General features: G+C 62.9%; 59 protein-coding genes (2 of these 59 running past the window's edge). 38 read left to right on the top strand and 21 right to left on the bottom strand.

The window, feature by feature from the left end; genetic code table 11:
* On the top strand, nt 1-1,297 hold the 3' portion of the coding sequence (locus AC5J09_RS25215; RefSeq protein WP_494298800.1) for a M20 family metallopeptidase. 164 nt of this gene lie to the left of the window's left edge; 1,297 of the gene's 1,461 nt are visible here — the last part of the coding sequence; its start codon lies beyond the left edge, outside the window; its stop codon occupies nt 1,295-1,297.
* Between the two features lie 259 nt (nt 1,298-1,556).
* Entirely contained in the window at nt 1,557-2,597 is a 1,041-nt protein-coding gene (locus tag AC5J09_RS25210; RefSeq protein ID WP_100671941.1) for an NAD(P)-dependent alcohol dehydrogenase, read from the top strand.
* 733 nt (nt 2,598-3,330) lie between these two features.
* Here the strand turns inward: AC5J09_RS25210 and AC5J09_RS25205 are convergent.
* The 14 genes from AC5J09_RS25205 to AC5J09_RS25140 form a co-directional block, all read right to left on the bottom strand.
* Nucleotides 3,331-5,892, bottom strand: coding sequence for a GcvT family protein (locus AC5J09_RS25205; protein WP_494298799.1), 2,562 nt, complete (start codon nt 5,890-5,892; stop codon nt 3,331-3,333).
* A gap of 261 nt (nt 5,893-6,153) precedes the next feature.
* Nucleotides 6,154-6,513, bottom strand: coding sequence for a cytochrome C oxidase subunit IV family protein (locus AC5J09_RS25200; RefSeq protein WP_018095800.1), 360 nt, complete (start codon nt 6,511-6,513; stop codon nt 6,154-6,156).
* Between the two features lie 11 nt (nt 6,514-6,524).
* Nucleotides 6,525-7,247, bottom strand: coding sequence for a heme-copper oxidase subunit III family protein (locus AC5J09_RS25195; protein ID WP_275597468.1), 723 nt, complete (start codon nt 7,245-7,247; stop codon nt 6,525-6,527).
* 12 nt (nt 7,248-7,259) lie between these two features.
* Nucleotides 7,260-7,958, bottom strand: coding sequence for a cytochrome c oxidase subunit 3 (locus AC5J09_RS25190; protein WP_494298798.1), 699 nt, complete (start codon nt 7,956-7,958; stop codon nt 7,260-7,262).
* Nucleotides 7,955-9,736: a cytochrome c oxidase subunit I gene (gene ctaD, locus AC5J09_RS25185; RefSeq protein WP_416385250.1), complete on the bottom strand. Its 1,782-nt coding sequence runs from the start codon at nt 9,734-9,736 to the stop codon at nt 7,955-7,957. Before ctaD ends, AC5J09_RS25190 begins: the two co-directional genes overlap by 4 nt.
* Before the next feature lie 33 nt (nt 9,737-9,769).
* Complete coding sequence (locus tag AC5J09_RS25180; protein WP_100671936.1) at nt 9,770-10,714, bottom strand: cytochrome c oxidase subunit II; 945 nt, start codon at nt 10,712-10,714, stop codon at nt 9,770-9,772.
* A 136-nt stretch (nt 10,715-10,850) separates the two neighbouring features.
* On the bottom strand, nt 10,851-11,237 hold the full coding sequence (locus AC5J09_RS25175) for a c-type cytochrome (RefSeq protein ID WP_275597471.1): 387 nt from the start codon (nt 11,235-11,237) through the stop codon (nt 10,851-10,853).
* 199 nt (nt 11,238-11,436) lie between these two features.
* Nucleotides 11,437-12,504 (bottom strand): ABC transporter ATP-binding protein, encoded by a 1,068-nt coding sequence (locus AC5J09_RS25170; RefSeq protein WP_494298797.1) that lies wholly within the window; start codon nt 12,502-12,504, stop codon nt 11,437-11,439.
* 6 nt (nt 12,505-12,510) lie between these two features.
* Nucleotides 12,511-13,344 (bottom strand): carbohydrate ABC transporter permease, encoded by an 834-nt coding sequence (locus AC5J09_RS25165; RefSeq protein WP_018095793.1) that lies wholly within the window; start codon nt 13,342-13,344, stop codon nt 12,511-12,513.
* Between the two features lie 4 nt (nt 13,345-13,348).
* The gene (locus AC5J09_RS25160; protein ID WP_494298796.1) at nt 13,349-14,284 is read right to left on the bottom strand and encodes a carbohydrate ABC transporter permease; all 936 of its coding nucleotides are present in this window, start codon (nt 14,282-14,284) and stop codon (nt 13,349-13,351) included.
* A 98-nt stretch (nt 14,285-14,382) separates the two neighbouring features.
* The gene (locus tag AC5J09_RS25155; protein WP_018095791.1) at nt 14,383-15,645 is read right to left on the bottom strand and encodes an ABC transporter substrate-binding protein; all 1,263 of its coding nucleotides are present in this window, start codon (nt 15,643-15,645) and stop codon (nt 14,383-14,385) included.
* 36 nt (nt 15,646-15,681) lie between these two features.
* The gene (locus AC5J09_RS25150; RefSeq protein WP_440852121.1) at nt 15,682-16,854 is read right to left on the bottom strand and encodes a PLP-dependent transferase; all 1,173 of its coding nucleotides are present in this window, start codon (nt 16,852-16,854) and stop codon (nt 15,682-15,684) included.
* On the bottom strand, nt 16,851-17,567 hold the full coding sequence (locus AC5J09_RS25145; RefSeq protein WP_411921576.1) for a FadR/GntR family transcriptional regulator: 717 nt from the start codon (nt 17,565-17,567) through the stop codon (nt 16,851-16,853). Before AC5J09_RS25145 ends, AC5J09_RS25150 begins: the two co-directional genes overlap by 4 nt.
* Before the next feature lie 273 nt (nt 17,568-17,840).
* Complete coding sequence (locus AC5J09_RS25140) at nt 17,841-18,533, bottom strand: GntR family transcriptional regulator (RefSeq protein WP_324762194.1); 693 nt, start codon at nt 18,531-18,533, stop codon at nt 17,841-17,843.
* Between the two features lie 123 nt (nt 18,534-18,656).
* On the opposite strand from AC5J09_RS25140, the gene AC5J09_RS25135 reads away from it, so the two are divergent.
* The 5 genes from AC5J09_RS25135 to AC5J09_RS25115 all read left to right on the top strand — a co-directional run bounded on the left by AC5J09_RS25135 (nt 18,657) and on the right by AC5J09_RS25115 (nt 24,290).
* A complete protein-coding gene (locus tag AC5J09_RS25135; RefSeq protein WP_018095787.1) occupies nt 18,657-20,024 on the top strand; it encodes a glutamine synthetase family protein in 1,368 nt (455 codons plus the stop codon).
* Entirely contained in the window at nt 20,021-21,334 is a 1,314-nt protein-coding gene (locus tag AC5J09_RS25130; protein ID WP_411933796.1) for an NAD(P)/FAD-dependent oxidoreductase, read from the top strand. The genes AC5J09_RS25135 and AC5J09_RS25130 overlap by 4 nt, the downstream gene beginning before the upstream one ends.
* 184 nt (nt 21,335-21,518) lie before the next feature.
* Nucleotides 21,519-21,668 (top strand): hypothetical protein, encoded by a 150-nt coding sequence (locus AC5J09_RS25125; protein ID WP_018095785.1) that lies wholly within the window; start codon nt 21,519-21,521, stop codon nt 21,666-21,668.
* A gap of 150 nt (nt 21,669-21,818) precedes the next feature.
* On the top strand, nt 21,819-23,252 hold the full coding sequence (locus AC5J09_RS25120) for an aldehyde dehydrogenase family protein (RefSeq protein WP_324762192.1): 1,434 nt from the start codon (nt 21,819-21,821) through the stop codon (nt 23,250-23,252).
* Nucleotides 23,253-23,399: 147 nt separating this feature from the next.
* Entirely contained in the window at nt 23,400-24,290 is an 891-nt protein-coding gene (locus AC5J09_RS25115; protein ID WP_494298795.1) for a DMT family transporter, read from the top strand.
* A gap of 5 nt (nt 24,291-24,295) precedes the next feature.
* On the opposite strand, the gene AC5J09_RS25110 is transcribed toward AC5J09_RS25115, so the two are convergent.
* Both AC5J09_RS25110 and AC5J09_RS25105 read right to left on the bottom strand, forming a co-directional pair.
* Entirely contained in the window at nt 24,296-25,474 is a 1,179-nt protein-coding gene (locus AC5J09_RS25110) for an aminotransferase (protein ID WP_494298794.1), read from the bottom strand.
* Between the two features lie 45 nt (nt 25,475-25,519).
* Nucleotides 25,520-26,563 (bottom strand): LysR substrate-binding domain-containing protein, encoded by a 1,044-nt coding sequence (locus AC5J09_RS25105; RefSeq protein WP_494298793.1) that lies wholly within the window; start codon nt 26,561-26,563, stop codon nt 25,520-25,522.
* Between the two features lie 214 nt (nt 26,564-26,777).
* Here AC5J09_RS25105 and speB point away from each other — a divergent pair, with 214 nt between their 5' ends.
* From speB to AC5J09_RS25065, 8 genes are all read left to right on the top strand, one after another.
* A complete protein-coding gene (gene speB, locus AC5J09_RS25100; protein WP_494298792.1) occupies nt 26,778-27,836 on the top strand; it encodes an agmatinase in 1,059 nt (352 codons plus the stop codon).
* Nucleotides 27,837-28,005: 169 nt separating this feature from the next.
* Nucleotides 28,006-29,085: an ABC transporter substrate-binding protein gene (locus AC5J09_RS25095; protein WP_018095779.1), complete on the top strand. Its 1,080-nt coding sequence runs from the start codon at nt 28,006-28,008 to the stop codon at nt 29,083-29,085.
* A gap of 169 nt (nt 29,086-29,254) precedes the next feature.
* Nucleotides 29,255-30,292, top strand: a complete 1,038-nt coding sequence (locus tag AC5J09_RS25090; RefSeq protein ID WP_324762189.1) for an ABC transporter ATP-binding protein — start codon at nt 29,255-29,257, stop codon at nt 30,290-30,292.
* Nucleotides 30,289-31,143 (top strand): ABC transporter permease, encoded by an 855-nt coding sequence (locus AC5J09_RS25085; protein ID WP_494298791.1) that lies wholly within the window; start codon nt 30,289-30,291, stop codon nt 31,141-31,143. Before AC5J09_RS25090 ends, AC5J09_RS25085 begins: the two co-directional genes overlap by 4 nt.
* Entirely contained in the window at nt 31,140-31,940 is an 801-nt protein-coding gene (locus AC5J09_RS25080) for an ABC transporter permease (RefSeq protein WP_018095776.1), read from the top strand. The genes AC5J09_RS25085 and AC5J09_RS25080 overlap by 4 nt, the downstream gene beginning before the upstream one ends.
* Complete coding sequence (locus AC5J09_RS25075) at nt 31,937-32,716, top strand: carbon-nitrogen hydrolase family protein (protein WP_494298790.1); 780 nt, start codon at nt 31,937-31,939, stop codon at nt 32,714-32,716. Before AC5J09_RS25080 ends, AC5J09_RS25075 begins: the two co-directional genes overlap by 4 nt.
* A gap of 158 nt (nt 32,717-32,874) precedes the next feature.
* Entirely contained in the window at nt 32,875-33,828 is a 954-nt protein-coding gene (locus AC5J09_RS25070) for a ring-cleaving dioxygenase (protein ID WP_494298789.1), read from the top strand.
* Nucleotides 33,829-33,963: 135 nt separating this feature from the next.
* Nucleotides 33,964-34,521, top strand: a complete 558-nt coding sequence (locus tag AC5J09_RS25065) for an NADPH-dependent FMN reductase (RefSeq protein WP_100671918.1) — start codon at nt 33,964-33,966, stop codon at nt 34,519-34,521.
* A gap of 3 nt (nt 34,522-34,524) precedes the next feature.
* Here AC5J09_RS25065 and AC5J09_RS25060 read toward each other — a convergent pair whose 3' ends face one another.
* Together AC5J09_RS25060 and AC5J09_RS25055 are read right to left on the bottom strand one after the other, a co-directional pair.
* Entirely contained in the window at nt 34,525-36,081 is a 1,557-nt protein-coding gene (locus tag AC5J09_RS25060; RefSeq protein ID WP_324762184.1) for a VOC family protein, read from the bottom strand.
* Nucleotides 36,078-36,953, bottom strand: a complete 876-nt coding sequence (locus AC5J09_RS25055) for an SDR family NAD(P)-dependent oxidoreductase (protein ID WP_494298788.1) — start codon at nt 36,951-36,953, stop codon at nt 36,078-36,080. The genes AC5J09_RS25060 and AC5J09_RS25055 overlap by 4 nt, the downstream gene beginning before the upstream one ends.
* Nucleotides 36,954-37,160: 207 nt before the next feature.
* Here AC5J09_RS25055 and AC5J09_RS25050 point away from each other — a divergent pair, with 207 nt between their 5' ends.
* Both AC5J09_RS25050 and AC5J09_RS25045 read left to right on the top strand, forming a co-directional pair.
* Nucleotides 37,161-37,913 (top strand): Crp/Fnr family transcriptional regulator, encoded by a 753-nt coding sequence (locus AC5J09_RS25050; protein WP_494298786.1) that lies wholly within the window; start codon nt 37,161-37,163, stop codon nt 37,911-37,913.
* A gap of 124 nt (nt 37,914-38,037) precedes the next feature.
* Nucleotides 38,038-38,424, top strand: coding sequence for a response regulator (locus AC5J09_RS25045; RefSeq protein WP_100671914.1), 387 nt, complete (start codon nt 38,038-38,040; stop codon nt 38,422-38,424).
* A 13-nt stretch (nt 38,425-38,437) separates the two neighbouring features.
* Here AC5J09_RS25045 and cysQ read toward each other — a convergent pair whose 3' ends face one another.
* A complete protein-coding gene (cysQ, locus tag AC5J09_RS25040) occupies nt 38,438-39,214 on the bottom strand; it encodes a 3'(2'),5'-bisphosphate nucleotidase CysQ (protein WP_494298785.1) in 777 nt (258 codons plus the stop codon).
* 392 nt (nt 39,215-39,606) lie between these two features.
* Between cysQ and AC5J09_RS25035 the strand changes: the two genes are divergently transcribed.
* The 6 genes from AC5J09_RS25035 to AC5J09_RS25010 all read left to right on the top strand — a co-directional run bounded on the left by AC5J09_RS25035 (nt 39,607) and on the right by AC5J09_RS25010 (nt 45,109).
* Nucleotides 39,607-40,509: a branched-chain amino acid ABC transporter permease gene (locus AC5J09_RS25035; protein WP_003525638.1), complete on the top strand. Its 903-nt coding sequence runs from the start codon at nt 39,607-39,609 to the stop codon at nt 40,507-40,509.
* Nucleotides 40,510-40,513: 4 nt separating this feature from the next.
* Nucleotides 40,514-41,899, top strand: coding sequence for a high-affinity branched-chain amino acid ABC transporter permease LivM (gene livM, locus AC5J09_RS25030; protein WP_275597486.1), 1,386 nt, complete (start codon nt 40,514-40,516; stop codon nt 41,897-41,899).
* Complete coding sequence (locus tag AC5J09_RS25025) at nt 41,899-42,786, top strand: ABC transporter ATP-binding protein (protein ID WP_018095766.1); 888 nt, start codon at nt 41,899-41,901, stop codon at nt 42,784-42,786. Before livM ends, AC5J09_RS25025 begins: the two co-directional genes overlap by 1 nt.
* The gene (locus tag AC5J09_RS25020) at nt 42,783-43,508 is read left to right on the top strand and encodes an ABC transporter ATP-binding protein (protein ID WP_275597488.1); all 726 of its coding nucleotides are present in this window, start codon (nt 42,783-42,785) and stop codon (nt 43,506-43,508) included. The genes AC5J09_RS25025 and AC5J09_RS25020 overlap by 4 nt, the downstream gene beginning before the upstream one ends.
* 25 nt (nt 43,509-43,533) lie before the next feature.
* Entirely contained in the window at nt 43,534-43,878 is a 345-nt protein-coding gene (locus tag AC5J09_RS25015; protein ID WP_100671910.1) for a DUF6867 family protein, read from the top strand.
* A gap of 112 nt (nt 43,879-43,990) precedes the next feature.
* A complete protein-coding gene (locus AC5J09_RS25010) occupies nt 43,991-45,109 on the top strand; it encodes a branched-chain amino acid ABC transporter substrate-binding protein (RefSeq protein WP_018095763.1) in 1,119 nt (372 codons plus the stop codon).
* A gap of 6 nt (nt 45,110-45,115) precedes the next feature.
* Here AC5J09_RS25010 and AC5J09_RS25005 read toward each other — a convergent pair whose 3' ends face one another.
* Entirely contained in the window at nt 45,116-45,418 is a 303-nt protein-coding gene (locus AC5J09_RS25005) for a recombinase family protein (RefSeq protein WP_494298782.1), read from the bottom strand.
* A gap of 320 nt (nt 45,419-45,738) precedes the next feature.
* Between AC5J09_RS25005 and AC5J09_RS25000 the strand changes: the two genes are divergently transcribed.
* Nucleotides 45,739-46,038, top strand: coding sequence for a type II toxin-antitoxin system TacA family antitoxin (locus tag AC5J09_RS25000; protein WP_018095760.1), 300 nt, complete (start codon nt 45,739-45,741; stop codon nt 46,036-46,038).
* 6 nt (nt 46,039-46,044) lie between these two features.
* Entirely contained in the window at nt 46,045-46,545 is a 501-nt protein-coding gene (locus AC5J09_RS24995) for a GNAT family N-acetyltransferase (RefSeq protein WP_100671909.1), read from the top strand.
* A 71-nt stretch (nt 46,546-46,616) separates the two neighbouring features.
* Here the strand turns inward: AC5J09_RS24995 and AC5J09_RS24990 are convergent, their stop codons facing one another.
* Nucleotides 46,617-47,069: a MarR family winged helix-turn-helix transcriptional regulator gene (locus AC5J09_RS24990; RefSeq protein WP_494298781.1), complete on the bottom strand. Its 453-nt coding sequence runs from the start codon at nt 47,067-47,069 to the stop codon at nt 46,617-46,619.
* Nucleotides 47,070-47,250: 181 nt separating this feature from the next.
* On the opposite strand from AC5J09_RS24990, the gene AC5J09_RS24985 reads away from it, so the two are divergent.
* From AC5J09_RS24985 to ureG, 13 genes are all read left to right on the top strand, one after another.
* The gene (locus AC5J09_RS24985; protein WP_275597492.1) at nt 47,251-48,246 is read left to right on the top strand and encodes an alpha/beta fold hydrolase; all 996 of its coding nucleotides are present in this window, start codon (nt 47,251-47,253) and stop codon (nt 48,244-48,246) included.
* A gap of 305 nt (nt 48,247-48,551) precedes the next feature.
* Nucleotides 48,552-49,385, top strand: a complete 834-nt coding sequence (locus AC5J09_RS24980; RefSeq protein WP_494298780.1) for an urease accessory protein UreD — start codon at nt 48,552-48,554, stop codon at nt 49,383-49,385.
* 28 nt (nt 49,386-49,413) lie between these two features.
* Nucleotides 49,414-49,716 (top strand): urease subunit gamma, encoded by a 303-nt coding sequence (locus tag AC5J09_RS24975; protein WP_100671906.1) that lies wholly within the window; start codon nt 49,414-49,416, stop codon nt 49,714-49,716.
* A gap of 12 nt (nt 49,717-49,728) precedes the next feature.
* Nucleotides 49,729-49,983, top strand: coding sequence for a DUF1272 domain-containing protein (locus tag AC5J09_RS24970; protein ID WP_018095755.1), 255 nt, complete (start codon nt 49,729-49,731; stop codon nt 49,981-49,983).
* Between the two features lie 11 nt (nt 49,984-49,994).
* A complete protein-coding gene (locus tag AC5J09_RS24965; RefSeq protein WP_003525615.1) occupies nt 49,995-50,300 on the top strand; it encodes an urease subunit beta in 306 nt (101 codons plus the stop codon).
* Nucleotides 50,297-50,716 (top strand): lysozyme inhibitor LprI family protein, encoded by a 420-nt coding sequence (locus tag AC5J09_RS24960; protein ID WP_275597494.1) that lies wholly within the window; start codon nt 50,297-50,299, stop codon nt 50,714-50,716. Before AC5J09_RS24965 ends, AC5J09_RS24960 begins: the two co-directional genes overlap by 4 nt.
* Before the next feature lie 3 nt (nt 50,717-50,719).
* Nucleotides 50,720-51,370, top strand: coding sequence for a glycosyltransferase family 29 protein (locus AC5J09_RS24955; protein ID WP_411921590.1), 651 nt, complete (start codon nt 50,720-50,722; stop codon nt 51,368-51,370).
* Between the two features lie 3 nt (nt 51,371-51,373).
* Nucleotides 51,374-53,086 carry an urease subunit alpha gene (gene ureC, locus AC5J09_RS24950; protein WP_324762179.1) on the top strand — a complete coding sequence of 571 codons (1,713 nt, stop codon included), beginning with the start codon at nt 51,374-51,376 and terminating at the stop codon, nt 53,084-53,086.
* Nucleotides 53,087-53,252: 166 nt separating this feature from the next.
* Complete coding sequence (locus AC5J09_RS24945; RefSeq protein WP_494298778.1) at nt 53,253-53,792, top strand: peroxiredoxin; 540 nt, start codon at nt 53,253-53,255, stop codon at nt 53,790-53,792.
* Between the two features lie 190 nt (nt 53,793-53,982).
* On the top strand, nt 53,983-54,279 hold the full coding sequence (locus AC5J09_RS24940) for a putative quinol monooxygenase (protein WP_080636521.1): 297 nt from the start codon (nt 53,983-53,985) through the stop codon (nt 54,277-54,279).
* 1 nt (nt 54,280) lies between these two features.
* On the top strand, nt 54,281-54,745 hold the full coding sequence (gene ureE, locus AC5J09_RS24935) for an urease accessory protein UreE (protein WP_018095749.1): 465 nt from the start codon (nt 54,281-54,283) through the stop codon (nt 54,743-54,745).
* Complete coding sequence (locus tag AC5J09_RS24930; RefSeq protein WP_494298777.1) at nt 54,738-55,409, top strand: urease accessory protein UreF; 672 nt, start codon at nt 54,738-54,740, stop codon at nt 55,407-55,409. Before ureE ends, AC5J09_RS24930 begins: the two co-directional genes overlap by 8 nt.
* Before the next feature lie 35 nt (nt 55,410-55,444).
* Nucleotides 55,445-55,879 carry the 5' portion of an urease accessory protein UreG gene (ureG, locus tag AC5J09_RS24925; RefSeq protein WP_494298776.1) on the top strand. It continues 177 nt past the right edge of the window, so the window shows 435 of its 612 coding nt (coding positions 1-435); the start codon lies at nt 55,445-55,447; its stop codon lies off the right edge, out of view.

The raw sequence follows: 55,879 nt of genomic DNA, 5'->3' as shown, positions 1-55,879 counted from the left end.
TCGGCGCGGCGTGGCGGGCATGGGCACGGCCTTCATCGGCGAGTCCGGCAGCGGCAAGCCGGTGATTGCCTTTCTGGGGGAATTCGATGCACTCGCCAGCATGAGCCAGACGGCCGGGATCGCCGAGGCGAAGCCGCTTGTCGAAGGCGCCAGTGGCCATGGCTGCGGCCATAACCTGCTCGGCGTCGGTTCGCTGATGGCGGCAATCGCACTCGCCCGGCATCTGAAGGCCCACAATCTGCCCGGGACGGTGCGCTATTACGGCTGTCCCGGCGAGGAGGGCGGCTCCGGGAAGACCTTCATGGTGCGTGCCGGCCTGTTCGACGACGTCGACGCTGCGCTTACCTGGCATCCGGCACCGTTCAACGGAGTGCGCTCCACCAACAATCTTGCCGTTCTCGAATATATCTACCGCTTCAAGGGCGTGGCCGCGCACGCCGCGAACGCAGCCCATCTCGGCCGTTCGGCACTCGACGCTGTCGAACTCATGAATGTCGGCGTCAACTTTCTGCGCGAGCACATGCCGCCGGATTGCCGGGTGCACTATGCAATCACCGATACCGGGGGCAGGGCGGCGAATGTCGTGCAGGCGAACGCCGAAGTGCTCTACCTGATCCGCGCGCCGGAAATGCCTCAGGCGCTGGATCTCGCCAGCCGCGTCGAGAAGGTGGCGCGTGGCGCAGCCATGATGACCGAGACGGAGGTGGAAATCGTCTTCGATACGGCCTCGACCAACCTCCTGCCCAATATCACGCTCGAGACCGCCATGCATGACAATATGGTGGCGCTCGGCCCGATCGCCTTCGACGAGGCCGACGTCGCATTCGCCAGATCCATTCAGGAGACGTTCTCGCAAGAGGCAATCAAAAGCAGCATCCGCCTCTACCAGATGAAGCGCGACGTCTTCTCCAACGCCGATGTCGATGGATCGTCACCACTGCATCTCGGCCTGCGCGAATTCGAAGGCCATTCACACTTCCGTGCCGGCTCGACCGATGTCGGCGATGTCAGTTGGGTGACGCCGACGGCGCAGTGCTGGGCGCCGGCATGGGCGATCGGCACCAACCCGCATACCTGGCAGGTCGTTGCGCAGGGCAAAAGCCCGATCGCCCACAAGGCCATGGCGCATGCCGCCAAGACGCTCGCCACGACGGGTCTGTCGCTGATGACTTCGCCGGACCTGCTTGCCGCCGCCAGGGCGGAATGGCTGGAGAAGACGGACGGGAAATCCTATGTCTGCCCCATCCCGGCCGATGTCATGCCGGGGTCGCATTTTCATGATCCATCGGTCCGATGATGGTTTCGGTTTCGATCCTTCCGTCAGGGGTCGACCGTCCCCACCACCTCGTGAGATGTTCTGCATCGGCAAATAAGCTTCGCCGGGCGTTCTTCTCTTCATCGAATCGCAAAAACACACTAGCTCTTCTGACTTGATGGAATTGCTGACGGAAATCGCTGCGCGGGTCTTCCGGAATTGCTGCAGAGGCGGCACGGGTCCAAAAACCATCTCGATCCAGGGCAGTAAACGGCAACTTATTGTACGAGGAGAACGGGTAGTGGCAAAAGCGCTTGTACTTGAAAAGAAGGGACAATTGTCGCTGCGCGACATTCCGGTCAGGCGGGATCTGTCGCCCGCCGACGTGCTGATCGGAATCCGCACCGTCGGCGTTTGTGGCTCCGATGTCCACTATTATACCCATGGAAAGATCGGGCCCTTTGTCGTCAACGAACCGATGATACTGGGTCACGAGGCCGCGGGCGTCGTCCTGGAGGTCGGCTCGGAAGTCCGGCATCTGAAGAAGGGTGACCGTGTCTGCATGGAGCCCGGAATTCCGGACCTCTCCTCCCGGTCGTCCAAGCTCGGCATCTACAATGTCGATCCGTCCGTACGGTTCTGGGCCACGCCGCCGGTCCATGGATGCCTGACGCCCGAGGTCGTTCATCCGGCGGCCTTCACCTATCGCCTCCCCGACCACGTGTCCTTCGCGGAAGGGGCGATGGTCGAGCCGTTCGCCATCGGCGTGCAGGCCGCCCTTCGCGCGGGCATCAAGCCGGGGGATGTCGGCGTCGTCATGGGGGCCGGCCCGATCGGCATGATGACGGCACTGGCCGCGCTCGCGGGGGGATGCTCCAAAGTCTATGTGGCTGACCTCGCGCAGCCGAAACTGGATGTCATCGGCGCCTATGAGGGGATAGAGACAATCAATGTCCGCCAGCAGGCGGCATCCGAGGCTCTCGCGGAGGCGACGGGCGGCTGGGGGGCGGATGTGGTCTTCGAGTGCTCCGGGGCCGCACCCGCAATCCTTGCTCTTCCGGGTCTTGCGCGTCCTGGCGGAACCGTCGTGCTCGTCGGCATGCCCGTCGACCCCGTCCCCTTCGACATCGTCGGTATGCAGGCCAAGGAACTGCGGATCGAGACGGTGTTCCGCTATGCGAATGTCTACGACCGCGCCATCGAACTGATCGCCTCCGGCAAGGTCGATTTGAAACCGCTGATCTCTGCTACCATTCCGTTCGACGAGAGTATCGCCGCCTTCGACCGCGCCGTCGAGGCGCGCCCCACGGACGTGAAGATACAGATCGAAATGCCGGCGTAAGAGCCCGTGGCGCGGCTCTTCCGAACGCGGGCGACGTGCCGGGGTAAAGCTGGTCGGCGTCACAGGTTGACTCTTCCCTCGCACATTCGCAAGCGAAAGTTGTAATAGCCGCACATCCCGGTCCCTCATTCCTGTGCTTGTCACAGGAATCCAGCCAGACTAAGTCCCTGGGCTGGAAAGGCTCTTCCGCGCCGCAGACGCGACGCTGCTGGATCCCTGTGACAAGCACAGGGATGAGGGCGGAGAGGGTGCGGTCCCTCGGCGCGTTTCATAATCGTGAAGAGAGCGAGGCGGCGCGGAAGCTCGCGGGTCACGCCCGTGTACAGCGTCCCGCTTCGCTTCGATGCGAGAATGCAGACGTAACCTTCATTGCGTGACAGGTTGACCATTCTCTCGCATATTCGCAAGCAAAAGTTGTAGGAGCCGCACATCCCCCGGTCCCTCATTCCTGTGCTTGTCACAGGAATCCAGCCAGACCAAGTCCTTGGGCTGAAAGAACGCTTCCCGCGCCGCAGACGCGGCGCTGCTTTCATCCCTGTGACGAGCACAGGGATGAGGGGAGGAGAGGTTGCAGTCCTCCGAAAACTCTCCTACAGCGCCGCGCGCCTTATGCTGCATGTTTTCGTCCTTTGATCGACTACGAACAAGGAAACATGCCGACAAACCCGGCCAGAGCTTCCACGTGGTTTCACGCCGGATCGGCCTGAAACCACGGGCAGGTTCTCCGGCCCGGTTACGTCCGCGGCTTCAGGTTCTCCGGGTCGTAGAGCGGCTTGTAGCCGACGCCGGCAACCTCGACCGGATAGGTCTCGGCAAAATACTCGACATTGAGCTTGCGGCCGACCTGGCAGTAAGACCAGGGCAGATAGGCGAGCGCGATGTTCTTCCCGATCGTCGGGCCGTAGGCGATGGAGGTGGTGTAGGAGCGGCGGCCGAGTTCGTCGACCAGCACCTCGCCGGTCTCCGGGTCCATGACCGGCAGGTTGCCGACGGGATAACGCTTCACCCCGTTCCTGTCGGTGTTCTCAGTCATGAGGAGCGTGCAGAGCATGGCGGGCTGGTGCTCGCGCGCCTTGTACTCCATATGCTTCGCCTTGCCGCGGAAGTCCGCTTCCTTGACCTTCGGACGGGCAAGGTCCGCCTCGATAAGATTGTAGTGGGTGAGAAGATCCGCGTTCTGCAGGCGGAGGCTCTTTTCCATCCGGCGCGAGTTCGCGTAGGTCTCGACGCCGAAGGCCATGACGCCCGTGGCGCGCAGCGCATCCCAGACGGCCAGGCCGTCCTCGTATTTCATGTGCAGTTCCCAGCCCTGCTCGCCGACATAGGAGATGCGGAAGGCGGAGACGGGCCTGCCGGCGATCTCGATCTGCTTGATCGCGGCGAAGGGGAAATTCTCCGGATCGAGGCCGGCCGGTTCCGCCACGACCTTCTTCAGCGTTTCGCGGGCATTCGGGCCCCAGATGCCGATGGTGACGAACTTCTCCGAAACGTCGGTGATGGTGACGTCGAGCCCCCGGTCTTCCGCGACACGGCGCATATAGTGGAAGTCACGCGGGCCGGCATCGGCACCGTTCACGAGGAGGCAGCGGTCGCTCATGCGGAAGACGGTGAAGTCGGCCCGCACCATGCCCTCGTCATCGAGGAAGTGGGTGTAGATGCCCTTGCCGATATTGCCGTCTCCGCCGATCTTGGCGGCGCAAAGCCACTCGAGAAGCTCCACATGGTCCGGCCCTTCGATATCCACCATGTGGAAGTGCGAGAGGTTGACGATGCCGCAATCCTCGCTCATCGCCAGATGCTCGGCGTTGGAAACGCGCCAGAAGTGGCGGTTGTCCCACTCGTTCTCGCGAACCGGAATGCGGTTGCCGTATTTTTCGAGCAGGTGCTCGTTGGCGGCATAGCCGTGCGCGCGCTCCCAGCCGCCGAGTTCCATGAAGTAGCCGCCGAGCTCCTTCTCGCGCTCGTAGAAGGGCGAGCGCTTGACGTTGCGGCCGCTCGCATAGGGCTCGCGCGGATGCACGGCCGGGAAGTAGATCTTCTGCGCCGCCTCGAAGCAGCGGCCTTCGATGAACTTCTCTTCGAGCTGGTGCGGGTAGAAGCGCGCGTAGTCGATCGAGGCGTGGTCGGTATGGGTACGCCCGTCCGTCATCCAGTCGGCGATCAGCTTGCCGTAGGCCGGGCCGTCCTTCACCCAGATGGCGACGCAGTACCAGAGGCGGCGTACCTTCTGGCTCTCGCCGCAGGAGGGGCCGCCGGCGGCGGATACCTGCAGCAGGCCGTTGAAGGAGTGGCCCTCGTTATAGCCGAGCTCGCCGAGGATCGGCGTAAGTTCCATGGCGCGCTCGAGCGGCTCGATGATCTGCTCCATATCGAGGTCGCGCTGCGAAGGCGACAGGCGTGCCTCGTGCTTTTCGAGGATGTCGCGCGGATGGCAGAGGCGCGGATTGTCGGTCTCGTAATAGCCCCATTCGATCTGGCCGCCCTCGGTGGTCCTCGGGTCGCCGGTGTCGCGCATATAGGCCGAGTTGCCCTGATCGCGCAGCAGCGGGAAGCCGATTTCCTTGCCGGTGCCTTCGAATTCGTTGTAGGGGCCGAAGAAGGTGAGCGGATGATCGACCGGCATGACAGGCAGGTCCTCGCCGACCATTTCAGCGATCAGGCGACCCCAGATGCCGGCGCAGACGACGACATGGTCGGCCATGATCGTGCCGCGATGTGTGACGACGCCCTTGATACGGCCGTTTTCGACGAGGAGCGCAGTTGCCGGCGTATTGCCGAATATCTGCAGCTTGCCGGACTTTTCCGCCGCATCGACCAGCTTGCCGGCAACCGTCTGCGAGCGCGGGATGACAAGGCCGGCATCCGGATCGAACATGCCGCCCATCACCTGATCTTCCTCGATCAGCGGGAACAGCTTCTTGATTTCGGCCGGCGAGACATAGTGTGCGCGGGTGCCGAAGGCCTTGGCGGAGGAAAGCTTGCGCTTGATCTCCTCCATCCAGACGTGGTCGCCGGTGCGTGCGACTTCCAGACCACCGATCCGGGCGTAGTGACCCATCTTCTCGAAGAAGTCGATCGAATACTGCGTCGTCCAGACCGAGAGATAGTCGTGGCTTGTGGTGTAGCAGAAGTCGGAGGCATGTGCCGTAGAGCCGATATCCGTCGGGATGCCCGACTTGTCGATGCCGACGATATCGTCCCAGCCACGCTCGATGAGGTGGTGGGCGATCGATGCGCCGACGATGCCACCCAGTCCTACGATTACGACCTTCGCCTTTTCCGGAAACTCTGCCATTGATGCGACCCTGGTTTGGTTTTGAAGCCGGATATTAGAGCCTGCCGCGCCGCGAGTTGAGCCTGTCTACGACATAATCGTCGTGCTGCACGACCAGAATGTTGCGGGCGGCGGGCGGGGACGGTCGCGGCCGCGAGGATGCTCATCTAGCTGATATAGCGAGAAAATACACTCTGCGGGACGGCGAGGAACCGTTTTTTCCTCGAACAGGGAGGCGGCAGGCGGACGCGCCGCCGAAACGCGACCTTTCGGCAGGCGCTTTTACTCGCCGCCACCGAAGAAGGTGAGGCGCGTGAAGAGGACATAGTTCGATTCCGACACCATCAGCGCCACGAAGACGAGCACCAGCAGCGGGGGGAGAATGATCGCGTAGATCAGCGCCAGGCGTTCCCACGCCATATGCATGAACACGGCCACGATGAGGCCCGCCTTCAGCATCATGAAGATGAGGATCAGCGACCAGCGGAGATAGCCCTGCAGGCCGAAGTAATCGACGAGGTATGAAAGAGCGCTGAGGACGAAGAGCAGCCCCCAGACCAGGAGGTAGAGCTTGATCGGGTGCTGCTGGTGCTCCGTATGGGCGACCGCAGGTTGTGCCGGATGTATTTCCGCGTGAGCCACGATGCCCTCCCTCACCAAAGATAGAAGAATGCGAAGATGAAGACCCAGACCAGGTCGACGAAGTGCCAGTAGAGGCCGGTTATCTCGACGATCTCGTAGCGCCCCTTGCGGCTGGTGAAAAAGCCGCGCCGCTCCGTTTCAAAATCGCCGCGCCAGACCTTGCGGGCGACGATCAGCAGGAAGATCACGCCGAAGGTGACGTGGGTCCCGTGAAAGCCGGTGATCATGAAGAAGGAAGAGCCGAATTGAGCGGCTCCCCAGGGGTTGCCCCAGGGGCGCACGCCCTCGGCGATCAGCTTCGACCATTCGAACGCCTGCATGCCCACGAAGGTGGCGCCGAAAAGCGCCGTCAGAAGCATGAGCGCCGCGGTCTTCCGCCGGTCGCGGCGGTAACCGTAATTGACGGCCATGGCCATGGTGCCGCTGCTCGAAATGAGAACGAAGGTCATGATGGCGATGAGGATCAGCGGCATGTGCGTTCCGCCGATTTCGAGCGCGAAGACCTCGCTCGGATTGGGCCATGGAACGGCGGTGGACATCCGCGCCGACATGTAGGCAAGCAGGAAGCAGCCGAAGACGAAGGTGTCGCTGAGGAGAAAGATCCACATCATGGCCTTTCCCCAGGAGACATCCTTGAAGGTGCGCTGGTCGGAGGCCCAGTCCGACGCGAGCCCGGCCAGACCGGCGGGGCGCGGGAGCGTTTCTGCTGCGGGCTTCTTCATCGGTGCAGACATGTTCAACGGTTCCTATGTCAGCAGTTGGCGGCAGAAATCGATCACGCCGCTGGCCCAGCCGGCAAAAAGAGCGAAGAGAACCAGCCAGACGATCAGCATGAAATGCCAGTAGATGGCGCAAAGCTCGATCGACAGGCGCGTTCTGTTGTCGAGCGGTGTTTGCGAAGCATGTGCGGTTACCCGGCCGAGAGCAAAAAGCCCCCCGATGATGTGCAGGCCGTGCATGCCCGTAAGCAGATAGAAGAAGCTGTTGGCCGGATTCCCGGCCAGGAAATATCCGGCGTCCGACAGTGCACGCCAGGCGAAGAGCTGACCCACGAGGAAAGCGAGGCCAAGGGCGAGCGCCGCCAGGAGACCGATCCGAGCTGCCTCGTCGTTCCGCCGCTCTGCCTCGACCCTGGTCCAGTGCAGGGTGATGCTGCCGGCGGCGAGGATGCCCGTATTGAGCCAGAGAAGGCCGGGCAAAGGCAGCGCGCCCCAGTCGGATGACGCCATGCGCATGAAATAGGCGCTGATCGCAAGTGAAAACAGCGCACCGACGACGGTGAGAAATACGCCGAGGCCGATTTTCGCCGGCGGCAAACGCGTTGCGCCCCGGCGGTCGTGGAAGTGACCGACCTCGAGCCAGGGGCGCGATGTCAGGCGTTGCCCTGCGAGCCACCAGACGACGATGGCGGCGATCGCCGCCAGAAAGAAGGCGACGATGCTCATGAGACGGTCTCGTGACTGAGGCGGCCGGGCGTCGGCTGGTTCTGCGGGATGAAATCTTCCGGCGCGCCGGGGACGCTGTAGTCATAGGCCCAGCGATAGACGACGGGCAGTTCATCGCCCCAGTTACCGTGAGGCGGCGGCGTCTCGGGCGTTTGCCATTCGAGCGTCGTCGCGCGCCAGGGATTGCCCCCGGCCTCCCGGCCATGGCGCAGGCTCCAGGCGAGATTAAAGAGGAACAGGATCTGCGCAGCGCCGACGAGAAACGCCATGATGCTGATGAAGGCGTTGAGCTCGGCGATCGAAGCCGTCACGAAAGCTGCCTCGCCGAGCTCGTGATAGCGGCGCGGGACGCCGATGAGGCCGAGATAATGCATCGGAAAGAAGATGGCGTAGGCGCCGATGAAGGTGACCCAGAAGTGGATCTGGCCCATCGCCTCGTTGAGCATGCGCCCGGTGATCTTCGGATACCAGTGATAGATGGCGCCGAAGATCACCATGATCGGCGCCACGCCCATGACCATATGGAAATGCGCGACGACGAACATCGTGTCGGAGAGCGGCACGTCGACGACGACATTGCCGAGGAAGAGACCCGTCAGCCCGCCGTTGACGAAGGTGACGATGAAGGCGAGGGCGAAGAGCATCGGCAGGGTCAGATGGATATTGCCGCGCCAGAGGGTGAGGACCCAGTTATAGACCTTGATCGCCGTCGGCACCGCGATGATCAGCGTGGTCGTGGCGAAGAAGAAGCCGAAATACGGGTTCATGCCGCTGACATACATGTGGTGCGCCCAGACGATGAAGGAGAGGCCGCCGATGATGACGATCGCCCAGACCATCATGCGGTAGCCGAAGATGTTCTTGCGGGCATGGGTGCTGATGAGATCGGAGACGATGCCGAAGGCGGGCAGCGCGACGATGTAGACTTCGGGGTGGCCGAAGAACCAGAACAGGTGCTGGAAGAGAATCGGGCTGCCGCCGCCATATTGCAGCTGCTCGCCCATTTCGACGATGGCCGGCATGAAGAAACTCGTGCCGAGCAGCCGGTCGAAGAGCATCATGACGCAGGCGACGAAAAGGGCAGGGAAGGCAAGCAGCGCCATCACCGTCGCGGTGAATATGCCCCAGACGGTCAGCGGCAGCCGCATCAGCGTCATGCCGCGTGCGCGGCCCTGGAGAACCGTCACGACATAGTTGAGGCCACCCATGGTGAAGCCGATGACGAAGATGATCAGCGACGAGAGCATCATGACGATGCCCCAGTCCCTGCCGCCGGGCGTGCCGGAAAGGACGGCCTGCGGCGGATAGAGGGTCCAGCCGGCGCCGGTCGGTCCTCCGGGGGTGAAGAAGCTTGCGGCCAGGACGATCACGGCGAGCAGATAGATCCAGTAGCTGAGCATGTTGGCGTAGGGAAACACCATGTCGCGCGCGCCGACCATCAGCGGGATCAGATAGTTGCCGAAGCCGCCGAGGAAGAGGGCGGTGAGCAGGTAGATCACCATGATCATTCCGTGCATGGTGATGAACTGATAGTAGCGCTCGGCATCGATCAGCTCGAATGTTCCGGGAAAACCGAGTTGCAATCGGATCAGCCAGGACAGCACCAGCGCCACCATTCCGATGGCGATCGCCGTCGTGCCGTATTGAATGGCGATGATTTTCGCATCCTGGCTGAAGACATAGCGCGTCCACCAGCTATGCGGATGGTAAAGCTCAACATCCTCGACTTCGGGAGGCGGAAGTGCCTCGCCAATACCGGACCGGACGTCGACCATCATATCTCCTCCCCAGGGGCTACTTCACGGCACCTCCTACTGCGCCGCTGAGGCGGCGACCGTGGTCGCCGCCGGGCCGAAGCATTCTCGCTCTTCTTCAAAAAGCGCGAATGCTCCGGTTCCTTGTTCGATCGCAACTCCGGACGAAAAGCCGCTACACGCTTTTCCTGGAATTGCTCTTGTTTCCGATGATGCGGACAGTTGCGAAAAGGTCTGCTGCTCGGCGAGCCAGGCCTGGTAGTCTTCTTCGGTGTCGACCACGACGGTACCGCGCATCTGCGGGTGCCCGACGCCGCAGAGTTCCGCGCAGAGTATCTCGAAGGTTCCGGTCCGCGTCGGCGTCAACCAGAAATAGGTGACCATGCCGGGCACCATGTCCATCTTCGCGCGGAATTCGGGGACGTAGAAATCGTGCAGGACGTCGACCGACCGGAGCAGCATCTTGACCGGCTTGCCGACCGGCAGGTGAAGCTCGCCGCCTTCGATGATGATGTCGTCCTGCCCGGCGGCGTCGTCCCGATTGACCCCGAGCGCGTTTTCGGGGGCGATATCGCGCGCTTCCGTCGTGCCCAGCTTACCGTCCGCGCCGGGCAGCCGGAAGCTCCACAGCCATTGCTGGCCGATCACCTCGACTTCGGTCGCATCCTGCGGGACGGTGACGAACTGGTTCCAGACGAAGAGGCCCGGCGCCAGCATCGCCGCGACACCGAAGGTCGTGCCCGTCGCGAGCCAGCCTTCGAGCCGCCTGTTCTCGGGCTCGTAAGCGGCGGTATTGCCGGGTCGGTGGCGGAAACGCAGGATGCAATAGGCCATGAACAGGACCACGGCGGTGAAGGCGATGCCGGTGATCCAGAAGGTGATGGTGATGGTATTGTCGATGTAATTCCAATTGGAGGCGATCGGGGTCCACCACCAGGGACTAAGCAAATGGAACAACACCGAGCCGACGGCCAGCAGAACCAGAATTACTACCACCGCCATTCCCTGACCCTCCCCCGCCGTGATCGGCCGTGAGACGAATACGCAATCGCAGAGTTCCGATCACAATTATTGCACGAACGGAAAATACTGGCAAATCATCGGGACGAGATCGAATTCTCGCATCCCGCAAGTATTCCTATTTGGGATGCTGCTTCAGGTAGGCGATCACATTGGCAATCTCCTCGTCCTTCTTGAGGCCGGGAAATACCATCTTGGTGCCTTTGACCATGGCCCTGGGGTTATGGAGATACTCGGCGAGCGTCGCCTCGTCCCAGACGAGACCACCCTTGCCCGCATCGATCATGGCTTGCGAATATTTGAAGTCAGCATGGGTGCCGGCCGTCCGGCCGATGACGCCTTGCAGCGAAGGACCGACCTTGTTCTGGTCCTTGTCGATCACGTGACAGGTGGCGCATTTCTTGAAGACGGTGGCGCCGGCCTCGGCATCGCCCTCCTGGGCAAGCCCGGCGACCGGACAGAGCGAGAGTGCCGAAAAAGACAGGGCAGCAAGTGCAATTCGCATGATACTTCCTCAATTTCGCCCGGCGCGGGGCAAGGAAGGCTATCGTCAAATCTGCTTTGGCGGTGCTTGCTTCTCTTAAGGAATGGTGCGCCGGGGCGGTTGATACGTGCGACAGGAAAGAAGCTAGTCCTTGTCGTAGAGAAGTCAATTGCTCCTTCTGGCTAAGCCTGAACCTGCGGGCCGCCATTCGGCGCGTGCGTCAGACGCGCTTGCCCTCCGCATCGAAGAAATGCAGGTGGTGGGCGGGGAAGTGGACGGGGATCGTGCCGGACGCCGTCAGGAACGACCGGTCGTTGGTGAAGACCTTGAAGGGCGCCCGCCCGAGCGAGAGATGCAGGATGATGCCGAAGCCCGTCGGCTCGACGAGATCGACGCCGGCAAGCAGCGTCTCCGGGCCGTGGCCGGCAAGCACGACATGTTCGGGACGGATGCCGAGCGTCACCTTTGCGTTATTCGAAAGGGGCGCGGTCGCGTCGAGCGGGATGCCGATCTCATCCGACATCTCGAAGCGCGGCGCGTCGCCCGCGTGGTAGGTACCTTCGAAGAAGTTCATGCCCGGCGAGCCGATGAAGCCGGCAACGAAAAGATTGGCCGGACGGTCGTAGAGATCGAGCGGGCTTCCGACCTGCTGGACCACGCCGCCGTTCATGGCAACGATCCGGTCTGCCAGCGTCATCGCCTCGATCTGATCGTGCGTCACATAGATGGAGGTGGCGCCCAGATCCTTGTGCAGTTTCTTGATCTCGGCGCGCATCTGCTCGCGCAGGCGCGCATCGAGATTGGAGAGCGGTTCGTCGAAGAGAAACGCCTTCGGCTCGCGCACGATGGCGCGACCCATGGCGACGCGCTGGCGTTGGCCGCCGGAGAGCGCCTTGGGGCGGCGATCGAGCAACGGGTCGAGGCCGAGCTTGGCAGCGGCGCCAGCAACGACCGTCGTTATCCTATCCTTGGCCGTCTTGCGGAGCCTCAGGCTGTAGCTCATGTTTTTCGCGACCGACATATGCGGGTAGAGCGCGTAGGACTGGAACACCATGGCGATGTCGCGGTCCTTCGGGGCGAGTTCGTTGACCCGCCTGCCGGCGATGCGGATCTCGCCGCCGGTCACGCTCTCGAGCCCGGCGATCATGCGCAGAAGGGTGGACTTGCCGCAGCCGGAGGGACCGACGAGCACGACGAATTCGCCGTCGCTGATCTTGAGGTCGACGTCGTGCAGCACCGGGTGGGTACCGTAGGACTTCTTAATGTTGGCGATGTCGATGGAAGCCATTGCGTTTCAGCCTTTCACCGCGCCGGCCGTGAGGCCCTGGACGAGATAGCGTTGAATGAGGAGGAAGAAGAGGCAGGCCGGTATCAGCGCCAGCACGCCGGCGGCCATCATCTGCCCGAAGTCGACCGAGAATTTCGAAACGAAGGACAGGAGCCCGACCGGGAAGGTCGCCTGTGCGTTGCCGGAGATCAGCATCAGCGAGAAGAGCAGTTCGCTCCAGGCGGCGGTGAAGACGAAGCCGAGGGTCGCGGCGATTCCGGGCAGCGTCAGCGGCAGGATGATCTGGCGGAAGGCGACGAACTGCGTCGCGCCGTCGATCATCGCCGCCTCTTCCAGGTCCTTCGGAATGCCGTCGAAGAAGGACTGCATCAGGAATGTCGCGAAGGGAACGTTGAAGGCGGTGTATACGACGACGAGACCGGTGAGGCTGTTGGTCAGCCCCAGCGGCGAGAGGATCTTGAAGATCGGCGCGACCAGCATCACCAGAGGAAACATCTGCGTCAGCAGCATCAGCGTGACCAGCCAGTATTTGCCGCGGAACCGGAAGCGCGAGAGCGCGTAGCCGGAGAGCGAGGCGAGGATGGTGACGATGACGGCGGTCGACCCGGAAACGATCAGGCTGTTGCGGAAGAACACCGGGAAGGCGCTGTGCCGCAGCACGAAGTCGAAGTGTTCGAGGCTCGCCCGCGACGGCCAGAGACGAATGCCCTCCGAATAGAGGAGATCGTTCGGCGTGACGGCGACCTTGAGCAGCCAGAAGAGTGGGAAGAGCGCGAAGGCGATATAAGCGAGGATCGCCAGGCGATGCGCAATGGTCAGAAATGCTTGTTTGGCGCGCATGGTCTCAATCCTTGCTCAGGAGCCACTGCCGCAGGATCACGATCAGCAATGAATAGGCGAGGAGCAGCGCCAGCAGCACCAGCGCGATCGCCGAGGCATAACCGAAATCCAGCCGCTTGAACGCCTGGGTGAAGATGTAGCTTGCGACGATCTGGGTTCGGTCCGCCGGCCCGCCATTGGTCATGACGATGATGAGATCGGCGAAATTGGAGATCCAGACCGTACGCAGCAGAATGGTGATCGCGATCGTGGGCGCCAGGAAGGGAAGGGTGATTGAAAGGAAACGCTGCACCGGGCCGGCGCCGTCGATGCTCGCTGCCTCGTAAAGGTCGCGCGGGATCGCCTGGAGCGCTGCCAGCAGGGTGATCGCGAAGAAGGGGATGCCCCACCAGATATTGGCAATGATCGGTCCCCACATGGCAAGCTGGGGATCGGACAGAATGTTGTTCGGCTGGCTCATGATGCCGAGTGCGAAGAACCAGTGCGGCAGCGGACCGACGACGGGGTTGAAAAGCCAGGCCCAGTTGAGGCCGGCCAGAAAACTCGGCACCGCCCAGGGCAGGAAGACGAGCGCCTGTGCAACCGCACGCCCATAGAATGGCTTGTCGAGCAGGAGTGCCAGGATGAGTCCGAAGGCGAACTGCAGGAACACGGAGGCGCCGGTCCACCAGAGCGTGTTGCGCAGCGAACGGAAGAATGCCTGGTCCTGGGCGAGCGCACGGAAGTGGTCGAGGCCGACGAAACCGCCGGAGAAGGGGTTGAGCAGCTGGATGTCGCGGAAAGCGTAGGAGATCCCGAGCACCAGAGGCACGAGCATGACCGTAACGATCAGGATGAGCGCCGGAGCGGTATAGAGATAGGGCGCAGAGGCGTCGGCAATCCGCTTCATCAGCGGCGGACGGGTTGCGGGCAGGCCGTCATGGCGTGCGGCATAGGCCATCGATCGAAATTTCCCCTCTTTTGACCGCCGTTATCGATCGGCGTGCCTTTATCTTGCGTCGGACGACCGGCGGCGGCTGACCGCCGCCGGTGCCTGCGTTACTTCTTGCTTGCGAGGTACTTCTGCTGCGCCTTGGTCAGATAGTCGGCCCATTGATTGGCGAGCTCTTCCGGCGTGATGTCGCCGAGCAGGGCCTCCTGGGTCGTCTTGATGGCGAGCGAATCCTTGAAGAAGGCGAATTCTTCGAGATAGGTCGGCATGACCGTCAGCACGACGTCCTTGTCGGCGAGTTCATCGAACCAGCCCTTGAACTGCGGGCTCGCATAGAAGGGGTCCTTCTCGGCCGACTTATGGACGGGCAGCGCGCCGGTGCGCTTGTTCCACTCGATATTGCCTTCGGGGCCTTCCAGCGTTTCGATCAGCTTCCAGGAGAGATCCTTGTTCTGGCTGGCGGCAAGAATCGACCAGCCGGCAAAGCCGATCGTGGTAAAGGCCTTGCCGCTCGGCCCCTTGGGCATGGTGGTGACGCCGAAATCCTCCGGCTTCATGCGCTGGGCGATCGCGATCAACGCGTCCGGATCCTGGTCGAGGAAGGCGCAGGTGCCGCTGTAGAAGCCGGCGACGATCTCGTTGAAGCCCCAGTTGACGCTATCCTTGGGGGCGAGGCCGTTCTTGTAGAGGTCGATGACCCAGGTGAGGCCCTTGATCCAGCCCTCGCTGTTCATCGTCGAGGTGCCGTCCTCGTTGAAGAACTTGTTGTCGCCGGCCATGGTCGCGCCGAACATGACCCAGCCGTTGAGGCCGCCCGGACCGCCGCGCAGGCAATAGCCCGATTTGCCCGGCAGCTTGGAGACCGCCTCGGAAGCCTTGACGAAGTCGTCCATCGTCTTCGGCGGTTCGGAGACGCCCGCTTCGGAGAGCAGCTTCTTGTTGTAGAACATCGCCCGGAGATAGAAGCCATAGGGCAGCATATAGGCGGTGTCGTTGACGTCGCGGCCGAGTTCGAGCGCGCGCTCGGTGAGGCCGGGGGTGTGCTCCCACTTTTCGAGATAGGGCTCGAGGCTTTCGAGCATGCCGTTATTGGCGTAGAGCGACAGCCAGGTGTCCGGCATTTCCATGACGTCGGGGATTTCGCCGGCCGAGACCATGGTCGCGAATTTCTGGAAGGCTTCGCCCCAGGGCAGCGAAATGATCTCCACGGTCGTGCCGGGGTTCGCCTGTTCGAACTTGGCGACGATCGACTTCAGCGTTTCGGTGCGCTCGGGGCTGGTGATGACCTCGACGAGCTTCAGCTTGGTGTCGGCAAGGGCGCTGCCGGCCATCAGCGTGGCAAGCAGGGTGGCGGTGATCAGTTTCCTCATTTTATCGTTCCCTTTGTTCTCGCTGTTGCGTGTTCGTCAGCCTGATGAAGCGGCTGTCATCGCCGCTTCGAGATCGCTCCAGAGGGCCTCCGTTCCCTCCAGGCCGACATGGAGCCGTACCGACCGCGGTGAAATGCCGAAGGCTGCCGCGGAATTGGGCTCGGCTTTCTGCGCCAGGACGACTTCGCCCGGCACGATGAGGCTTTCGTGGCCGCCCCAGGAGACGCCGAGCTTGAAGAGTTTCAGGTGATCGGCGAAGCGGCGCACGTCGACGCCTTCGCGGAAGATGAAGGAGAAAAGTCCGGAGGTGCCGGAGAGACCGGGTGGCAGATGGTTGCCGAGGCCCGGGTGGCAGACGGTTTCGACCAGCGGATGCTCGGCCAGACGACGGGCAACCGCGAGCGCCGAGCGCTCATGTGCCTTCATCCGCACCGGCAGCGTGCGCATGCCCCGGATCAGCAGCCAGGCGTCGAAGGGCGAAAGCTTGCCGCCGAGATAGGGATAGGCTTCCGAACGGATGCGGCCGATCAGGTCGCTCGACCCGGCGACGACGCCGGCGACGACATCGCTATGGCCGCTCAGATATTTCGATGCGGAGTGAATGACGAGGTCGACGCCGAGCGAGACCGGCTGCTGAAACACCGGACTGGCCCAGCTGTTGTCGATGGCCGTGACGATCCCCTGCCGGCGTGCGAGAGCCGCAAGCGCTGCGACATCGTGCGTGTCCATCACCCAGCTGGTCGGGCTTTCCATGTAGAAGAGCTTGGCGCCGGGAAGCGCCCTGGCAACCGCCTCTTCGTCGCGCCCGTCCACATAGGTGACCTCGATACGCATGCGCTTCAGATGCGTGCCGAAGAGGCGGAACGCGTCGGGATAGACATGTTTCACGGCGACGATGCGGTCGCCCGGCTCGACGAAGGAGAGGACTGTGGAGGAGATCGCCGACATGCCGCTTGCGAAACCGATGGCGTCTTCGGTGGCTTCGAGCTTCGCCAGCATCTCCTCGAAATGCCTGACCGTCGGGTTGAGGCCGCGGGTGTAGATAGGCCGCACGCGCTCGCCCCGATAGGAAGCGACCATCTCGTCATAGTTCTTGAAGGTGAAGAGCGAGGTCTGCACGATCGGCGGTACGACTGCATCGAAAGCGTTGCTCTCGTCATGCGCGACGATAAGGGAGGCTCTCTCGAACGGATCGAGGCCGTTGTTCATTTGGACATTTCCTTGATGTCTTCCTCGACGACCGCGAGAATTTTCAGCGTTTCCGCGCGCGCGGCCTCGGCGTCCTGCGCCGCGATCGCATCGAAGAGCGTTCGGTGAAAGGGAAACGAGCGCCTTGCGAAGTCCGAGCGGTCGAAGGGCTCGTCCCAGAAGCGTTCGAAGGCCTCGCGCATCTGTTCGAGCAGTTGCTTGAAGAGCGGATTGTGGGTCGCGTCGTAGATCGCAAGATGGAAGGCGAGGTCTTCCGGGCCGGACGTTCCCTTGGCGAGATGGACCCGCTCCATTTCGTTCAGCTTCGCTTCGATGTTGACGAGGTCGGCCTCCGTGCGGCGCCGCGAAGCGACCATGCCGGCCTCGACCTCGATGCCGCGCCGCACTTCGAGCGTCTGCAGCAGCGCGTCGCGAAGGTGCTCCGTGTCGAGCGCCAGCGGCATGTGGATGGTTGCGGTGGAAATGGCGCGCAGGAGATAGGTGCCGCTGCCCTTGCGCGCCTCGACAACGCCGAGCGCCTGGAAATGGCTCAGCACCTCACGAATGGTGGAGCGGCCGACGGCGAGCGCCGCCATCATTTCCCGCTCGGCAGGCAAGCGATCCCCGGGGTTCAGCCCCGATCTTTGAATGAAATCGGCAAGAGCGGCTATTACCTGCTGCGCCCGGTCCGCGGGCGGCAGGGGCAGGAGCATCGCTCTATCCTGCAGGGGCATCCGGTTCTCCCAAGAACCATAATTGGTCTGACATCTGAGCAATATGCAGGGGACGGAAGAGGTGGTCAAGGGCCAGATGAGCGTCGCGTCGAGTCTTGAGGTCTGCCCCTTACCGTAGCCCTCTCCCCGCTTGCGGGGAGAGGGGACGAGTCCGTATTGACCCATCGAGGCTGAAGCGGAACACAAGGGTGTCCCTTCTCCCCGCGCGGGGAGAAGGCTAGGGTGCGGGGCAGATCAGGGTGGCTACCCTACTGGAGCAAACCCAAGGCGCATTCACCGCGCAAGCGCGAGCAGCTTGCCGATCGCCTGCTGATCGAAGCCGCCGATGCCCTCGCGGATGTCGGCGGCGATGGCTTGCGCCACGGCGTCCTCGTCACGCCGTCTCAGGGCCTCGATGGCCTCACGGTGACGGTCGATGACGTAGAATTCCGTGACGTGCTCCATGGCGATGCCGAGGATCGGCCCGAGCTGGAGCCAGAGGCTCTCTACGAGCGGCATGACGACCTGATCGGGATTGGCCGTATAGATCCGCCGGTGAAATTCCTGATTGGCGATCAGCGCCTGCGCCTTCTGCCCCGCCAGGATCGCGGCCTCGATCGCGTCATCCAATGCGATGATGCGGTCTATCTGCCGGTCGGAGAGATGGGCGACGGCCCTGCGCGCGGCGTGGCTTTCAAGCGCGATACGAAGCGAGATCAGCTCCTCGAAACGCGCCGGCGTGATCCGCGGCACGACGATCCGCCGGTTCTCCAGAAATTGCAGGGCGCCGATCGAGGTCAGCTGACGCAGTGCTTCGCGCACCGGCGTGGGGCTGCTCTCCAGCGCATCTGCGAGCCCGCGTATGGTGACGGAGGTTCCGGGCCGGAAGGCGCCCACCATGATCGCCTGCCTGAGACGCGCAAAGGCATAGTCGTGGGTCGTCATGCCTTCCGGCCGATCAAGGGCGGGCAGAGCAAGGGTCTTCAAGACGGCGATTCCTCCCGCACCCGGGCGTTGGAACGAGTCGATCCTACCGACCCGGGGCAGCTTGACTTCAAAACTGCAACTATGTCAATTTCCCGATAATGTGATCACAAAAAGAAAAACGATATGTCAATCGATGCGGACGACCCGGAAGTGTTCCAGTCCTGGCTTGAACAGAACGGCCCGATAGAAAGTATTCAGGCGGTGATTTGCGACCTGAACGGCATCATGCGCGGCAAGCGGGTGCCGGTGGAACAGGCCAGGAAGGTGCTCGGCGGCGGCATCCGCATGCCGCTCTCGATCGTCGGCGTCGACGTCTGGGGTGAGGATATCATCGGCAGCGCGCAGGTCTTTGCGACCGGCGACCGCGACGGCATCTGCGGCGTCACGGGGCGAGGGGCCCTGCCGGTCAACTGGACGTCGCGGCCGAGCGCGCTGGTTCCGCTTTGGCTGTTCGTCGAGAACGGCAGGCCCTTTCTTGCCGATCCGCGCCAGGCGCTCGCGGCGATCATGCGCGAATATCGCGAACTGGGGCTGCGCCCGGTGGTAGCGACGGAGCTGGAATTCTATCTCATCGATCCCGAGCCGGACAGCGCCGTCCCGCCGATCTCGCCCTATACCGGCAAGCGGCTCGATTCCGACGCGATCCTTTCGATCGACGAGCTCGACGATTTCGGCGAGTTCTTCTCCGACGTCTACAGGGAGTGCGCGCGGCAGAACGTGCCGGCCGATGCGGCGATAGCCGAAAACGGCATCGGCCAGTTCGAGATCAATCTGCTGCACAGCGACGATCCGCTGAAGGCGGCGGATGACGCGATCTTCTTCAAGCGCATCGTCAAGGGGGTCGCCCGCAAGCACGGCCTCGCGGCGACCTTCATGGCCAAACCCTACGGCACCCGTTCCGGCAACGGCATGCACATCCATTTCAGCCTGCTCGACGAGGAAGGCAACAACGTCTTCGACGACGGCAGCGACGAGGGATCGGCCGTGCTCAAGCATGCGGTGGCCGGCCTCCTGCGCGGCATGGCCGAGACGACGCTCATGTTCGCCCCGCACTTCAATTCCTACCGGCGGCTGCGGCCCGACACGCATGCGCCGACCTCGATTTCCTGGGGTTACGAGAACCGCACCTCGGCAATCCGCATTCCGGGCGGCAATCCGGCGGCGCGGCGGATCGAGCACCGCGTCGCGGGCGCCGACGCCAATCCCTATCTCGTCATCGCCGCGATTCTCGGCGCGGCGCTCGTAGGCATCCGCAACAAATGGAAGCCGCCGGCGCCCGTCGAGGGACGAGCCTATGCGACGGAGAAATTGCCCAAAATTCCTGCCGATTGGGGGCAGGCGGTCGACGCCTTCGAGGCCGGACCGATCGCCGCCGAGATCTTCGATCCCGTGCTTCGCTCCATGCTGATCGCCTGCAAGCGCCAGGAGATCGCCGGCTTCGCCGAGCAGGTCACGGATTACGAATTCAGCGCCTATCTGGAAATCGTCTGATGGCACGGAAGCAGAAATCCTACGCCGGGGACGGCAGCTACCCGACGAGCTACTACGCCGCCTCGCGCAACATCATCCGCAATCCGGTCAGGCTGGAAGGCCGGATCGAAACCGACATCTGCATCGTCGGCGCGGGGTATTCGGGCCTGTCCACGGCCATTCATCTTGCCGAAAAGGGCTACAAGGTCACCGTGGTCGAGGGTGCGCAGGTGGGCTGGGGCGCCTCCGGACGTAACGGCGGCCAGATCGTCAACGGCCTCAATGCCGGCCTGTCGACGATCGAGCGCCGCTACGGCGAGGATGCCGCCCGCTTCATCGGCGGCCTTGTGCAGGAAGGCGGACGGATCATCCGCCGGCTCGTCAGCCAGTATCGGATCGAGTGCGATCTGAAGCCCGGCAATATCTATGCCGCCTATACCGGAGCCCACATGAAGGAGCTCGAGGCCAAGCAGGCGCTCTGGCGCAAACACGGGATGGACGATCATCAGCTTCTCGACCGCGAGGCGCTGCGCAAGCTCGTCGATTCCGAGGCCTATTGCGGCGGCATGCTCGACACCACCGGCGGCCATATGCATCCGCTCAATCTGGTGCTCGGCGAGGCACGCGCCCTGGAGAGCCTCGGCGGCGTGATCTACGAGATGTCACCGGTGACCCGTGTCGACCACGAATCGGCCCGGCCGACCGTCCATACCGCGGGGGGCGAGGTATCCGCACGGATCGTCGTGCTTTGCGGCAACGCCTATCTTGGCGATGCCGTGCCGAAGCTCGCCACCCGCGTCATGCCCGTTTCGACCCAGATGATCACCACCGCGCCGCTCGGCGAGGAGCTTGCCCATTCTCTGATCCCGAGCGACATGTGCGTGGAGGACGTTCGATACATTCTCGACTATTTCCGGCTGTCCGCCGACAAGCGGATGATTTTCGGCGGCGGCACCGTCTATGGCGGTACCGACCCGGCGGATGTCGTGGCAAAGCTCAGGCCAAATCTCGAAAAGGTCTTTCCGCGGCTCAAGGGCGTGAAGATCGACTATGCCTGGAGCGGCAACTTCGCACTCTCTTTCACGCGCGTGCCGCAAATGGGGCGGATCGGCAGCAATACCTATTTCGCCCATGGCTATAGCGGTCATGGCGTGACGGGCTCCCACCTTTTCGGCCGCACTCTTGCCGAAGCGATCGACGGGGACGCGGCCCGCTTCGATGTCTTCGCGAAGCTTCCCTGGTATCCATTCCCCGGCGGACGGATGTTCCGCGCGCAGTATTCGACTGTCGGATCGTGGTGGTACATGCTCAAGGACGCCGTCGGCTGGTAGCCGGGGCGATCACTCCTGGGCATCGGAGACCTCGAAAAAACCGTGTATTCCGCACTGCCCGGCAGGCCGGTTAAACGAATTTTTCATTTCTCGTTTGATCCGTGGGAAAAAATTATCTAGGAATTCGATCAAGAATATAGGAGAACAACGGCTACAGGCCACGCCCCAACAGCGGAGAGACATAATGAACGCGACCAAGGCGATGACCCAATCCCGCTATACCGTCTACCGGGCTCGACCAGCCCGTCGTCCGACTGCCAGACACTTTACCCAGGCCATCGCGGTGGCTGCAGCCTTCACTTTCATCTGCGCGCTCCTCATTGGCGCGTTCTGATTTGGCAACGGCTGCAGGTGCTCATGCATCTGCAGCCGTTCATCGGCCGGTGCCGTTTCCCGACACGCTCCCTTCCGCTTTTCCGCCCTTGTCCGCGTGCAGCCGCCGTCGTAGCCTTGCCGGCGGAAATCAGACGGGATGGAGGAGCGAATGCTCGACAAGCGGAAATTCTACATCGACGGCAAATGGGTTGAGCCGGCCACGCAGAACGATCTTCTGGTGCTCAATCCGGCGACCGAGAAGCCGATAGCGGTTATCTCGCTCGGCACCGCTGCCGACGTCGACCGGGCGGTTGCAGCCGCCAAGAAGGCATTCGCAAGCTATAGCCGGACGAGCGTCGAGGAACGGCTGGCGCTGCTCGAAAAGCTGCTCGCGATCTACAAGCGGCGTTACGATGAAATGGCCGACACCATCACGGCCGAACTCGGTGCGCCGAGAACGATGAGCCGCGAGCAGCAGGCGGATGTGGGCGTCGGTCATCTTCAGGGCTTCATCGATGCCCTGAAGCGCCTGAAACTCAAGGAAAAGCTGCCGAACGGCGACACGCTTCTGCGTGAGCCGATCGGCGTCTGCGGTCTCATCACGCCGTGGAACTGGCCGGTCAACCAGATCGCGCTCAAGGTCGTGCCGGCGCTTGCGACCGGCTGCACCTGCGTCCTGAAACCCAGCGAATTCACGCCGCTGAACGCCATGCTCTACGCCGAGATGATCGAAGAGGCGGGCTTTCCGGCCGGCGTCTTCAACCTCGTCAATGGTGACGGCATTCATGCCGGGGCGGCGCTGTCGAAGCACAAGGACATCGACATGATGTCTTTCACCGGTTCGACGCGGGCGGGTATCGCCGTCAGCAAGGACGCCGCCGATACGGTCAAGCGCGTCACGCTCGAACTCGGCGGAAAGTCGCCGAACATCGTCTTCGCCGATGCCGATATCGAGGAGCGGGTGACCGCCAGCATTCTCGAATGCTTCAACAATTCCGGCCAGTCCTGTGATGCCCCGACACGTATGCTCGTCGAGCGCAGCGCCTATGACGAGGTCGTGGAAATCGCCAGGCGCGTCGGCATGGAGGCGAGGGTCGGCGATCCGACGAAGGATGGCTCCCATATCGGCCCGCTCGTCAGCCATATTCAGTTCGAGCGGGTGCAGGCGCTGATCGAAGCGGGCGTTGCCGAGGGCGCGACGCTCCTGGCCGGCGGCCCCGGCAAGCCGGAAGGCTTCGAGACCGGATATTTCGTCCAGCCGACGATCTTCGCCGATGTCGACAATTCCATGCGGATCGCGCGCGAGGAAGTGTTCGGGCCGGTGCTTTCGATCATTCCCTTCGATACGGAAGAGGAGGCGATCGCGATCGCCAACGACACGAATTACGGCCTCGCGGCCTATGTCCAGACGCGCGACCGTGAAAGGGCGGAGCGCGTGGCATCGCGTCTCCGCGCCGGCATGGTGCACATCAACGGCGGTCCGCACCGCTACGGAAGCCCCTTCGGCGGCTACAAGCAGTCCGGCAACGGCCGGGAAGGCGGGATGTTCGGGCTCGAGGACTTCCTGGAGGTGAAAACGGTTCACCTGCCGGACGCAGCCTGACCGGTCGTTTCTCCCACGGCCGCACGTTCGCGCGTGTGGCCGTTTTTCGCCTATCGGGCGAATTCGGCTGTCGTTTGCGGCGGGATTCTGATAGCTGGCTTGCCGCGCGCCGGTTCTGCGCGCGCTTCCCAGCCATCGGACATCGCCGTGACCCAAGCCGCCAGTTCCGCCGTTCCCCGTAATAGGCTTGCCATGGCCGCGCTCATCATCGGCGGTGCCGCCATCGGCGGATCGCCGATCTTCGTGCGGCTCTCGGAAGTGGGGCCGATGGCCACTGCCTTCTGGCGTGTCGCGCTGGCGCTGATTCCGCTGCTGGCCTGGTCCCGGCTGCGCGGCGGCACAGCCGCGGACAAGCCCCCGCAGCGCCTGTCCGATTACGCTCAACTTGTCCTGCCAGGCGTATTTTTGGCCATCGATCTCGCAGCCTGGCACCTTGCGCTCACCATGACCTCGGTCGCCAATGCGACGCTGCTTGCCAATCTGGCGCCGGTCTTCGTGACGCTTGCCGGATGGGCTCTGTTCCGCTCGGCGGTCAGCGGCATCTTCCTGGGCGGCCTCGCGACGGCGATCGCCGGCGTGGTGGTCCTGAAAGGCGGTCCGGCGGCACTCGGCGGCGGCGATCTCGCCGGCGATGGGATCGCCATCGTCGCGGCCGCTTTCTATGCCGGCTACATTCTCGCGATCGGGCGTCTGCGAAGCCGCTTCAGCACCAACCGGATCATGATCTGGAGCACCGCATCGGCAGCCGTTTGCATGCTGCCGATGGCCCTGTTGGCCGAGCCGTCGCTTTTCCCGACGAGCGCCTTCGGCTGGGCCATGCTCTTCGGACTTGCCTTCGTGAGCCACGCCGGCGGGCAGGTGGCGATCACCTATGCGCTCGCTTTTTTGCCGCCGGCCTTTTCTTCGCTGACGCTGCTCCTGCAGCCGGTCGTGGCTGCGCTACTCGCCTGGGTTCTGCTGAGCGAGCCGGTGGGCGCCATGCAGGCGATCGGCGGCGCGATCGTGCTGATCGGCATCCTGATCGCCCGCCGCGGCTGAGCCACTCAGATCCCCGGCAGCTCGAATCGCGCGAGGCGCTCTTCGAGCTTGAGGATCGTAGCCACGTCCGCATTGGCGAAGGCGAAGCGCAGGTAGTTCTCCTGACCCTCGCCGAAATAATCGCCGGGCAAGCAGAGGACGCCGGCGAGCTTCGCCAGCTTCTCGGCGACGAATTGCGACTCGATATCGGGGAAGGGGTGGCGGATATAGGCAAAATAGGCGCCCACTGCCTGCAGGTTCCATTGCGGCAGCCGGGTCATGATCGTCCTCAGCGCCTCGGCGCGGGCGGCGATTTCGGCGCGGTTGGCAAGCCGCCAGTCGGCAAGCGCCGGTATCGCTCTCGCGACGGCCGCCTGGGGGGAGCGCGGGGCGCAGATCTGGAGATTGTCCATGATCTTGGCGACCTGCTCGACCACCTGCGGCCCGGCGGTGATCGCGCCGAGACGATGGCCCGGAATGCAGAAGGACTTCGAGAAACTGTAAAGACCGATGAAACTGTCCTCCCAGCCCGGGGTTCGAAGCAGGCCATGCGGCGCGGCGGCCGCATCCGGCAGGAAGTCGCGATAGGTTTCGTCCAGAATGAGCCAGGTTCCGTTCGCGCGGCAGAGCTCGTAGATGCGCTGCAGCAGTTCGGGCGGGTAGACCGCTCCCGTGGGATTGTTGGGCGAAACGAGCGCGAGTGCCCGGATGCCCGGCCGCAAGGCAGAGGCGATGGTCTCGACCTCGGGCAGGAACCCGGCGCCCGCATCGAGCGGCGCAAGCTCGACATCGATCCCCAGCATCGCCAGCGTGGTCTCCTGGTTGAAGTAATAGGGATTGGTCATCAGCACCGTATCGCCGGCCCCGGCAACGGCCATGGCGGCACAGATGAAGGCCTGGTTGCAGCCGGAGGTGATGTGGACGTTGCCGGCGGCGACCGCCGCGCCATAGAGCGATGCCACGTGCTCGGCATAGGCCTGGCGCAGTTCCGCTTCACCCTCGATCGCTCCGTAGCCCGTGTAGGCCGCCGACGCCGCGGCCTCGCCCAGCCATTTCAGCATGTCGGGATGAGCGGGATAGCCGGGCACGGCTTGGGAGAGGTCGATCAGGGGGCCTTTTGCCCCGTCATAAGCCTTCGACCATGCGAGCACCGAGGGTATCGGCGGCGGCGAGAGCTTTTCGACGAGGGGATTGAAATGTGGCATGGCGGATTTCCTGTTGTTGAAGCGGACGGGATTCTCAGCCCCGCATCATGATTTGATTTTGCGCCTCTGCGGACGTTCGGGACGCCGGTTGCGCGGCGGGGAACGGGGCTGAAGGCTCTTCGGTGTTGTCTTGCGGCCCGCATCTTCCGGCTTCGACATGCGGCTGCGGATGATCGTGCGGGCGGACATCTGCAGCTCCGGCATCGGATCGCTTTCGAGAGCGGCAAACAGCCAGTCGATGAAAACGCGGACGATCGGCGCGGCGCGAACTTCATTACGGCAGGCGACGAAAAAGGCGTCGTTGGCCGGAACCGTCAGGTCGAAAGGGGCGATCAGCTCGCCGCGGGCGATCAGGCTGCCGGCGGTGATCGTATCGCCGAGCGCAACGCCCTGATTGTGGAGGGCCGCCTCGGTCGAAAGCCGCGCATCGCTCATGAAATGCTGGCGACCGCGCTGGAAATCGATCGCGTCGGCTGCGGCGAGCCAGGTGTTCCACTCGCGGCCGTCGTCGCCATGCAGCATCACGTGGTCGCGGATGTCCCGGATGGAGCGCAGCGGCCGCATGTTGAGGAGCGTCGGGCTGACGACCGGGAAAAGCTCGAGCCGGCTCCAGAGCCTCGACCAGCAGTCCTGCCAGTTGCCGTCGCCATAGAGCAGGCAGACGTCGACGTCCGGGGAATCGAGGTTCGCCTCGTCATTGGAGGCGATCAGCCGCAACTGGACATCGGGGAACTGCTCGGTAAAGAGGTGCAGGCGCGGAATCATCCAGAAGGAGAGCAGTGCGGGGACGCAGGTGACGGTGAGCTCCCCGCTCGTCGCGGGCCGCGTCATCGCCGCCGTTGCCGCGGCGATCTCGGCGAAGGCATGCGTCACCGCAGGCAGGAGCAGCGCGCCCTGCGGCGTCAGCTTCAGCCGCTTGCCGCCCCGCTCGAAAAGGGGCGCGTTGAAGGAGAGTTCGAGCGCGCGGATCTGATGGCTTACCGCGCCGTGGGTGACGTTGAGCTCACGCGCCGCAGCGGAAACGGAGCCGCGCCGGGCGGTTGCCTCGAAGGCGCGCAGCGGATTCAGCGGAGGCAGGCGGCTCGACAAGAAGAAGCTCCGGGGAGGGCATCTATGTGAATTTTTCTCACATCAAACGCTATAACAATGTCAATTGCTTTTCCAGAAGAATTGTCTCCTAATATGCGCAACAAAGGCAAAAGCCGGGGAACCTGATTGCGCCGCTTCAGATCGGCACACCGCAAGTCGTGACTTGCGGTGCATCATGTGCCAGCCCCGGCCGAACGATACGGAGGTCCGGCGCATGGCTTGGGATGAACAGAAGCTCAACGCATTGAAGGCGAAATATGGCGAGAGCCATGGCGGCGAGCTCTTCGATCCGACTTTCCGCAAGGTCGCGGACAAGATTTTCACGAAGAGCGGCACGCGGCTGGCGCCCTATTCCGGCATTCCGACATTCCTGACCGCACCTCACATGCCGGTCGATGCCGATGAGCCCGATTTCGGCAATCTTCAGGTGGCGATGATCGGCGTTCCCATGGATCTCGGCGTCACCAATCGCCCGGGATCGCGCTTCGGGCCACGGGCGCTGCGCGCGATCGAGCGGATCGGGCCCTATAATCACGTGCTCGGCTGCGCACCGGTGCACGATCTCAGGGTCGCCGATATCGGCGATGTTCCCTTCCGCAGCCGCTATCGGCTCGAAATCAGCCACGAGGACATCGAGAAGCGGATCAACCAGATCGTCGGTGCGGGCGTCGTGCCGCTCTCCGTCGGCGGCGACCATTCGATCACCCATCCGATCCTCAAGGCCGTGGGCAAGAAGCAGCCTGTCGGCATGATCCATATCGACGCGCATTGCGACACTGGCGGCGCCTTTGACCTGACCAAGTTCCACCATGGCGGCCCGTTCCGCAACGCCGTCCTCGACGGCGTGCTCGACCCGACCCGCGTCATCCAGATCGGCATCCGCGGCTCGGCGGAATATCTGTGGGAGTTCTCCTACGAGTCAGGCATGACGGTCGTTCATGCGGAGGAGGTCACCGGACTGGGTATGCCGGCGATCATCGAAAAGGCGAAGAAGATCGTCGGCGACGGTCCGACCTATCTCTCCTTCGACGTCGACAGCCTCGACCCGAGCTTCGCGCCTGGCACCGGTACGCCGGAAGTCGGAGGCCTGACGACGCGTGAGGTGCTGGAGTTGATACGCGGGCTGAAGGGCGTCAATCTCGTCGGCGGCGACGTCGTCGAGGTGGCGCCGCAATACGACACCACCACCAATACGGCCCATGCCGGCGCCCAGGTGCTCTTCGAGATCCTGAGCCTGATGGTCTTCAGTCCGGCCGTTGCCGGCAAGGGCTGATGCGCGGATGAACGATCCGAAACCGATGCGCATGGCGGGCACGAGCGGATCACGATAATCTATTGCCAGATCATTTTCCTTGCTGAAGCGAAGCGGGGACAAAGGGCGCAGGGAATCACCTAGAACAAGGGAACGCGGCGCAATCCGCCAAAAACAAAGGAGACATGCGATGATCATCAATTCCATCAAGCGCCGCACGCTGCTCGGTGCGGGGCTTGCCGGCGCGTCGATGCTGGCAATGCCGGCGGTGCTGAGGGCGCAGGACAAGTCGCTGAAGGTCGGCGTCTATGGCGGCTACTTCAAGGACTCCTTCGACAAGAACATCTTCCCCGAATTCACCAAGGCGACCGGCATCGCGATCGAATCCGTCGCCGAGCCCACCGGCGAGGCATGGCTCGTCCAGCTCGAACAGGCCGCCCGCGCCGGCCAGGCGCCCGCCGACGTTTCCATGATGTCTCAGGTGGCGATGCTCAAAGGGCAGGCGACCGACCTCTGGACGCCGATCGACATGGCCAAGATCAAGAACGGCTCGAACCTGCTCGACCGCTTCGTCAACAAATATCCGGACGGCCGCATCGCCGGCATCGGCGCCGTTTCCTGGTACATCACGCTGGTGACCAACACCGACGTCTACAAGGAGGCGCCGACCTCGTGGCAGGCGTTCTGGGATCCGGCGAATGCCGACAAGCTCGGCCTCCTGGCGCTGGTCTCCAATTCCTTCCTGCTCGAAGTGACAGCCAAGACCTTCATGGGCGGCACCAATGCGCTCGACACGGAAGAGGGGATTCTCAAAGCGTTCGAGAAGCTCGCCGAAGTGAAGCCGAACGTCCGTCTCTGGTACCGCGACGAAGCGCAGTTCGAACAGGCGCTGAAGTCGGGCGAAATCCCGATGGGGCAATATTATCACGACGTGACGGGGCTTGCCGCGGCGGATGGTCATCCGGTGCGTTCCACCTTCCCCAAGGAGGGCGGCATCCAGGATTCCGGCTGCTGGGCGCTTTCGCGCGCGTCGCAGAAGGTCGAGGAAGCCCACATCTTCATCGACTACATGTGCCAGCCTGCGGTTCAGGCGACGCTCTCGCGCAAGGTCGGCACCTCGCCGACGGTCAAACGCGAGTCCACCGATCTGACCGATAAGGAATTCGCTGCCGTCTCCTCGGACATCGAGCCGATCGTTCCGCGCTACGATCTCTACCAGACGAAGTCGGATTGGCTGAACCAGAAGTGGACGGAACTGATCGTCGGCTGACGCCGGCCACGAGCCGCCGCCTCGGTATCCCGGGGCGGCGCAGCGTATTGCGCGACCTTAAACCGGAATCGGTTTGGGGATAAGCTGATTTGAAGTTTTTGAAATGTCACTGCGGCAGCGTCTGACGTGGCCGGTGACATCCGCGTAAGAGGCGCGAAACGGGGAACATATGTCGGGACTTGCCCTTCAAAACGTCGTCAAGGAATTCGGGTCGTTCAGGGCCGTCAACGATGTCGACTTGATGGTGCCGCACGGCACATTCGTCTGCATGCTCGGGCCGTCGGGCTGCGGCAAGACCACGCTTTTGCGCATGATCGCAGGTCTGGACCTGCCGACCTCGGGCTCCATAGGGCTCGACGGCGAGGACATCACCCGGGTTCCGACGCATAAACGCAATCTCGGCATGGTGTTCCAGTCGCTGGCGCTGTTTCCCCACCTGACCGTCGGCGAGAATATCGCCTATCCGCTGCGCATCCGCGGCGCGCCCAAGGAAGACCAGAGGAAACGGGTCGACGAGCTGCTTTCGATGATCCACCTGTCGGGCTATGCCGACCGGCCGGTCTCGAAGCTCTCCGGCGGTCAGCGCCAGCGCGTGGCGATAGCCCGGGCGCTGGCGATTTCGCCGAAGCTCTTCCTGCTCGACGAGCCCCTGTCGGCGCTCGACGCCAAGCTGCGCGAGGCGATGCAGGTCGAGCTCAGGCAGTTGCAGCAGAAGCTCGGCATCACCACCATCGTCGTCACCCACGACCAGCGCGAGGCGATGACCATGGCCGATACGGTCGTGGTCATGAACGGCGGCGAGATCCGGCAGGCTGCCTCGCCGATCGAGATCTACCGCCGGCCGGCCGACAGCTTCGTCGCCGACTTTATCGGGCAGACCAATCTGATCGAAGCGGAGGCGGACACTTCGGGCCGCGTGACGGTGCTCGGTCAGCCTGTGCCGGGCCTGCAGTTGCCGCCGGGCGCGGCGAAGGCGATGCTTTCGATCCGCCCGGAAGACGTGCACCTGACCGCGCCGGGTACCGGAGCGCTTTCCGGCACGGTGACCTTCGTGCGCGACCTCGGGGGCACGATCGAGACATTCGTCGATGTCGCCGGCCGGCAGATCGTCGCGGTCTCGACGCCGCGCGCCCGGCCGCAGGTGACGGTCGGCCAACAGGTCGGCGTCGCTCTCACGCCGGATGTCTGTGTGGTGCTCGCCAGATGAGACGCGAACCGCCCCGAACCCTCGGTGATTACCTGCCGATCCTCTTCCCCGCGGGAATGCTGACGATCTTCTTCGTGGTGCCCTTCGGCACGATGATCGCAGTCAGTTTCTTTCAGCGCCAGCAGGGCGGCTTCTATACGTCGGCCTTCGTCTACGACAATTATGCCCGCTTCCTCTCGGCCTTCTTCGGCGGCGTGCTGGGCTTTTCCCTGATGCTGGCGATCGCGGTCGCCGCGTGCTGCGTGGTCTTGGCGCTGCCCTTCACCTATCTGCTCACGCGTATGGCGCGCCGGGTGCAGGTCGTGTGGCTCGTCGCTCTGCTCTCCGTGCTTTCTCTCTCCGAAGTCATCATCGGTTTTGCGTGGTCCACCCTTTTCTCGCGCACGGCCGGCATTACCAACATCCTCGTGGCGCTCGGGCTCATGGGTGAGGCGAAGGCGCTCACGCCGAGTTTTGCCGCTGTGCTGACCGGCATGGTCTATCAGGCCTTTCCCTATACCGTGCTCGTGCTTTTCCCCGCGCTCGTGCGCCTCGACCCGACACTGACGGAAGCCGCCCGCACACTCGGTGCCTCGCCGCTCAGGGCCTTCTTCACCGTCGTCGTTCCGGCGTTGAGAAACACGATCACCGCGACGCTGATCATGGTCTTCATCTTCGCGCTCGGCTCCTATCTCCTGCCGCAACTCCTCGGCCGGCCGCAGCACTGGACGTTGTCGGTGCTCATCACCGATCAGGCGATCTATCAGTCCAACATGCCCTTCGGCGCGGCGATGGCGGTATTTCTCGTCCTGGTGACGCTTGGGCTGGTGGCTCTAACGGTCATCGCGGGACGGAAGGGAGAGGCGGCATGAGCACCATTTTCCGCAAGGTCTACTTCTCCCTGATCGGGCTCTTTCTCGCTTTGCCGCTGATCGTCGTCGCCGGCGTCTCGGTCAACGCCAAGCAGACGCTCGCCTTTCCCCCCCAGGGTTTCTCCACATCCTGGTACGGGGAAATCTTCCTGAACCCCGAATGGCGCAGCGCGCTTTTTGCCTCGGTGACGCTTGCGCTCCTTTCCGCCGCACTTGCGGTCGCGATCGCGCTGCCGCTTGCCTGGTTCCTCTGGCGGCGCGTCGCGCCATGGGCGAACATCTTCCAGCTTCTGGGGGTCGCGCCCTTCACGCTGCCGCCGGTTATTACGGCGCTCGGCCTGCTCACCTTCTGGGCGACGGCCGGCTTTTACGGCCAGCCCTGGACCGCCGTCGTCAGCCACGCGATCTTCTTCGTGACACTGCCGCTCGTCACGCTGTCTCTCGGCTTCACCTCGATCGATCGCTCGCTGGTCGAGGCGGCCTCGACGATGGGCGCGGACGACCGCACGGTCTTTCGCACCGTCGTTCTGCCGTTGATCCTGCCCTATATTGTTTCCGGCTATGCCTTCGCCTTCGTCCTGTCGCTCAATGAGTATATCGTCGCCTACATGACCGTCGGCTTCACGATGGAGACGCTGCCGATCAAGATCTTCAACGCGCTTCGCTACGGCTATACGCCCACCATGGCTTCCGTGACGATCCTCTTCGTCACGACGGCCGCGGTCATCTTCAGCCTCGTCGCCCGCTTCGGAGACCTGCCGAAGCTGCTCGGCGCCATGTCGTCGGACGGAAAATGATGAAGTTCGCTGCCCTGCAGATGAAGAGCATTGGCGGCGACGTGGCCGCCAATCTCGCCCGCATCGAGCGGGCGGCGATCGCGGCTTGCGGGAAGGGGGCGAGCCTGCTCGTCGCCCCCGAACTCGCAATCACCGGCTACGGCGCGGGGGAAGCCATCCGCAGGCTCGCGGAGCCGGCGGATGGGCCGATCGTTCGAGAATTGGGGCGCATCTCGCTGCAAACCGGCATCGCCATCGTTGCCGGATTCGCGGAGCAGGACGCGCGTGCCATCTACAACAGCGCCGTCCATGTCGACGGCGATACCACCCCGATCGTCTATCGGAAGTCGCATCTCTATGGCGAATACGAGCGTTCGCTCTTCACGCCGGCGGAGCCCTCGACGCGCCTGTTCAAACATCGCGGCGTCACTTGCGGCATGCTGATCTGCTACGACGTCGAATTCCCCGAAAACGTCCGTCGCCTGGCGGTTGCGGGTGCCGATGCGGTGCTGGTGCCGACGGCCCTCCCGGCCGGATGGTCCGGCACTTTCATCACCGACCATATGATCCGGACGCGGGCCTTCGAGAACCAGCTCTTCGTCGCCTATGTCAATCACTGCGGTTCGGACGACATGTTTTCATTTGCGGGACTCTCGCTCATAGCGTCACCGGATGGCCAGGCACTGGCAAAGGCCGGTTCCGCGGATGAAACCCTGATCTTCGCCGAAATCGACCCGCAGGCATTTGCCATTTCCCGGGCGGAGAATACTTATCTCATGGACTTGAAACGCGGCTGATCTGCCAGATCGTTCTTAATCGGAGAACAATCCGTTCGCGTCGTCCCCCTTTTGGAAACGCTCGGTCGGATCGATATTGTGCTCAACCGAAATGCCCGCCCTGCAGCGCCGCGCAACTGACGCAAAAGGCGCTGCAGCATAGCGAATAGGAGGCAATCATGAGCTTGCAACTGACTGGTATTCACCATCTGACCGCGATAACCGCCAATGCGCCGGAGAACCTGCGCTTCTACACGGGGACGCTGGGTCTCCGCCTGGTCAAGAAGACCGTCAACCAGGACGACACGACGGCCTATCATCTCTTCTATGCCGACGGGCAGGCGACCCCCGGCACGGATCTGACCTTCTTCGACTGGCCGGTCGGACCCGAAGGACGCGGCACGCACAGCATTTCGCGGACCGGGCTTCGGGTCGGCAGCGCAGAAACCGTACGGTGGTGGAAGCGCCGTTTCGATGAGTTGGAGGTCGCTTCCGGCGAGGTCGCCGAAATCGACGGCCGTATCTCCCTCGATTTCGAGGACGGCGAGGGCCAGCGCTTCCGGCTCGTCGACGACGGTGGAATGGCGCCGTCCCACCCTTGGGAAAGGAGCCCGGTTCCGGCCGAGCACCAGATCAAGGGCCTTGGGCCGATCACCATCAGCGTGCCGGACATCAGCAACACCGCGCTCGTGCTGACGCGTGTCATGAACATGGCCGAACTGCGGAGCTATCCGTCGCCCGATGGTGTCGGAGAGGTGCATGTCTTCTCGATGGGCGAGGGCGGGCCGGCGGCCGAACTGCATGTAGCGGTCCAGCCCGATCTGCCGGCCGCTCGCCAGGGGGCGGGCGCCGTCCACCACGTCGCTTTCCGGGCGCCGGATGTCGAAACGCTGCATCGGTGGACGGAGCGCCTCGGCGAGTTCCGCCTGCCGTCGAGCGGCGAGGTCGAGCGCTTCTACTTCCGTTCGCTCTACTTCCGCGAGCCGAACGGCATCCTTTTCGAGATCGCCACCGACGGGCCCGGCTTTGCGGTCGACGAACCGGTGGAAACCCTTGGCGAAAGCCTATCGCTGCCGCCGTTCCTCGAGCCGAAGAGGGCTCAGATCGAGGCGAGACTGAAGCCTCTGGAGTAACGGCTGCCGTTCTCGCCGGGCCGGGACATGAAGAGCCGGAAGCGATTCCGGCTTTCCTTTTGCCGCGAGCCCGCTAGTTTTTTGACTGACGCGGGATTTGCGCGGCATCGCGCCAGCGAAAGGAATTTGTCGTTCATGACCAAGCTTCTCGGCATATCGGGCAGTCTGCGGAAGGCCTCCTTTAACACTGCATTGCTCAAGGCCGCACAAGCGGTGGCGCCGGACGGGGTGGAATTCGAGACCGCGACCTTGCATGGCATTCCGCTGTATGACGGAGACGTGGAGGCCGAAAGCGGCGTTCCGGCCGCTGCGGAGGCGTTGAAGCAGAAGATCGTCGCGGCGGACGGCGTCATTTTCTTCACGCCGGAATACAACAATTCGGTCCCGGGTGTTTTCAAGAATGCGATCGACTGGCTGAGTCGCCCGCCAGCCGACATAAAGAAGGTCTTCGGCGGCCGGCCGTTCGCGCTGGCCGGCGCATCTTCGGGAAGCTTCGGGACCATTCTCAGTCAAAACGCCTGGCTGTCGGTGATGCGGACGCTCGGCGCCGAAATGTGGTCGGGCAAGCGGCTGATGGTGCCGAAAGCCGATACATTGTTCGACGGCGACGGACAGCTGAAGGACGATCAGACCCTGGAGAGGCTGCGCGGCTTCGTACAGGCCTTCGCCGATCACGTCGCCGGCAAGGCATGACGCTCAGAGGCCGGATTCCGCGAGCCAGGGCCGGATAACGGCGATGTCTTCGACGCCTATTCCGTGGCCGGTATCGAGGTCGACTTCCTCGAAATCGGCTCCGCTGGCCCTGAGCGCCCTCTTCAGTTCCGGCGCGTGCTTGCCGTAGGGGTCGTCCTTGCCGGTGAGCATCAGCACTTTGGTGCCGGCAAGGTCCGGTTCCGGCGCGCTTTCGAGCGCCGCCATCGCGCGCATCAGCACCGCGTTCCTGACAATGCCCGGGTGGAGATGCAGCACCGCGGCGAGCAGGTTGGCGCCGTTCGAGTAGCCGATGAACACGGTCTTCTCCGGGTCGAGGCCGTAGCTCTCGCGCGCGCCTTCTACGAAGGCGGCAAACGCTTCCGCTTCCGAGCGAATGTCCTGCTGGTCGAATTTCGTCATCGAAAAACGCCGGAACCAGCGCGGGAAGCCTTCCTCGGTGCTTCGGCCGCGCACGCCCAGGAGAGTCGCATGCGGATCGAGCTGACGGCCGAAGGGCAGCATATCGATTTCGTTGCCGCCGCTGCCGTGCAGCAGCACGAAGGTGCGATCGTTCGCCTTCTCCGGACGGTGGAACCGATGGATGAAGGGAAGCTCGCGCTGCGGCACCCTGGGTTCGCCGGGCAGCGCAAATTGCGGCAGCCTGACCAGCGTTGCCGTGGGATCGCTCGCCAGATGCGGGGGCAGGAACAGCGTCGTGCCGAGAGCATCCGGAGCTTCGTCGACGGTAAAGCCGGGCCCGTCCGTAGCGAGCTCGCAGAGCGCACCGCCGGGCTCGCGCACATAGAGCGAGAAGAAATATTTCCGGTCATGCGCATTGGTGGCGCCGGCGTGGTCCTGCTCGAGATCGGCTCTCACCGCAAGCACGGTCGCCTCATCGGGGGCGCGGAAGGCGATGTGGTCGATCGTGCCGGTACCAGGGGCGGCACTCCAGAAGCCGCCGGCATCGCGGACATCGATCACGTCCCCGGACGAGGAGGTGAGGCGACGGATGCTCTCCGTCGCTCCGGTCTCGGTGTAGCCGAAGTGGTTTTGAAGGAAGTGCGCCGTGTCTTTCGGTTTTTCCGTGAGCACCGTCGCGCCGCGTAAGCGGCGGATGGAGTCCGTTTCGGGGATGTCGCGTCCCGCCCAGGGCGCGGGCTCCGCAAGCGCGTTCGTTCCCACCAGCTTGACGATCACGCCGTCCGGGTCTTTCAGACGCAGGACCGGTTCGCCGAACTCCTGCGAAGGGCCGGTTGCCTGGATGTTGAACTTCAGCGCCCGCGTCATCCAGTAGCCGATGCTGTCAGGCGGAATGGCGAAGGCGATCTCGCTCGGCTGGCCGTGACCGACCCGGCCCGGAGAGCCGTCCTCCCAGACCAGGAAACTCACGAGAGAGCCCGGCGAGCCCGCGGCGTCGCCGTAGAAGAGATGCAACTGATTGGGATCTTCGTAGCCGCCGGTCCGCTTGACGAGGTGCAGCCCCAGGAAGCCGACATAGAAATCGACGTTGGCCTGTACCTTGCGGGCGATCAGGGTGATGTGGTGAATGCCGCTCGTCACGGTTTTGTCCTCCCTGCCGTCGTCCCGGCGAGAAACGACTGGAAGGCTCCGCCGTATTCCGGATGCCAGCGCGATAGGGGCGGCCGGTTCTCGACGATGTCTCCCGCTGCCCAGAGGATGCGCCTTTCGTCGGTCGCACGCGCGACGTCGTTGTCGGGGCAAAGGATATAGAAGTCGCCGCGGGCAAGGCTCTCCATCATGAAGTCCACCGTCTGTTCCGGCGTCCAGGCGTCCGCCGGCTTCTCGGTGCGTCCCTGCGCGGTGAGGGACGTGTAGACGAAACCGGGGATCAGCAGATGCGCATTGACCTTGCAGTCCTCGGTATTGCGCAGTTCGTGCTGCAGGGCCTCGGTGAAGACCTTCACGCCCGCTTTCGACAGATTGTAGGCCGGATCGCCGGGCGGCGTGGTGATGCCCTGCTTGGACCCCGTGTTGATGATCAGCGCGGGCTCTCCATGGGCGATCATTGCCGGCGCGAAAATGCGCGAGCCGTTGATGACGCCCCAGAGGTTGATGCCGATTACGGCCTCCCAGTTTTCCAGTGGGCCGAAGACAGAGCTGCCAGGCTGGATGCCGGCATTGTTCATCAGCACATGCACGTGTCCGAAGCGCTCTTGCGTGGCACGCGCCAGAGCCACGAGGTCGTCGGCCCGCGACACATCGGTTTCGATCGCCGCGATATCGCCGGAGCCGCCCGAAGCGACCTTCGAGACCTCGGCCGCCGCCGCGTGCAATCTCTCGCCGCCGAGATCGGCGAGCACAACCTTCATTCCAAGGCTGGCGAAGCGCCGCGCCGAGGCAAGGCCGATGCCGGAGGCGGCGCCGGTCACGACGGCGACGTTGTTCTTGGCTATGGCGGAGTAGGACAGCATGGTTTCGATTCTGCTTGGAACGGATCAGGCAGACATAGGGTCTGCGCGCCGGCAAGTCCATGAGACTGCGTGGAGCGCGACGGGAAAAATGCGTGCTGCGTTGCCACGTTCACCAGCTTTCGTCTTCGGTCTTGTCGTTCTTTTGCGCCATGCTAGTGTGTCAAGTCTGCCCCATCCGCTCCGGTCCGCCGGGCCTCGAGATACCTCATGATAACCGAAGGCAAATTCAACAAAGGCACGCCCTGCAAAGAGTGTCCCTTGCGCCCGCTTCCGCTGTTTCGCCCCTTCAAGGCGGAAGAACTTGCATTCGTCTCCCACTTCAAGATCGGCGAGCTCGTCTTCGATGCGAACGCGACGATACTCGCGGAGGGGGAGCAAAGCGAGCATCTGTTCACCGTGCTTTCCGGATGGGGCTTTCGCTACAAGATGCTCGATGACGGCCGGCGGCAGATCCTGAACTACGTGATGCCGGGTGATATCGTCGGGCTGCAAGGCACTCTCATGGGCGAGATGCAGCATTCGATCGAGGCGCTTTCGCCGGTCGTGCTCTGCGTCTTCCAGCGCGACAGGCTCGGCGAACTTTACAGGCAGCATCCCGACCTCGCCTACGACCTGACCTGGATCGCAGCGCGTGAGGAGCGGATGCTGGACGAGAATCTGCTGAGCATCGGCCGCCGTTCCGCTCTGGAGCGGGCAGCCTACCTCATCGCCTTTCTTTACCAGAGAGCCGCCACGCTGGAGCTCTTCCGCGGCGGCTGGACCGTTATTCCCGTCACGCAGCAACACGTTGCCGACACGCTCGGCCTCTCGATCGTCCACACCAACAAGACGCTGAAGAAGCTGGCTGCCAGGGGCCTCCTGCGCTGGGCCGAGAAGGGCTGCGCCGTCCACGATATCGACGGCTTGCTTGCGCTTGCGGGCTGGGACGGATTCAGCGAGCCGAAGCGGCCGCTGATTTGATGCGAATCTTCATGCGTCTAATTACGTACAACATGTCTTTTTTAAATGCGCCCGGCCTGCCGGGTGTTCTATTAGCCGCTTCTTTATGGTCTCGGAAAATCGAGAGGCCGAGGATGCAGATATAATGCCAGTCAGTCAGGTTCCGCCGGCCATCAAGTCAGTCCTCGTCCTCGAGGATAATTTCCTTATCGCTCTGGACATGGAAGAGATGCTCGTCGCACTCGGGGTGACGAGCGTTCACGTCGCCACCACCAGGGCAAAGGCGATGGAACTCATCGCCGATCATACGTTCGATTTCGCAATTCTCGACATCAACCTGGGGGACGACACGAGCTTTGCCGTTGCCGATGCGCTGATGGCGCGGGGCATCAGCTTCGGCTTCACCAGTGGCTATGGGGAACTGTTGGCGCTGCCGAGCCATCTTCGCGATGTTCCGAGGATCGACAAACCCTTCAGCGAGGGAACGCTCAGCAGCCTCATCGCCACGGCCGCCTCTTCAAGAGACATGTGACTGCCGTTGCGGCCTACGCCCTGCCGCGCGAGATGAACCAGGGATTGGCGAAGTCGCTGTCATCCGGTTGATTGCGCTTGCCGTAGCCGAGCGGATTGCCCGCCATTGTCAGTGTCTGGCCACCTGCCGCCCTCAGGATCGCGTCGCCTGCCGCGGTGTCCCACTCCATCGTCCGGCTGAAGCGCGGATAGATGTCGGCAATGCCTTCCGCCAGCAGGCAAAACTTCAGCGACGAGCCGACGGCCTCATGGTCGCTGATGCCCTGATCGGCGAGGAAGGAGATCGTTTCGGGGCTGTTGTGCCAGCGGCTGGTCAGCGCCATCGGCCGGTCGCCGCAGCGGCGGCAGCCGATTGTGGTCCATTCGCCCGTGACCCGGCCATCCTCGACCGCCGCCTTCTTCGCCATGCCCGCGGCCGCCGAATAGATGAGGCCGAGAGCCGGTGCATAGACGACGCCGGCGACGGGTGCGCCGCTTTCTATGAGACCGATATTGACGGTGAAATGGCTGTTGCGCTCGACGAATTCCTTCGTGCCGTCCAGCGGGTCGACGAGGAAGAAGCGCGTTCCGGCGATATCGGCAACGTGGCCTGCGGCGACCTCCTCCTCCGCGACGACCGGTATATCCGGGAAGGCAGCCGCCAGATCGGCAAGGATGATCTGCTCGGCGCGGTGGTCCGCATCGGTCACGGGCGAGGCGTCAGCCTTGTAGGTGACGGCCGGCCCGGCCCGGTAAATTTCCAGGATTGCTTGTCCGGCGGCGAGCGCCGATGTCTCCAGTATGTCCAGCATTGCTTCCTGTTCTTGCGGTCGAGGCGATTCGCTTTGGAGCGCTTCGCCTCTTATCAGACGGGCAACGGCCACTGTAGCACTTGAATTGCTGCGCGGGTCATTTGCCGCGGCGGGATGGGCTTCCGCCCACGGTAATGCGCCCCGCTTCATTGCCGCTTTCTGCCCTTTGCTGCCGAAGGAGGCTATTTCGCAAGCGAATGCTGCTGAAATTTTCATTTTTCCGGCTCGAAAAGTGTCAAATCGATTTTATCGCAGAACAATTTGGTGGTGGCGCATTTTTTAGCTTTCATTTTCAATTGAAAGCGGTATGAAATCGGGCCTAGCACATGCTCGAAAACGAGTATTAAAAAACAAGAGATCGGACCGACAGGATCCGGTCCAGGGGAAGATTGATGGAGTATTTTGTCCAGCAGCTCGTCAACGGGCTGACGCTTGGGTCTATTTATGGTATGATCGCGATCGGTTATACCATGGTTTACGGCATCATCGGCATGATCAACTTCGCCCACGGCGATATCTTCATGCTTGGCGGCTTTGCCGCATTGATCGTCTTCTTGCTTCTCACGACTTTCATTGCCGGCGTGCCGGTTGTACTGGCGCTTTTGATCATGATGGTCGTCGGTATGCTGACTGCTGCGCTTTGGAACTGGACCATCGAACGCGTGGCCTATCGCCCGCTTCGCGGTTCCTTCCGTCTGGCGCCGCTGATCACGGCGATTGGCATGTCGATCGTGCTGTCGAACTTCATCCAGGTGACGCAGGGCCCGCGGAACAAGCCTATCCCGCCTCTGGTCTCCTCGGTCTATGACCTGTTCGGCATCTCGGTTTCTCTGAAGCAGATCATCATCGTCGTCATCACGGCAATCCTGCTCTCGGTCTTCTGGTACATCGTCAACCGAACGCCGCTCGGCCGGGCCCAGCGTGCGACCGAACAGGACCGCAAGATGGCGGCGCTGCTCGGTGTCGATGTCGACCGCACGATCTCGGTGACCTTCATCATGGGCGCCGCACTCGCCGCCGTCGCCGGGACCATGTATCTGATGTATTACGGCGTGGTTGTGTTCACCGACGGTTTCGCCCCGGGAGTCAAGGCGTTTACCGCTGCCGTTCTCGGTGGGATCGGCTCGCTGCCCGGCGCCGTGCTCGGCGGCTTGCTGATAGGCCTCATCGAGTCGCTGTGGTCCGCCTACTTCACCATCGACTACAAGGATGTCGCGACCTTCTCTATTCTCGCGATCGTCCTGATCTTCAAGCCGTCGGGTATTCTCGGACGACCGGAAGTCGAGAAGGTATAGTTCCATGGCAAATGTCGCATCCACAACCGCAAGCGCCGGCAGCGAGCTGACGGCGCGGGCGCTCCGCGAGGCTGTCTTTGCGGGCCTCATCACGCTCGGAATGTTCGTGCTCTTCGTCGGCCTCAAGACCGACCAGAACATCCGCAACGAGCTCATCCTCACGCCGCGATTTGGCCTGCTTGCGACCTTCGTGGCCATCGCCATGGTCGGCCGCTTTCTCATGGTCGCCTATGTCCAGCCGCGGCTGGCGCAGCGCAAGGCGGCAAAGGCGGCCGCGCCCGATGTGGTGAAGGAGGAGACCTTCTTCAGCCGCAACTGGTCGAAGATCGCGGTCATCCTGCTGCTGTTCTACCCACCGGTGATCGTCGCGCTCGTGGGCGTCCAGGGATCGCTGAAATGGGTCGACAATTTCGGCATTCAGATCCTCATCTACGTGATGCTTGCCTGGGGCCTCAACATCGTCGTCGGTCTCGCCGGGCTGCTCGATCTCGGCTATGTGGCCTTCTATGCCGTCGGTGCCTATTCCTACGCGCTGCTCTCCAGCTATTTCGGCCTGTCCTTCTGGGTGCTGCTGCCGATTGCCGGCCTTCTCGCCGCCTGCTGGGGCGTCGTTCTCGGCTTTCCGGTGCTGCGCCTCAGGGGTGATTACCTCGCGATCGTGACGCTCGCCTTCGGTGAGATCATCCGCCTCGTGCTGATCAATTGGACGGAAGTCACCAAAGGCACGTTCGGCGTTTCCGGCATCGCCAAGGCGACGCTCTTCGGTATCAAGTTCGATGCCACGAAGGACGGCTTCGCGGCAATGATGGGCCTGCCGATGTCTTCGGCCTATTACAAGATCTTCCTGTTCTATCTGATCCTCGGTCTCGCCCTGCTGACGGCGTTCGTCACGATCCGGCTGCGCCGGATGCCGATCGGCCGCGCCTGGGAGGCATTGCGTGAAGACGAGATCGCCTGCCGTTCCCTCGGCATCAACACCGTCACCACCAAGCTGACGGCGTTTGCGACGGGCGCGATGTTCGGCGGCTTTGCCGGTTCGTTCTTCGCCGTGCGTCAGGGCTTCGTCTCGCCGGAATCCTTCGTCTTCCTGGAATCGGCCGTTATCCTCGCCATCGTGGTTCTCGGCGGCATGGGCTCGCTGACGGGTATCGCCATTGCCGCCGTCGTCATGATCGGCGGCACGGAAATCCTGCGTGAACTGACCTTTCTCAAGATGATCTTCGGACCGACCTTCACGCCGGAACTCTATCGCATGCTGATCTTCGGCCTCGCCATGGTCGTCGTCATGGTCTGGAAGCCGCGCGGCTTCGTCGGATCACGCGAGCCGACCGCGTTCCTGCGCGAACGCAGGGCAATCTCCGGCAGCTTCACCAAAGAGGGGCACGGCTGATGGCCTTTGGGACCGACACCATGACAAAAGATCCCATCCTCAAGGTTGAACGCCTGTCGATGCGCTTCGGCGGTCTCATGGCCATCAACGACTTCTCCTTCGAGGCGGAGCGTGGCGAGATCACAGCGCTGATCGGTCCGAACGGAGCGGGCAAGACGACGGTGTTCAACTGCATCACCGGTTTCTACAAACCGACGATGGGCATGATCACCATGCGGCAGAAGTCGGGCGCCGAATTCCTTCTGGAACGGCTGCCGGATTTTGAAATCACCAAAAAGGCCAAGGTGGCTCGGACCTTCCAGAACATCCGCATGTTCTCGGGTCTGACGGTGCTCGAAAACCTGCTCGTTGCTCAGCACAACAAGCTGATGCGGGCATCCGGCTATACCATTCTCGGCCTGTTCGGCTTCCCGGCCTATCGCGAAGCATCCAGGGAATCGATCGAGCTCGCCAGGCACTGGCTCGAAAAGGCATCGCTGACCGAGCGAGCCGACGATCCGGCCGGCGACCTGCCCTATGGTGCCCAGCGGCGGCTCGAGATCGCCCGCGCAATGTGTACCGGGCCGGAGCTTCTCTGCCTGGACGAGCCCGCGGCGGGTCTCAATCCGCGCGAATCGCTCGCCCTCAATGAACTGCTCCAAGAAATCCGCCGCGATACCGGCACCTCCATCCTGTTGATCGAGCACGATATGTCCGTTGTGATGGAAATATCGGATCACGTCGTCGTGCTCGAATACGGTCAGAAGATTTCCGACGGCACCCCGGACTTCGTGAAGAACGATCCAAAGGTCATTGCGGCCTATCTGGGTGTCGAGGACGAAGAGGTTGAAGAGGTGATCGGAGAAATCGAGGAAATCGAAGGCGAGCGTGGGGGGCCCGGACAATGACTGCGCCCCTGCTGCATGTGAGAGGCGTCGAGACCTATTACGGCAATATCCGCGCGCTGAGCGGCGTGGACATGGAGGTCCATCGTGGCGAGATCGTCGCGCTGATCGGCGCCAACGGCGCCGGGAAGTCGACGCTCATGATGACGATCTGCGGCAGCCCGCAGGCGCGCACCGGCTCGGTCCACTTCGACGGCCAGGACATCACGCGTCTGCCCACGCATGAGATCGCGCGTCTAAGGATTGCCCAGTCGCCGGAAGGGCGCCGGATTTTCCCACGCATGACGGTGCTCGAAAACCTCCAGATGGGTGCGAGCCTCGACAATCTGAAGCACTTCAAGGAAGACGTGGAGAAGGTCTTCACGCTTTTCCCGCGGCTCAAGGAGCGGCAGGCGCAGCGTGGGGGGACGCTTTCGGGAGGCGAGCAGCAGATGTTGTCGATCGGCCGTGCTCTGATGGCCCGTCCGAAGCTCCTGCTGCTCGACGAGCCGTCGCTCGGGCTTGCGCCATTGATCGTCAAAGGTATCTTCGAAGCGATCAAGGTGCTCAACAAGAACGAGGGCCTCACCGTATTCCTCGTCGAACAGAACGCCTTCGGAGCGCTCAAGCTTTCCGATCGAGGCTATGTAATGGTCAACGGCCGTGTGACGATGAGCGGGTCAGGCAAGGACCTCCTCGCCAATCCGGAGGTTCGCGCGGCCTATCTCGAAGGCGGCCGCCATTGATCCGCCGGGTGTGGAGTTGAGTGAGATGCACGGAATTCTCTACGAAGAAGCCTCGATCTGGCAGTTTGTTTTCATCACCTGCGTTCTCGGGGGCTGGACCGCGTGGCGGACCGGCAAGAGCGTCGCGGAAAGCTGGGGTGACGTTCCGCGGCTCGTGATTTATGTCGCACTTTTGGGCTGGGGCATCCGGTTCATCCACCATGCGCTTTTCAACGGAACGATGTTCACCCTGCAATACTATGTAGTGGACACGGTCGTCCTTTTATTGTTTGCTGCCGCTGGTTTCCGTTACTATCGGACCAAGCAAATGGCCAGCATGTACTATTGGCTTTATGAAAAAACTTCGCCTTTCTCCTGGAAGGCAAAATAAGGGAACGGCGCGTGCCGGTCCGCGGCCGGTGCGAAAGAACACCGGCGCAATGATGGTGGGCATTGCGCAGGCTTATGAAACGAGACCCGCTCGAATATTTGGGAGTAACAAGATGAAAAAGTCTCTTCTGTCGGCCGTTGCGCTGACAGCAATGGTCGCCTTCAGCGGCACCGCGTGGGCTGACATCCTGGTCGGTGTCGGAGCTCCGTTGACTGGTCCGAACGCCGCCTTCGGCGCGCAGATCCAGAAAGGTGCAGAGCAGGCGGCCGAGGACATCAATGCTGCAGGCGGCATCAATGGGGAACAGATCAAGGTCGTACTCGGCGACGACGTTTCGGATCCCAAGCAGGGTGTTTCCGTCGCCCAGAAATTCGTGGCCGATGGCGTGAAATTCGTCGTTGGTCACTTCAACTCGGGCGTCTCGATTCCCGCATCGGAAATCTATGCGGAAAACGGCATCCTGCAGGTGACGCCGGCCTCGACCAACCCGCAATATACCGAACGCGGCCTGTGGAACACCTTCCGCACCTGTGGCCGTGACGACCAGCAGGGCGCCGTTGCGGGCGCTTATATCGCGGCCAATTTCAAGGACGCAAAAGTCGCCGTCATTCACGACAAGACCCCCTATGGTCAGGGCCTTGCCGACGAAACCAAGAAGTCGATGAACGAAGCCGGCGTCACCGAGGCGCTCTATGAAGGCATCAACACCGGCGACAAGGACTTCTCCGCACTTATCGCCAAGATGAAACAGGCTGGTGTCTCGATCGTCTATTACGGCGGTCTGCACACGGAAGCCGGCCTGATCATGCGCCAGATGAAGGACCAGGGCCTGAACGCGACGATGATGTCGGGCGACGGCATCGTCTCGAACGAACTGGCCTCGATTGCCGGCGATGCGGTCGACGGCACGCTGATGACCTTCGCACCAGACCCGCGCAAGAGCCCGGCTGCCAAGGACCTCGTCGAGAAGTTCCGCGCCGCCGGCTTCGAGCCTGAAGCCTACACGCTCTATGCCTATGCGGCCCTTCAGGTGATCGCAGAAGGCGCCAAGGCCGCCGGCAACACCGATCCGCAGGCGGTCGCCGAAGCCATCAAGGCCAAGGGCCCGTTCAAGACGGCAATCGGCGAGCTCGGCTTCGACGAAAAGGGCGACATCACACGCCCGGACTACGTCATGTACACCTGGAAAAAGGGTGACGACGGAAAGTTCAGCTACTTCCAGAACGAATAGTTCTTCTTACAGGCAATCTGGAAGGCCCGGCGGCAAACGCCGGGCCTTCTGCCGTTGTGCGCCCGGCATGGGCGCACTCTTGTCGCGGCTGACGCGATCCAGCGCCTCGGCAAGCACCATATCGAAGCGGCAGCGCGCGGAATCCATGACCAGCGCCTGGAGACCGGGCCGCTGGATCATGCTGGAGCCGGAGATGGAAGGGTCCACCTGCCTCCTTCTCGGCCGTAGCCGGCACATGCGGAGCTGGTCGGCGATCCAGGCCTCGCGCTGCAGGTCCGAGGAACAGCGGGCGTAGACGGCAACCTTCACTGAAATTCGCTCCGAAGCATCAGGTGGTGCGCTTCCTCCGTCGCTTCGTCATCTGTATTCTTGAGCATAGCATTCCCTTGCCAACTGCCGTGCCAGGAAATCGACCACGCGCAGCCAGCGCGGGTCCGGATTGCCGCGGGGGGGCGGCCACCGCGCTATCGCGCACTGTGGTATAGCGCGATGACCTATGGGATTCCCGCCTTGGCATCGCCATATCCCGCTCCGTCCCGCCTCTCGCCGACAACTTCGGCCATTGAATTGACCATCTCGTATTGCAGTATGCGATACAAACCCCTATATTCCCCCGAAGGAGACGAATGATGGCCAGCACAGCGGAACGCAAGGAATATCCCATCTCGATGCGCCTGCCCGAAGCAGACGTGGCGATGATTGATCGCGCTGCCAGCCTGCGGGGACGCTCGCGCACCGAATTCGTGCGCGATGCGGCGGTGCGCGCGGCCGAGGAAGTGGTCATGGAGCAAAGCCCGATCCGGATGAGCCCCGACAGTTTTGCCGCCTTCATGGAGGCCCTGTCCGCTCCGGCGGAACCTGTTCCCGAGATGGTCGAGCTGGCCAAACGGCCTGCTCCATGGGAGCCTGGCTACGTTCCGAGACGGTAATACCCGGTGCTATCCGTTCCCGAGCCGCTCTCCGCAGCGCATGATGTCTCGCAATTCTCGTGTGGCAAGCCGTCGCTCGATCACTGGCTGAAAACGCGCGCCCTGACCAATCAGGAGAGGGGGTTCACTGCCGTTCTCGTGGTGCATGAGGAAGGCCGTGCCGTCGGCTACTACGGTCTGGCGCCCACGGCGGTCGTGCCGTCGGTCCTTCCGCGTTCGATCCGCACTGGCCAGCCACCTGATCCCGTTCCCTGCCTCCTTCTCGGCCAACTCGCCACCGACACTCAGTGGGCAGGCTTGGGTATCGGGACGGGTCTGGCGAAGCACGCGCTACAACGCTGCGTCCGGGCGGCCAGCCTTATCGGCGGCCGCGCTGTGATGGTTAATGCGATTGACGTCGAGGCTTCGCTGTTCTGGCAGAGGCGTGGTTTCACGCCCTCGAAGGAAGATCCCTTCGTCCTGTTCCGATCCATCAGCGCCATCGCCGCCTCCTTCGCCGAGCGGTGACTATTCGGTCTTGGTGTTATCGGCTTAGCGCTGGTGTTCGAGCGCCGACGCTTCCTGTTCAATGATGCACTTTATCGCAGCAGCGATGCCCGGAGAGCCGCGATCTCTTGTTTCAGTCGGGCGACCTCTGCCGGCTCCATCCCCGTCGCATCGGCAATGCCGATCGGGACGCGGCTTGCTTTTTCCCGGAGCGCGCGGCCCGTCTCGGCCAGGCGCACGCGCACTTGCCGCTCATCGGCCTTGTCGCGGGTGCGCAAAATGTAGCCCATGGCTTCCAGCCGCTTCAGCATGGGAGTGAGCGTGCTCGACTCCAGGAACAGCTTCTCGCCCAGACTGCCGACGGTCTGGTCGTCCTTTTCCCAAAGAGCCACCATCACGAGGTATTGGGGGTAGGTCAGGTCGAGCTCGTCGAGGAGCGGCTTGTAGACACGCGTGAAGGCGTGATTTGCGGAGTAGATCGCGAAGCACAGGAAGTCGTCGAGCTTCATGAGTTCCTCCGAAGGTGGGAGGTTTGCCTTTGCCATCGCTTCGGTCCCGATTGTCTTTCCGACTATAATAAATCGTTCGCGATATAATCGCAAGGTATTGACGTCTGCCGCAGTTCGCGATAAATGTCGTGCACGATTTGATTGTTGCCAATACAACTCCCGCCGCGATGATCGGATCGTGAATTTTGATCGGATTTCAGGGAAAGGAGCATTTCCAATGACCAAGGCTCAGGCGAAGACAACCACGAACGACGTCTCCCGCAGAGAAATTCTGGCAGGCGCAATCGGCGCCGCCACCGCCGCGGCCGCACTCTCGGCCACCAGCCCGGCCGTCGCCGGTGGCGCCGAGCCGCAAGCCGGTGCGGCGGCCACGAGAGTAACCGGCAGCAGGATCAACACGCGTGATGGCGTCGAGATCTACTACAAGGACTGGGGTCCGAAGGACGGACCGGTGGTCGTCCTCAGTCATGGCTGGCCGCTTTCGTCGGACAGCTGGGAGGCACAGGCCTTCTATCTCGCCAGTAACGGCTTTCGGGTCGTCACCCATGACCGCCGCGGCCACGGCCGCTCGAGCCAGCCATGGGACGGCAACGACATGGACCATTACGCCGACGATCTCGCCGATCTGATCGAAACGCTGGACCTCAAGGACATCTTCCTTGCCGGCTTCTCGACCGGCGGCGGCGAAGTCGCCCGCTATATCGGACGCCACGGGACCGCCCGCGTCGCCAAGGCAGGACTGATCTCGGCAGTGCCGCCCTTGATGGTCAAGACCGACGACAACCCCGGCGGTCTGCCGAAGGAGGTCTTCGATGGCCTGCAGGCCGCCAGCCTCGCCGATCGCTCGCAGCTTTACCGGGACATCGCCTCGGGCCCGTTCTTCGGCTTCAACCGGCCCGGCGCGAAACCTTCACAGGGCATGATCGACAGCTTCTGGCTGCAGGGCATGACGGCCGGTCACAAGAACGCCTATGACTCCATCGTCGCCTTTTCGCAGACGGATTTCACGGAAGACTTGAAGAAATTCGACGTGCCGACGCTCATCATACACGGCGACGACGACCAGGTCGTGCCGATCGATGCTGCCGCCCGTGCCTCCAAGAAGCTGGTGCCTCAAGCCGAGTTGAAGGTCTATCCGGGTGCGCCGCACGGCATCACGGATACCCACAAGGACCAGCTCAACAAGGACCTGCTCGACTTCGCAAGGTCCTGAGCCAGCGGGATTGCTGCAGGCAGAGCAGCTGAAAAGGGCACCCGAGGGTGCCCTTTTTTGTATCCGACCGGCTACCCATCGGCTCGATTTCATGCACTATCCGGACGGATTCCGGGAGACATATGATGACCGCCAAGCCGCGCATTCTTATCACTTGCCGCAGGCCGCAGGCCGTGGAGCGGGTTTTAGACGCGTCGGTCTCTCGCTTTTGCGAGGCTTCGGTTTCTTCCTGTGAAACAATGGTTTGACTTCTGCAACGCGGTTCGGGCGAAAACCCGTCCCAAGGGGAGCTTCGGCGAACGTCCATGGAAACGGCAGCGATCATCGCACCGCAGCGGGCGAGAGGAGAGGGGCGGCTCGTCGCCAAGGCCGAAGGCGGACGCACGCGCATCGCCGAGCTCTACCAGGAAGGCTGCGCCAAGATCCGTCTGCCCAGAACCTTCGATGCCTCGATGGAGGCCGTGCTCATCAATTCATCGGGCGGCGTGACGGGCGGTGACCGGCTTTCCTGGGAATTCAGGGCGGGAGAAGGCACGAAACTCACGCTGACGACGCAGGCCTGCGAGAAGATCTACAAGGCAAGCGCCGGCACGGCCGAGATTGCGACGCGCATCGCGGTCGCCGCCGGCGCTCACGTCGACTGGCTGCCGCAGGAGACGATTCTGTTCGATCGGTCGGCCCTGTCGCGGAGCCTGGAGGTCGACCTCGCCGCCGGCGCATCCTTTCTCGCGGTGGAGGCAGTTCTGATCGGCCGCAAGGCCATGGGCGAGGAGGTGCGCGCCGGCCTCTTCCGCGACAATTGGCGAATTCGAAGCGGCGGCAGGCTGATTCACGCAGAGAACCTCGCCTTGGCCGGAGACGTCGCGGCGCTTGCGTCGCGGCGAGCGGTCCTCGACGGCGCTTCCGCCTTCGCGACCCTCGTCTATGCCGCGCCGGATTGCGAGTCGCAGCTTTCCAGAATGCGTTTGGCGCTCGCGGGACATGCCCTGTCCGGCGTCAGCCATTACCACGTCGGCGGTCGGGACAAGATCGTCGCCCGCCTTGCTGCGGCCGATGGGTTCGCGCTCAGAAAAATCCTGATCCCGCTCATTTCGCACTTGCGTAAAGACGCGTCAGTGCCGAAAGTCTGGACTCTCTGATCCCTGCAATCGATCTGGACGGCGACGCATGAATCTCACTCCGCGCGAAAAAGACAAGCTGTTGATTTCCATGGCGGCGATGGTCGCGCGGCGGCGGCTCGAGCGGGGCGTGAAGCTCAATCATCCCGAGGCGATCGCCCTCATCACCGACTTCGTCGTGGAAGGCGCGAGAGACGGCCGTTCCGTCGCCGATCTGATGGAGGCAGGCGCCCATGTTCTTACCCGCGATCAGGTGATGGAGGGCATTGCGGAGATGATCCACGACATCCAGGTCGAGGCGACTTTTCCCGACGGGACGAAGCTCGTCACCGTCCACGAGCCTATCCGCTAGCGAGGAGGCACCATGCTCAGCCTGCGTCCAAACTGCGAATGCTGCAATCGAGACCTGCCACCCGATAGCGGCCATGCGATGATCTGCACCTTCGAGTGTACTTTTTGCGCCGGCTGTGCGGAAACGAAGCTTGGCGGGACTTGCCCGAATTGCGGAGGCGAACTGGTCCGGCGCCCGGTGCGGCCTGTGGCAATGCTGAAGAAATATCCGGCATCGACGGAGCGCGTCCTGAAGCCCGAAGGCTGTGCGCCCGAACGAGCCGTCTGAGGGGAACGATCATGATCCCAGGTGAGATTATCGCCGCCGCCGGTGAGATCGAGTTAAATGCGGGCCTCGAAACCGTCAGCATCGAGGTTGCCAACTCCGGGGACCGACCGGTGCAGGTCGGCAGCCATTATCATTTCGCCGAGACCAATCCGGGCCTGATCTTCGACCGTGACGCCGCGCGCGGCAAGCGGCTCGACATCCCTGCGGGTACGGCCGTCCGCTTCGAGCCTGGACAGACACGGCAGGTGACGCTCATTCCGCTTTCGGGAAAGCGCGAGGTTTTCGGCTTCCGCCAGCAGGTCATGGGGAAGCTATGAGAGCGGCCGCTCCTGCTTTGAGCCTGTTGTTGTGCTGCACGGCTTCCGCCTATGCGCAACAGCCCGAGCCGGATTGCGGGAAGGCCGTGACCCAGATGGATCTCAACATATGCGCCGATCAGGACTACCGGGCGGCGGATGCGGAGCTGAACAAGACCTACCGCCTCGCGGTCGCGGCCATGCAGGCGACCGACAAGGAGCTTGGCGGCATCGACGCGGCTTACGTCGGAGCGCTCGAGGCACTGAAAAAAGCCCAGCGCGCCTGGATCGGCTATCGCGACGGCCAATGCGAACTCGCCGGGTTCGAGGCGAGGGGGGGCTCGATGGAGCCCATGCTGGTCTCCGGTTGCCTCGCAGAGCTGACACGCAAGCGCACGGCCGAGCTCAAGAAACTCATGGAATCTTCGGAGAATTGATCATTGCGAAGCGGCCGCGTCATCATGATCGTTGGCAATGGTGACGTGCCCGAGGGCGCTGCCGCGACGATCGATGCAGCCGATCTGGTGATCCGTTTCAACGATTGCCGCTCGGTCGGGAAGGGCGGCAGCAGGACCGATATCATCGCCGTCTGCAACACCGGCCGCCCGGCACTGTCAATGCTTGCCGGCGGGCGCTGGAAGACGAGCGAGCCGGTCCGGCAGGCACGCGAGCTATGGAGCGTCCGCGCCGGAGCCAGGTTCGCCGCGATGCGGGCAGCACTTGCCGAGACACATCCGGATCTCGACGATTTCTGCGACGACTATACGGCCGGCTTCGAGAGCTTCGCGCGGGCTACGGCACGCAAGCACCGGGTCATCGCGGCCGAGACGCATGACCGGCTGGAGCGCGATCTCGCCCGCTTCGCGCCGTCGCCTTATGTCGCGCCGTCGAGCGGCTTGGTGGTCATTTCCGACATCGTGTCGAGCTTTGCCGCAGCCGGCGACGATGTCGTGCTTGCCGGCTTCGGCCATATCGGCTGGCAGTGGCACCCGTTTGCCGCCGAGCGCCGCTATGTCGATGCGCTCGCAGCGCAAGGGCGGCTTCGCAGGCTTCATCCATTTGTCTCTTCAGATTTGCCCCAGGGAGCCTGAGCCATGTCCTACAGAATGTCGCGCGCGGCCTATGCCAACATGTTCGGTCCGACCGTGGGCGACAAGGTGCGCCTCGCCGACACCGAGCTCTTCATCGAGGTCGAAAAGGACTTCACCACGCATGGCGAGGAGGTGAAGTTCGGGGGCGGCAAGGTCATCCGCGACGGCATGGGCCAGAGCCAGGTGACGCGCGAAGGCGGCGCGGTCGACACGGTGATCACCAATGCGCTGATCCTCGATCATTGGGGAATCGTGAAGGCGGATATCGGGCTGAAGGACGGGCGGATCGCGGCAATCGGCAAGGCCGGCAATCCGGACACGCAGCCGGGCGTCACCATTATCGTCGGTCCGGGTACGGAGGTTATCGCCGGCGAGGGCAAGATCGTCACGGCCGGGGGCATGGATAGCCATATACACTTCATCTGCCCGCAGCAGATCGAAGAGGCGCTGATGAGCGGCCTGACATGCATGCTCGGCGGCGGGACGGGACCGGCGCACGGTACGCTCGCCACGACCTGCACGCCCGGACCCTGGCACATCGCCCGCATGATCGAAGCGGCCGATGCGTTTCCGATGAATCTCGCCTTTGCGGGCAAGGGCAACGCGTCGCTGCCTGGAGCGCTCGTTGAAATGGTACTCGGCGGCGCGACTTCGCTGAAGCTGCACGAGGATTGGGGCACGACGCCGGCCGCCATCGACTGCTGCCTCTCCGTGGCCGATGAATACGACGTGCAGGTTATGATCCACACCGACACCCTCAACGAAAGCGGATTCGTCGAGGATACGATTGCGGCGATCAAGGGCCGGACGATCCATGCCTATCACACGGAAGGCGCCGGCGGCGGGCATGCGCCCGATATCATCAGGATCTGCGGCCAGCCGAACGTCATCCCGTCCTCCACCAATCCGACGCGGCCCTATACGGTGAACACGCTTGCGGAACATCTCGACATGCTGATGGTCTGCCATCACCTGTCGCCCACCATTCCGGAAGACATCGCCTTCGCCGAAAGCCGCATCCGCAAGGAGACGATCGCGGCGGAGGATATCCTCCACGATATCGGCGCCTTCTCGATCATTTCCTCCGACAGCCAGGCGATGGGGCGCGTCGGCGAGGTGGCGATCCGCACCTGGCAGACCGCCGACAAGATGAAGCGCCAGCGCGGACGGCTCCAGGAGGAGACCGGCGACAACGACAATTTCCGCGTCAAGCGCTATATCGCCAAATACACGATCAACCCGGCGATCGCCCACGGTCTCAGCCACGAGATCGGCTCGCTCGAGGTCGGCAAGCGCGCCGATCTGGTCCTCTGGAATCCGGCCTTCTTCGGCGTGAAACCCGACATGGTGCTCCTCGGCGGCACGATCGCAGCAGCCCCCATGGGCGACCCGAACGCCTCCATCCCCACGCCGCAGCCGGTCCACTACCGGCCGATGTTCGGCGCCTATGGAAAGAGCCGGACCAACTCCTCGGTCACCTTCGTCTCGCAGGCGTCGCTCGATGCCGGGCTTGCCGGCAGGCTCGGCGTCGCCAAGGAGCTGGTCGCCGTTCAGAACACGCGCGGCGGCATCGGCAAGGCGTCGATGATCCACAACAGCCTGACGCCGCATATCGAAGTAGACCCGGAAACCTACGAGGTCCGCGCCGACGGCGAGCTCCTGACCTGCGAGCCGGCGACGGTGCTGCCGATGGCGCAGCGCTATTTCCTGTTTTGAGCCGAACAGCCATGCATCGGCCGCATGGCTGCCATGCGGGAGGCCTCGAACCGTCGCTTTGATGCTGCACTGCAGCGGAAATTTCGTTAGGAAGGGCACTCGATTTCGCCGGTGCGCCTGTCCTCCCAAGACTGCGCCGCCGGCAGCCAGTTGTTAGGAGATGATGATGCTCGGCAGAAAAGTTCCCGCTGTAACCTTCCGCACCCGCGTCCGCGACGAGTCCGTCGGCGGTTCCAATCCGTTCCGCTGGCAGGACGTTACCTCGGACGACTATTTCGCCGGCAAGCGCGTCGTGCTGTTTTCGCTGCCGGGTGCTTTCACCCCGACCTGCTCGACCTACCAGTTGCCGGACTTTGAAAAGCTCACCTCCGAATTCCGGGGTCTCGGGATCGACGAGATCTACTGCGTCTCCGTCAACGACGCCTTCGTGATGAACGCCTGGGGCAAATCGCAGGGCCTCGAGAACGTCAAGCTCATTCCGGACGGTTCGGGCGAGTTCACCCGCAAGATGGGCATGCTCGTCGCCAAGGACAATCTCGGCTTCGGAATGCGCTCCTGGCGCTATGCCGCCGTCGTCAACAACGGCGTTGTCGAGAAGTGGTTCGAAGAGGAAGGCTACTCCGACAATTGCGACAGCGATCCCTACGGTGTCTCCTCGCCGCAGAACATTCTCGCGGCGCTGAAATCCAAGAAGCTCGCCGCCTGATCCCGATTCTACCGAATCGATAAAGCCCCGGCTGCCGCAAGCAGGTTCCTGAAAATCCACGCGATTTTCGCCTTCTTGCTGGTGCCGGGGCTTTTTCTTGCTACAGTGAAGACTTCCAAGAGGAAGCGGATGTGGGGGGCGAGAACCGTTCACGTTTCCTCTTTCACCGGCAAGGGGAATGCAGAAATTCATGGTTTACATTATCGCATATCTGACGGCGCATGCGGGCAAGGGCGACGAGATCGTGGCGCTGACGAAGCCGCTGATCCAGGCGACGCTGAAAGAGGCCGGTTGCGTCAGCTATGAGCTCTATCGCAAGCCCACGGATCCCGATGCGCTGGTGTTCGTGGAAACATGGAAGGACAGGGCAGCTATCGATGCCCATTTCGCCGAACCGCATCTGAAGGCCTTTCAGACGGCGGCGGCAAGCCTGCTGGCGAGCGCCCGCGTCGAGATCGTGCATCCGGAAAAGATCGAGGTGGTCTGACGTGCCCTATCGCTCGACCGAAGTTCGTTCGCCCGGTCCGGGCGAGAGGGCGCCGCTCCATCGCCTGACCCTGACGCATGAGCAGCGCCATCTGCGCCGCAAGCTCCTGCACCTCGACAACGACGATGTGGTGATGCTGGATCTCAAGGAGCCCGTGATGCTCGCCGATGGCGATCTCCTGGTGCTCGAGGGAGGCGGCCATATCGAGGTGAAGGCGGCAGCGGAGGCGCTTTACGACATCCGCGCGCGAAACGCGCTGCATCTGATAGAGCTTGCCTGGCATCTCGGCAACCGGCACCTGCCGGCGGCGGTGGAAGAGGGACGGATTCTGATAGCCCGCGACCCGGTCATTCGCGCCATGCTGGAGGGCCTGGGCGCCACCGTCGATGACGTGATCGAGCCCTTTCATCCCCTGCACGGCGCCTATCACCAGCACGGTCACGGCGATCACCACCGTCATGGCTGAGAATGCCGATACGCAGTCGCTCCTGCGTCTCGTTACCTGGCTCTCGCCCGCCTTTCCCGTCGGCTCCTTCTCCTATTCCGGCGGTCTGGAGCAAGCCATTCATGACGAGCTTGTCACCGGTGCCGACGATTTGCGGCTCTGGTGCGAAACGCTCCTGGATCACGGCACGACGTGGAACGACGCGCTGCTTCTGGCGGAAGGTTACCGTGCATTTGACGATGCCGCGCGGTTGATTGCGGCATCGGAACTGGCCGAGGCGCTTGCCGGATCGCGCGAGCGGCACATGGAAACCATGCTCCTCGGCGAGGCGTTCCTGGCCGCCGCCGGCCACTGGCCGCACGCGGCCCTTAAATTCCCCGGCGGGAGAGCCGCCTATCCGGTGGCGGTCGGCGCGGTCGCCGGAGCGCACTCTACCGGCCTCGAAGCGGCGCTCGCCGCCTTCCTCAATGCCACCATATCGAACGCGGTGTCGGTGGCTATCCGCTGCGGCGTTACCGGCCAGCGCGACGGGGTCGGCATGCTTGCGCGTATGGAGGGGACGATAGGGGCGGCGGCAGAGCGCGCCGCGCGCGCCTCGCTCGATGATCTTGGCGCCGCGACGATCATCGCCGACATTGCCTCGCTGCGACACGAGATCTTGCATTCACGATTGTTCCGCACTTAACGGAACGACGGACGGACTTCGAAAGGATAGAAGGGATGGCATCGAAAAACGGTCCTCTGCGCATCGGTATCGGCGGTCCGGTCGGGTCCGGAAAGACGGCACTTACCGACAAGCTCTGCAAGGCCATGCGGGAGAAATACTCCGTCGCGGTGGTCACGAACGACATTTACACCAAGGAAGATGCCGAAGCGCTGGTGCGTATGCAGGCCTTGCCTTCGGAGCGGATCGTCGGGGTCGAGACGGGCGGATGCCCCCATACGGCGATCCGCGAGGATGCGTCGATCAATCTTCAGGCGATTGCCGATCTCAACCGCCGCATTCCCGATCTCGATGTCGTCTTCATCGAGTCGGGAGGGGACAATCTGGCAGCGACCTTCTCGCCCGATCTCGCTGATCTTACGATCTATGTGATCTCGGTCTGCCAGGGCGAGGAAATTCCGCGCAAGGGCGGACCGGGAATCACCAGGTCC

It is taken from the genome of Sinorhizobium sp. (assembly GCF_059070375.1).
Note: the sequence above shows the minus strand (reverse complement) of the source record. Positions and strands in the feature narration are given on the sequence as shown.

Excerpts from the sequence above, each read along its gene's own strand:
- AC5J09_RS25025 (WP_018095766.1), top strand. The coding sequence starts at position 41,899 with ATGGCCTTTGGGACCGACACCATGACAAAAGATCCCATCCTCAAGGTT.
- AC5J09_RS25075 (WP_494298790.1), top strand. The coding sequence starts at position 31,937 with ATGATGAAGTTCGCTGCCCTGCAGATGAAGAGCATTGGCGGCGACGTG.
- AC5J09_RS25170 (WP_494298797.1), bottom strand. The coding sequence starts at position 12,504 with ATGGCTTCCATCGACATCGCCAACATTAAGAAGTCCTACGGTACCCAC.
- AC5J09_RS25055 (WP_494298788.1), bottom strand. The coding sequence starts at position 36,953 with ATGCTGTCCTACTCCGCCATAGCCAAGAACAACGTCGCCGTCGTGACC.
- AC5J09_RS25195 (WP_275597468.1), bottom strand. The coding sequence starts at position 7,247 with ATGTCTGCACCGATGAAGAAGCCCGCAGCAGAAACGCTCCCGCGCCCC.
- AC5J09_RS25135 (WP_018095787.1), top strand. The coding sequence starts at position 18,657 with ATGTCAATCGATGCGGACGACCCGGAAGTGTTCCAGTCCTGGCTTGAA.
- AC5J09_RS25050 (WP_494298786.1), top strand. The coding sequence starts at position 37,161 with ATGATAACCGAAGGCAAATTCAACAAAGGCACGCCCTGCAAAGAGTGT.
- AC5J09_RS25125 (WP_018095785.1), top strand. The coding sequence starts at position 21,519 with ATGAACGCGACCAAGGCGATGACCCAATCCCGCTATACCGTCTACCGG.
- speB (WP_494298792.1), top strand. The coding sequence starts at position 26,778 with ATGGCTTGGGATGAACAGAAGCTCAACGCATTGAAGGCGAAATATGGC.
- AC5J09_RS24975 (WP_100671906.1), top strand. The coding sequence starts at position 49,414 with ATGAATCTCACTCCGCGCGAAAAAGACAAGCTGTTGATTTCCATGGCG.
- AC5J09_RS25145 (WP_411921576.1), bottom strand. The coding sequence starts at position 17,567 with ATGCCCCTGCAGGATAGAGCGATGCTCCTGCCCCTGCCGCCCGCGGAC.
- AC5J09_RS24930 (WP_494298777.1), top strand. The coding sequence starts at position 54,738 with ATGGCTGAGAATGCCGATACGCAGTCGCTCCTGCGTCTCGTTACCTGG.
- AC5J09_RS25175 (WP_275597471.1), bottom strand. The coding sequence starts at position 11,237 with ATGCGAATTGCACTTGCTGCCCTGTCTTTTTCGGCACTCTCGCTCTGT.
- AC5J09_RS25015 (WP_100671910.1), top strand. The coding sequence starts at position 43,534 with ATGCACGGAATTCTCTACGAAGAAGCCTCGATCTGGCAGTTTGTTTTC.
- AC5J09_RS24940 (WP_080636521.1), top strand. The coding sequence starts at position 53,983 with ATGGTTTACATTATCGCATATCTGACGGCGCATGCGGGCAAGGGCGAC.
- AC5J09_RS25020 (WP_275597488.1), top strand. The coding sequence starts at position 42,783 with ATGACTGCGCCCCTGCTGCATGTGAGAGGCGTCGAGACCTATTACGGC.
- AC5J09_RS25010 (WP_018095763.1), top strand. The coding sequence starts at position 43,991 with ATGAAAAAGTCTCTTCTGTCGGCCGTTGCGCTGACAGCAATGGTCGCC.
- AC5J09_RS25080 (WP_018095776.1), top strand. The coding sequence starts at position 31,140 with ATGAGCACCATTTTCCGCAAGGTCTACTTCTCCCTGATCGGGCTCTTT.
- AC5J09_RS24970 (WP_018095755.1), top strand. The coding sequence starts at position 49,729 with ATGCTCAGCCTGCGTCCAAACTGCGAATGCTGCAATCGAGACCTGCCA.
- AC5J09_RS25000 (WP_018095760.1), top strand. The coding sequence starts at position 45,739 with ATGGCCAGCACAGCGGAACGCAAGGAATATCCCATCTCGATGCGCCTG.
- AC5J09_RS25180 (WP_100671936.1), bottom strand. The coding sequence starts at position 10,714 with ATGGCGGTGGTAGTAATTCTGGTTCTGCTGGCCGTCGGCTCGGTGTTG.
- AC5J09_RS25065 (WP_100671918.1), top strand. The coding sequence starts at position 33,964 with ATGACCAAGCTTCTCGGCATATCGGGCAGTCTGCGGAAGGCCTCCTTT.
- AC5J09_RS25035 (WP_003525638.1), top strand. The coding sequence starts at position 39,607 with ATGGAGTATTTTGTCCAGCAGCTCGTCAACGGGCTGACGCTTGGGTCT.
- AC5J09_RS25155 (WP_018095791.1), bottom strand. The coding sequence starts at position 15,645 with ATGAGGAAACTGATCACCGCCACCCTGCTTGCCACGCTGATGGCCGGC.
- AC5J09_RS24985 (WP_275597492.1), top strand. The coding sequence starts at position 47,251 with ATGACCAAGGCTCAGGCGAAGACAACCACGAACGACGTCTCCCGCAGA.
- AC5J09_RS25165 (WP_018095793.1), bottom strand. The coding sequence starts at position 13,344 with ATGCGCGCCAAACAAGCATTTCTGACCATTGCGCATCGCCTGGCGATC.
- AC5J09_RS25095 (WP_018095779.1), top strand. The coding sequence starts at position 28,006 with ATGATCATCAATTCCATCAAGCGCCGCACGCTGCTCGGTGCGGGGCTT.
- AC5J09_RS25045 (WP_100671914.1), top strand. The coding sequence starts at position 38,038 with ATGCCAGTCAGTCAGGTTCCGCCGGCCATCAAGTCAGTCCTCGTCCTC.
- AC5J09_RS25110 (WP_494298794.1), bottom strand. The coding sequence starts at position 25,474 with ATGCCACATTTCAATCCCCTCGTCGAAAAGCTCTCGCCGCCGCCGATA.
- AC5J09_RS24980 (WP_494298780.1), top strand. The coding sequence starts at position 48,552 with ATGGAAACGGCAGCGATCATCGCACCGCAGCGGGCGAGAGGAGAGGGG.
- AC5J09_RS24990 (WP_494298781.1), bottom strand. The coding sequence starts at position 47,069 with ATGGCAAAGGCAAACCTCCCACCTTCGGAGGAACTCATGAAGCTCGAC.
- ctaD (WP_416385250.1), bottom strand. The coding sequence starts at position 9,736 with ATGATGGTCGACGTCCGGTCCGGTATTGGCGAGGCACTTCCGCCTCCC.
- AC5J09_RS25090 (WP_324762189.1), top strand. The coding sequence starts at position 29,255 with ATGTCGGGACTTGCCCTTCAAAACGTCGTCAAGGAATTCGGGTCGTTC.
- AC5J09_RS25160 (WP_494298796.1), bottom strand. The coding sequence starts at position 14,284 with ATGGCCTATGCCGCACGCCATGACGGCCTGCCCGCAACCCGTCCGCCG.
- AC5J09_RS25205 (WP_494298799.1), bottom strand. The coding sequence starts at position 5,892 with ATGGCAGAGTTTCCGGAAAAGGCGAAGGTCGTAATCGTAGGACTGGGT.
- AC5J09_RS25085 (WP_494298791.1), top strand. The coding sequence starts at position 30,289 with ATGAGACGCGAACCGCCCCGAACCCTCGGTGATTACCTGCCGATCCTC.
- AC5J09_RS25070 (WP_494298789.1), top strand. The coding sequence starts at position 32,875 with ATGAGCTTGCAACTGACTGGTATTCACCATCTGACCGCGATAACCGCC.
- ureC (WP_324762179.1), top strand. The coding sequence starts at position 51,374 with ATGTCCTACAGAATGTCGCGCGCGGCCTATGCCAACATGTTCGGTCCG.
- AC5J09_RS25120 (WP_324762192.1), top strand. The coding sequence starts at position 21,819 with ATGCTCGACAAGCGGAAATTCTACATCGACGGCAAATGGGTTGAGCCG.
- cysQ (WP_494298785.1), bottom strand. The coding sequence starts at position 39,214 with ATGCTGGACATACTGGAGACATCGGCGCTCGCCGCCGGACAAGCAATC.
- AC5J09_RS25190 (WP_494298798.1), bottom strand. The coding sequence starts at position 7,958 with ATGAGCATCGTCGCCTTCTTTCTGGCGGCGATCGCCGCCATCGTCGTC.
- livM (WP_275597486.1), top strand. The coding sequence starts at position 40,514 with ATGGCAAATGTCGCATCCACAACCGCAAGCGCCGGCAGCGAGCTGACG.
- AC5J09_RS24945 (WP_494298778.1), top strand. The coding sequence starts at position 53,253 with ATGCTCGGCAGAAAAGTTCCCGCTGTAACCTTCCGCACCCGCGTCCGC.
- AC5J09_RS24965 (WP_003525615.1), top strand. The coding sequence starts at position 49,995 with ATGATCCCAGGTGAGATTATCGCCGCCGCCGGTGAGATCGAGTTAAAT.
- AC5J09_RS24960 (WP_275597494.1), top strand. The coding sequence starts at position 50,297 with ATGAGAGCGGCCGCTCCTGCTTTGAGCCTGTTGTTGTGCTGCACGGCT.
- AC5J09_RS25150 (WP_440852121.1), bottom strand. The coding sequence starts at position 16,854 with ATGAACAACGGCCTCGATCCGTTCGAGAGAGCCTCCCTTATCGTCGCG.